Annotated in this window: 44 protein-coding genes (1 of these 44 cut by a window edge); 23 read left to right on the forward strand and 21 right to left on the reverse strand. The window is 75.0% G+C overall.

All coding sequences use genetic code 11. From position 1 onward, the window contains the following. The 3 genes from Ani05nite_RS24815 to Ani05nite_RS24825 all read left to right on the forward strand — a co-directional run. Positions 1-482: the 3' portion of a M56 family metallopeptidase gene (locus Ani05nite_RS24815; RefSeq protein ID WP_203771978.1), read on the forward strand. The gene continues 442 nt to the left of window position 1, outside the view; only the last 482 of its 924 coding nucleotides appear in the window; the start codon falls outside the window, past its left edge; it ends in the stop codon at positions 480-482. Between the two features lie 253 nt (positions 483-735). Next, positions 736-1725: a C40 family peptidase gene (locus Ani05nite_RS24820; RefSeq protein WP_203771980.1), complete on the forward strand. Its 990-nt coding sequence runs from the start codon at positions 736-738 to the stop codon at positions 1723-1725. A gap of 99 nt (positions 1726-1824) precedes the next feature. Next, positions 1825-2727 (forward strand): aminoglycoside phosphotransferase family protein, encoded by a 903-nt coding sequence (locus tag Ani05nite_RS24825; protein ID WP_203771982.1) that lies wholly within the window; start codon positions 1825-1827, stop codon positions 2725-2727. Here the strand turns inward: Ani05nite_RS24825 and Ani05nite_RS24830 are convergent. Beyond that, entirely contained in the window at positions 2702-3118 is a 417-nt protein-coding gene (locus Ani05nite_RS24830) for a MarR family winged helix-turn-helix transcriptional regulator (RefSeq protein WP_203771984.1), read from the reverse strand. The two genes, Ani05nite_RS24825 and Ani05nite_RS24830, sit on opposite strands and share 26 nt — an antisense overlap. Positions 3119-3180: 62 nt before the next feature. Here Ani05nite_RS24830 and Ani05nite_RS24835 point away from each other — a divergent pair, with 62 nt between their 5' ends. The 3 genes from Ani05nite_RS24835 to Ani05nite_RS24845 all read left to right on the forward strand — a co-directional run bounded on the left by Ani05nite_RS24835 (position 3181) and on the right by Ani05nite_RS24845 (position 7486). After that, a complete protein-coding gene (locus Ani05nite_RS24835; protein WP_203772071.1) occupies positions 3181-4263 on the forward strand; it encodes an epoxide hydrolase family protein in 1083 nt (360 codons plus the stop codon). An 863-nt stretch (positions 4264-5126) separates the two neighbouring features. Continuing rightward, on the forward strand, positions 5127-6308 hold the full coding sequence (locus tag Ani05nite_RS24840) for a tetratricopeptide repeat protein (RefSeq protein ID WP_203771986.1): 1182 nt from the start codon (positions 5127-5129) through the stop codon (positions 6306-6308). Then, positions 6305-7486, forward strand: a complete 1182-nt coding sequence (locus Ani05nite_RS24845) for a YibE/F family protein (protein ID WP_203771988.1) — start codon at positions 6305-6307, stop codon at positions 7484-7486. The genes Ani05nite_RS24840 and Ani05nite_RS24845 overlap by 4 nt, the downstream gene beginning before the upstream one ends. 37 nt (positions 7487-7523) lie before the next feature. Here the strand turns inward: Ani05nite_RS24845 and Ani05nite_RS24850 are convergent, their stop codons facing one another. After that, positions 7524-7916, reverse strand: coding sequence for an SCO5389 family protein (locus tag Ani05nite_RS24850; protein WP_203771990.1), 393 nt, complete (start codon positions 7914-7916; stop codon positions 7524-7526). A gap of 191 nt (positions 7917-8107) precedes the next feature. Here Ani05nite_RS24850 and Ani05nite_RS41380 point away from each other — a divergent pair, with 191 nt between their 5' ends. Then, positions 8108-9352 (forward strand): tyrosine-protein phosphatase, encoded by a 1245-nt coding sequence (locus tag Ani05nite_RS41380; protein ID WP_239130588.1) that lies wholly within the window; start codon positions 8108-8110, stop codon positions 9350-9352. 25 nt (positions 9353-9377) lie between these two features. Here Ani05nite_RS41380 and Ani05nite_RS24860 read toward each other — a convergent pair whose 3' ends face one another. Genes Ani05nite_RS24860 through trpB form a run of 3 tightly spaced genes read right to left on the reverse strand, consistent with a single transcriptional unit; the run spans position 9378 to position 12035 of the window. Next, positions 9378-10115, reverse strand: coding sequence for a GntR family transcriptional regulator (locus Ani05nite_RS24860; protein WP_203772075.1), 738 nt, complete (start codon positions 10113-10115; stop codon positions 9378-9380). Further along, positions 10075-10878, reverse strand: a complete 804-nt coding sequence (trpA, locus tag Ani05nite_RS24865; RefSeq protein WP_203771992.1) for a tryptophan synthase subunit alpha — start codon at positions 10876-10878, stop codon at positions 10075-10077. Before trpA ends, Ani05nite_RS24860 begins: the two co-directional genes overlap by 41 nt. Next, the gene (trpB, locus tag Ani05nite_RS24870; RefSeq protein ID WP_203772077.1) at positions 10875-12035 is read right to left on the reverse strand and encodes a tryptophan synthase subunit beta; all 1161 of its coding nucleotides are present in this window, start codon (positions 12033-12035) and stop codon (positions 10875-10877) included. Before trpB ends, trpA begins: the two co-directional genes overlap by 4 nt. A 121-nt stretch (positions 12036-12156) precedes the next feature. On the opposite strand from trpB, the gene Ani05nite_RS42270 reads away from it, so the two are divergent. Continuing rightward, a complete protein-coding gene (locus Ani05nite_RS42270; RefSeq protein WP_203771994.1) occupies positions 12157-12414 on the forward strand; it encodes a Stf0 family sulfotransferase in 258 nt (85 codons plus the stop codon). Here the strand turns inward: Ani05nite_RS42270 and Ani05nite_RS24880 are convergent. Both Ani05nite_RS24880 and Ani05nite_RS24885 read right to left on the reverse strand, forming a co-directional pair. After that, positions 12411-13220: a response regulator gene (locus tag Ani05nite_RS24880; RefSeq protein WP_377881676.1), complete on the reverse strand. Its 810-nt coding sequence runs from the start codon at positions 13218-13220 to the stop codon at positions 12411-12413. The two genes, Ani05nite_RS42270 and Ani05nite_RS24880, sit on opposite strands and share 4 nt — an antisense overlap. Next, complete coding sequence (locus Ani05nite_RS24885) at positions 13156-14340, reverse strand: sensor histidine kinase (RefSeq protein ID WP_239130589.1); 1185 nt, start codon at positions 14338-14340, stop codon at positions 13156-13158. The genes Ani05nite_RS24880 and Ani05nite_RS24885 overlap by 65 nt, the downstream gene beginning before the upstream one ends. Positions 14341-14472: 132 nt before the next feature. Here Ani05nite_RS24885 and Ani05nite_RS24890 point away from each other — a divergent pair, with 132 nt between their 5' ends. Both Ani05nite_RS24890 and Ani05nite_RS24895 read left to right on the forward strand, forming a co-directional pair. Beyond that, on the forward strand, positions 14473-15945 hold the full coding sequence (locus Ani05nite_RS24890) for an alpha/beta fold hydrolase (RefSeq protein WP_203771998.1): 1473 nt from the start codon (positions 14473-14475) through the stop codon (positions 15943-15945). Positions 15946-16060: 115 nt separating this feature from the next. Continuing rightward, positions 16061-16843 (forward strand): PASTA domain-containing protein, encoded by a 783-nt coding sequence (locus tag Ani05nite_RS24895; RefSeq protein WP_203772000.1) that lies wholly within the window; start codon positions 16061-16063, stop codon positions 16841-16843. Here Ani05nite_RS24895 and Ani05nite_RS24900 read toward each other — a convergent pair. The 3 genes from Ani05nite_RS24900 to Ani05nite_RS24910 are packed head-to-tail and all read right to left on the reverse strand — an operon-like array spanning position 16833 to position 19757. After that, on the reverse strand, positions 16833-17702 hold the full coding sequence (locus tag Ani05nite_RS24900) for an ABC transporter permease (protein WP_203772002.1): 870 nt from the start codon (positions 17700-17702) through the stop codon (positions 16833-16835). The genes Ani05nite_RS24895 and Ani05nite_RS24900 overlap by 11 nt on opposite strands. Further along, positions 17689-18621 (reverse strand): ABC transporter ATP-binding protein, encoded by a 933-nt coding sequence (locus Ani05nite_RS24905; protein WP_203772003.1) that lies wholly within the window; start codon positions 18619-18621, stop codon positions 17689-17691. The genes Ani05nite_RS24900 and Ani05nite_RS24905 overlap by 14 nt, the downstream gene beginning before the upstream one ends. Next, on the reverse strand, positions 18618-19757 hold the full coding sequence (locus tag Ani05nite_RS24910) for a LolA family protein (protein ID WP_203772005.1): 1140 nt from the start codon (positions 19755-19757) through the stop codon (positions 18618-18620). Before Ani05nite_RS24910 ends, Ani05nite_RS24905 begins: the two co-directional genes overlap by 4 nt. 103 nt (positions 19758-19860) lie before the next feature. Here Ani05nite_RS24910 and Ani05nite_RS24915 point away from each other — a divergent pair, with 103 nt between their 5' ends. From Ani05nite_RS24915 to Ani05nite_RS24925, 3 genes are all read left to right on the forward strand, one after another. Next, entirely contained in the window at positions 19861-20529 is a 669-nt protein-coding gene (locus Ani05nite_RS24915) for a response regulator transcription factor (RefSeq protein ID WP_203772007.1), read from the forward strand. A 2-nt stretch (positions 20530-20531) separates the two neighbouring features. Next, the gene (locus Ani05nite_RS24920; protein WP_203772009.1) at positions 20532-21887 is read left to right on the forward strand and encodes a sensor histidine kinase; all 1356 of its coding nucleotides are present in this window, start codon (positions 20532-20534) and stop codon (positions 21885-21887) included. 103 nt (positions 21888-21990) lie between these two features. After that, positions 21991-22704, forward strand: coding sequence for a YcnI family protein (locus tag Ani05nite_RS24925; protein ID WP_203772011.1), 714 nt, complete (start codon positions 21991-21993; stop codon positions 22702-22704). Between the two features lie 57 nt (positions 22705-22761). Here Ani05nite_RS24925 and Ani05nite_RS24930 read toward each other — a convergent pair whose 3' ends face one another. Continuing rightward, positions 22762-23394 (reverse strand): SRPBCC family protein, encoded by a 633-nt coding sequence (locus tag Ani05nite_RS24930; protein ID WP_203772013.1) that lies wholly within the window; start codon positions 23392-23394, stop codon positions 22762-22764. Beyond that, a complete protein-coding gene (locus Ani05nite_RS24935) occupies positions 23391-23750 on the reverse strand; it encodes an ArsR/SmtB family transcription factor (RefSeq protein ID WP_203772015.1) in 360 nt (119 codons plus the stop codon). The genes Ani05nite_RS24930 and Ani05nite_RS24935 overlap by 4 nt, the downstream gene beginning before the upstream one ends. An 83-nt stretch (positions 23751-23833) precedes the next feature. On the opposite strand from Ani05nite_RS24935, the gene Ani05nite_RS24940 reads away from it, so the two are divergent. After that, the gene (locus tag Ani05nite_RS24940; RefSeq protein WP_203772017.1) at positions 23834-24589 is read left to right on the forward strand and encodes an RlpA-like double-psi beta-barrel domain-containing protein; all 756 of its coding nucleotides are present in this window, start codon (positions 23834-23836) and stop codon (positions 24587-24589) included. 15 nt (positions 24590-24604) lie between these two features. Here Ani05nite_RS24940 and Ani05nite_RS24945 read toward each other — a convergent pair whose 3' ends face one another. Then, entirely contained in the window at positions 24605-24874 is a 270-nt protein-coding gene (locus Ani05nite_RS24945) for a DUF2277 domain-containing protein (RefSeq protein ID WP_203772019.1), read from the reverse strand. A gap of 67 nt (positions 24875-24941) precedes the next feature. On the opposite strand from Ani05nite_RS24945, the gene Ani05nite_RS24950 reads away from it, so the two are divergent. Then, the gene (locus tag Ani05nite_RS24950; protein WP_239130590.1) at positions 24942-26564 is read left to right on the forward strand and encodes a glycosyltransferase family 39 protein; all 1623 of its coding nucleotides are present in this window, start codon (positions 24942-24944) and stop codon (positions 26562-26564) included. Between the two features lie 16 nt (positions 26565-26580). Here Ani05nite_RS24950 and Ani05nite_RS24955 read toward each other — a convergent pair whose 3' ends face one another. Next, positions 26581-27741 carry a branched-chain amino acid ABC transporter substrate-binding protein gene (locus Ani05nite_RS24955; RefSeq protein WP_203772021.1) on the reverse strand — a complete coding sequence of 387 codons (1161 nt, stop codon included), beginning with the start codon at positions 27739-27741 and terminating at the stop codon, positions 26581-26583. A gap of 105 nt (positions 27742-27846) precedes the next feature. Between Ani05nite_RS24955 and Ani05nite_RS24960 the strand changes: the two genes are divergently transcribed. After that, positions 27847-29826: a putative bifunctional diguanylate cyclase/phosphodiesterase gene (locus Ani05nite_RS24960; RefSeq protein WP_203772023.1), complete on the forward strand. Its 1980-nt coding sequence runs from the start codon at positions 27847-27849 to the stop codon at positions 29824-29826. Here the strand turns inward: Ani05nite_RS24960 and Ani05nite_RS24965 are convergent. Then, on the reverse strand, positions 29816-30316 hold the full coding sequence (locus tag Ani05nite_RS24965) for a hemerythrin domain-containing protein (RefSeq protein ID WP_203772025.1): 501 nt from the start codon (positions 30314-30316) through the stop codon (positions 29816-29818). The two genes, Ani05nite_RS24960 and Ani05nite_RS24965, sit on opposite strands and share 11 nt — an antisense overlap. 123 nt (positions 30317-30439) lie before the next feature. On the opposite strand from Ani05nite_RS24965, the gene Ani05nite_RS24970 reads away from it, so the two are divergent. Next, positions 30440-31246: an MBL fold metallo-hydrolase gene (locus Ani05nite_RS24970; protein ID WP_203772027.1), complete on the forward strand. Its 807-nt coding sequence runs from the start codon at positions 30440-30442 to the stop codon at positions 31244-31246. A gap of 153 nt (positions 31247-31399) precedes the next feature. Here the strand turns inward: Ani05nite_RS24970 and Ani05nite_RS24975 are convergent, their stop codons facing one another. Both Ani05nite_RS24975 and Ani05nite_RS24980 read right to left on the reverse strand, forming a co-directional pair. After that, positions 31400-33526 carry a catalase gene (locus Ani05nite_RS24975; protein WP_203772029.1) on the reverse strand — a complete coding sequence of 709 codons (2127 nt, stop codon included), beginning with the start codon at positions 33524-33526 and terminating at the stop codon, positions 31400-31402. A 614-nt stretch (positions 33527-34140) separates the two neighbouring features. Next, positions 34141-34941 (reverse strand): alpha/beta fold hydrolase, encoded by an 801-nt coding sequence (locus tag Ani05nite_RS24980; RefSeq protein ID WP_239130591.1) that lies wholly within the window; start codon positions 34939-34941, stop codon positions 34141-34143. Positions 34942-36818: 1877 nt separating this feature from the next. On the opposite strand from Ani05nite_RS24980, the gene Ani05nite_RS24985 reads away from it, so the two are divergent. Then, positions 36819-37802 carry a DMT family transporter gene (locus tag Ani05nite_RS24985; RefSeq protein ID WP_203772033.1) on the forward strand — a complete coding sequence of 328 codons (984 nt, stop codon included), beginning with the start codon at positions 36819-36821 and terminating at the stop codon, positions 37800-37802. Between the two features lie 406 nt (positions 37803-38208). Here the strand turns inward: Ani05nite_RS24985 and Ani05nite_RS24990 are convergent, their stop codons facing one another. Both Ani05nite_RS24990 and Ani05nite_RS24995 read right to left on the reverse strand, forming a co-directional pair. Next, positions 38209-38664 (reverse strand): GNAT family N-acetyltransferase, encoded by a 456-nt coding sequence (locus tag Ani05nite_RS24990; protein WP_203772035.1) that lies wholly within the window; start codon positions 38662-38664, stop codon positions 38209-38211. Between the two features lie 191 nt (positions 38665-38855). Next, positions 38856-39623, reverse strand: a complete 768-nt coding sequence (locus tag Ani05nite_RS24995) for an NAD-dependent epimerase/dehydratase family protein (protein WP_203772037.1) — start codon at positions 39621-39623, stop codon at positions 38856-38858. A gap of 285 nt (positions 39624-39908) precedes the next feature. Between Ani05nite_RS24995 and Ani05nite_RS25000 the strand changes: the two genes are divergently transcribed. The 5 genes from Ani05nite_RS25000 to Ani05nite_RS25020 are packed head-to-tail and all read left to right on the forward strand — an operon-like array spanning position 39909 to position 43135. Next, a complete protein-coding gene (locus Ani05nite_RS25000; RefSeq protein ID WP_203772039.1) occupies positions 39909-40535 on the forward strand; it encodes a redoxin domain-containing protein in 627 nt (208 codons plus the stop codon). Between the two features lie 39 nt (positions 40536-40574). After that, the gene (locus tag Ani05nite_RS25005; RefSeq protein WP_377881668.1) at positions 40575-41033 is read left to right on the forward strand and encodes a hypothetical protein; all 459 of its coding nucleotides are present in this window, start codon (positions 40575-40577) and stop codon (positions 41031-41033) included. Continuing rightward, complete coding sequence (locus Ani05nite_RS25010; protein ID WP_203772042.1) at positions 41030-41401, forward strand: VOC family protein; 372 nt, start codon at positions 41030-41032, stop codon at positions 41399-41401. Before Ani05nite_RS25005 ends, Ani05nite_RS25010 begins: the two co-directional genes overlap by 4 nt. 19 nt (positions 41402-41420) lie before the next feature. Next, a complete protein-coding gene (locus Ani05nite_RS25015) occupies positions 41421-41891 on the forward strand; it encodes a MarR family winged helix-turn-helix transcriptional regulator (RefSeq protein ID WP_203772044.1) in 471 nt (156 codons plus the stop codon). After that, the gene (locus tag Ani05nite_RS25020) at positions 41888-43135 is read left to right on the forward strand and encodes an MFS transporter (RefSeq protein WP_203772046.1); all 1248 of its coding nucleotides are present in this window, start codon (positions 41888-41890) and stop codon (positions 43133-43135) included. The genes Ani05nite_RS25015 and Ani05nite_RS25020 overlap by 4 nt, the downstream gene beginning before the upstream one ends. A 32-nt stretch (positions 43136-43167) precedes the next feature. Here Ani05nite_RS25020 and Ani05nite_RS25025 read toward each other — a convergent pair whose 3' ends face one another. Next, positions 43168-43773, reverse strand: coding sequence for a hypothetical protein (locus tag Ani05nite_RS25025; protein WP_203772048.1), 606 nt, complete (start codon positions 43771-43773; stop codon positions 43168-43170). After that, a partial coding sequence (locus tag Ani05nite_RS25030; RefSeq protein WP_239130592.1) for a hypothetical protein occupies positions 43770-45108 on the reverse strand: 1339 nt, incomplete at its 5' end. The genes Ani05nite_RS25025 and Ani05nite_RS25030, both read right to left, overlap by 4 nt.

Below are 45108 nucleotides of genomic sequence, written 5' to 3' on the forward strand. Positions count from 1 at the left end.
CGCCGCGGGTGGTGCTCACCGGCGGGGCCCTCCGGGTGCTCGACGCCGCGCAGGTGGCCGCGGTGATCGCGCACGAGCAGGCCCACCTGCGGTACCGCCACGACGTCGTCATGGAGTCGTTCACCGCGTTCTACCGGGCGGTGCCGGGTCCGCTGCGCAGCCGGGCGCCGCTGGACGCCGTGCACCTGCTGCTGGAGATGGTGGCCGACGACGCAGCCCGGCGGCGCTGCGGCGCGGCCCCGCTGCGGGGCGCGCTCGCGCTGCTCGGCGACGCGGTCAGCCCGGACGCCCCGGCCGATCTCGGCGACGCGGCGGCCGAGCGCCGCCGGCGGCTCGACCGGCTGGCGGTCAGCGACCGGCCGTCCGCTACCGTGCTCCTCACGCTCGTGGCGGTGCTCGGCGCCGCCGCGCTGCTGGTGTTACCCACCGTGATCGTGGTGTTGCCGTGGCTCGACCGGGCCCTCTCGGCGTGGCCCCTTTAAGTCCTCCTTAATTACTCCGCGTCACTCGTCGTTAAGCGAAGTGTGTCCTGATACCTCCGGGTTCAGCGGGACAGTGATCGGGAGTACGGTGGTGCCGGCTCGGCAGTCCCCCCTCGTCCGAACCCGGGCGAACTGACGGGCCACCGCCCCACGGGGATCAGGCCACAGCAGCATCGCGGCCGGGCGCGCTTCCCGCCCGGGCCGGTGAGCTGATCCGGCGGCGGGCCGAGGGAAGAAAGGACACCGCACCTACGTGAAACGGATTGAGGCGCGACGCGCCGCAATTCTGCGCGGCATCGCCTGCGCGGTCGCCGCGGTCGGGATGCTGCTCGCTCCCGGGGCGGCCCATGCGACACCGTCCCCGTCGAGCATCGAGAAGCAGATCGACGAGCAGTGGAACAAGCTGGAACCGGTCATCGAGCAGTACAACAACGTGCACAACCAGCTCCTCAAGAACCAGGCCCAGCTCCGGAAGATCGACAAACGGCTCGCCCCGCTGGAGCTGGAGGTCGACCTGGCCATGTCGCAGGTGGGCACCATGGCGGGACAGGCTTACATGCAGGGTTCGCCCAGCGCCATGAAGGCCATGATCGTCAGCGGCTCGCCGACCGGCCTGACCGAGAAGCTCACGTTCCTCGATCAGCTCAGCCGGCACCAGCGCGAGTCGGTCTCCGGGGCGGCCAAGCTGCGCGACCAGCTCGCGGCCGACAAGCGCGACCTGAAGACCCTGACCGACGCGGTGGCGGCGCGCGACAAGGCGCTGGCCCAGCAGAAGAAGGACATTCAGAAGAAGGTCGACGAGCTGCAGAAACTGCGGATCAAGGCGTACGGCGCGAGCGGCGTCGCCGACGGTCCGTTCAAGACGGGCCCGTGCCCGGTCAACTACACCGACGACAAGGGCGGCCGGGCGGCGCAGAAGGCGTGCGACCTCATCGGCAAGCCGTACGTCTTCGGCGCGGAGGGCCCGGGCGGCTACGACTGCTCCGGGCTGACCAAGGTGGCGTGGGCCGTGGCCGGCGTGCACCTGGAGCACTACACCGGTGACCAGATCGGCGAGGGCCGGGCGGTCAGCCGCAGCGAGCTGCGGCCGGGCGACCTGATCTTCTACGGCAGTCCCGTGCACCACGTCGGCCTCTACGTCGGCGGCAACACCATGGTGCACGCCCCGCACACGGGCGACCACGTGCGGATGGCGTCGATCGACCGCAGCGGCGCCATCACCGGCATCCGGCGGCCGGGCTGATCCCGCACCGCGCATGACGAGGAGGCCGCCACGACCGTGGCGGCCTTCTTCGTTCCGGGGGTCCGCTGACGGCCCCGGCGTCGCTGCGAAAATGGGCCGGTGTTCCCCGCCGCGTTCACCCGCAACGTCACCGGCACCTGGGGCGACGACGGCCGGCGGTGGCTGGCCGCGCTGCCGGGGCTGGTCGATGCCGTCGCCCGGGAGTGGGGGCTGACGGTCGGTACGCCGTACCCGTTGAGCTTCCACTTCGTCGCGCCGGTCCGCCGGGCCGGCGGCGCGCCCGGGGTGCTCAAGCTCGGACCGGCCGCGGCCGGTCACGTCGCGCGGGAGGCCGACACGCTCGGGTTCTTCGGCGGCCGGGGCGCGATCGGGGTGCTGGCCCGCGACGACGACCGGGGGGCGCTGCTGCTGGAGCTGGCCGAGCCCGGCGTGACCCTGCGGTCGCTGGTGCGCGACCGCGACGAGCAGGCCACGGCCGTCCTGATCGGCCTGATGCGCCGGCTGCACCGCCCGGCCCCGGACGGGCTCGCGCTGGAGGAGCTCTCCGCGCGGGTCGCCGCCTTCGACGCCCACCTGGCCCGCTACCCGGGCGACCGGCCGATCCCGCGGCGCCTGGTCGAGCGGGCCCGCGAGTTGTGGGTCGCGCTGTGCGCCTCGGCGCCGGCGCGGGTCGTGCTGCACGGCGACCTGCACCACGAGAACGTCCTGGCGGCGCGGCGGGAACCGTGGCTGGCGATCGACCCGCACGGGGTGCTCGGCGATCCCGGCTACGAGCTGGGCGCCGCGCTCTACAACCCGATCGGCGGCGACGAGCCGGTGCCGCGGCTGCTGCCGGCCCGCGTCGAACAGTTCGCGGCCGGGCTCGACATGCCGGTCGACCGCGTCGTCGCCTGGGGTTTCGTGCAGGCGATGCTGTCGGAGGTGTGGTCCGCCGAGGGCGGTTCCGGCCGGCCCGGCCCGGCGCTGCGGGTCGCGCTCAGCCTGCTGCCGCGCCTGCCCTGAGCAGGGTCAGCAGCCGGACCAGCTCGGCGCGCTCGGCCTTGCTCAGCGGGGCCAGCAGCTCGTCCTGGATGGCCGCCGCGCGGGCGGCCAGCTCCGCGACCCGCGTACGCCCGCGCGCGGTGATCGTGACGACGTTACGGCGCCGGTCGGCCGGGTCCGGGCGGCGCTCGACGTAGCCGGCCTCGGTCAGCTCGTTGAGCGCGGCGACCACGTCGCTGAAGTGGATGCCGGTACGCCGGCCGAGATCGGCCTGGCTGGCCGGGCCGGTCAGCAGCGGCTCCAGCAGCCGGTAGTGGTAGCCGCGCGCGCCGATCTCGGCGAAGCGCTCGGTGACCAGGCGGCCGGCGTGGGCGGCGGTCTGGGTCAGCAGCCAGCTGGGCAAGTGCTCCATCCGCGGAGAATACCATTTGCCGCCCTAACGTTGGTCCAACTAACGTTAGGGTCATGAACGATATGGTGCCGTACCGGATCCACGTCCCGCAAGCCGACCTCGACGACCTGGCCGACCGCCTCGACCGCACCCGCTGGCCCGACGAGCTGCCCGGCGCCGGCTGGGACTACGGCATCCCGCTGGCCCGCGTCCGCGAGCTGGCCCACCGCTGGCGCCACGGCTACGACTGGCGCCGGCACGAGGCCGAGCTGAACGAGCTCCCGCAGTTCATGACCGAGATCGACGGTCAGGCCGTCCACTTCCTGCACGTCCGTTCGGCCGACCCCGACGCCCCGCCGCTGCTGCTCCTGCACGGCTGGCCCGGCTCGGTGCTCGAGTTCCGCGACCTGATCGGCCCGCTCACCGCCGACTTCCACCTGGTCGTGCCGTCCCTGCCCGGCTTCGGCTTCTCCGGCCCGACCGGGGCGCGCGGCTGGGACCAGCAGCGCATCGCCCGCGCGTTCGCCGAGCTGATGACCCGGCTGGGCTATGCCCGCTTCGGCGCCCACGGCGGCGACTGGGGCTCCGGCATCGCCCGGGCGCTCGGCGCGGAGGTGCCCGGGCGGGTCGCCGGGGTGCACGTCACGTACCTGCCCACGCCCGGCCCGCTGGACGGACTGACCGGACAGGACCGGGAACGCGCCGAGCGGACCGCGGCGTTCGCCGCGAACCGGCCCGGCTACCAGGTGCTGCAGGCGACCCGGCCGCAGACGATCGCGTACGCCCTGACCGACTCGCCGGTCGGCCAGCTCGCCTGGATCGCCGAGAAGTTCGCCGAGTGGACCGACCCGGCCTCGGTCATCGCCGACGACGTCCTGCTCACCGACGTGTCGATCTACTGGTTCACCCGCACCGCCGGCTCGTCGGCCCGGCTCGCCAAGGAGAGCGGGTACGGCGCGCCGTGCCCGGTCCCGATGGGCGTCGCCGTCCTGCCGCACGACATCGTGCAGAGCGTGCGCCCGCTCGCGGAACGCGCCTACGACATCCGGCACTGGACGGAGCTGCCGCGCGGCGGCCACTTCGCGGCGCTCGAGGTGCCGGCCGAGCTGGCCGCCGACATCCGCGCGTTCTTCCGGCCGTCGGTGAGCGGCGGGGTGCCGGGGTGAGTGGGGGCCCGACGTCAGCGGGGGGAGCACCCTCGTCGCCGACTCCCGCCAGGAGATCGCGCTCGCGGTCGCCCGTGGCGAGGCCTGGTCGCGGTCAGTGGCGGGGACCGCGACGAGACGCTCGTCGTGCAGCCCGCCGTGCCGCTCGCCATGGGGTGACCACGTCGCCGCCGTGACCGCCACCGACGACGGCGTGGAGGTGGTCGGCCACCGTCTCGCGGCCGGGCCCGGCGTGACCTGAACCCGTCGCAGGGCTGATCAGGCGGGATCGCCATCGTGGTCGTCCCTTCGCGCCCGCCGTGGGAGTGCCGACGACCGGCCGCACGGCCGCAGGTCTCGGGTTGCCGCGCCGACCGGCAATTCCGCCGGGCCGGGTGCGGCTGGAGGACGGTGCGGCTGGAGCGCGTCGGCTGGAGGGCGGTCCGGGTGTAGGGCGGTCCGGCTGGAGGGCGGTCCGGGTGCAGGGCGGTCCGGGTGGAGAGCGGTCCGGCTGGACGACGGTCCCGCTGCAGGACGGTTCAGTCGGAGGGCGGTCCGGCCGGAAGCGGTCCGGCTGGACGACGGACCCGCCGCAGGGCGGTTCAGTCGGAGGGTGCTCCTGGCTCGCGGACGGGTGACGCCTCGAACAACCCCCGCTCGCGCCGGGCATAATCGCGTCTCATGAGCGCCGCCCGCCCCGACTTACCGCCGGCTGCGGTCGCCGCCCGCCTCGACGCCCCACCGGCTGCGGTCGGCGCCCGCCCCGACGCCGTGACCCGCCGGCCCCGCACCGCCGTCAACCCGGGTAGCCGCGCCGCACGGTCGCGCCACCGCGACCTCCGGCTGCGCCACCGCGAGCCACAGCCGCGCCACCGCGAGCCCCGGTGACCGGCGACGACCCGTACCGCCGCGCCCGGCTGCTGGCCGAGGCCGGCCGGTCCGCGGACGCCGAGGCCCAGCTGCGGTCCGCGCTGGCCGGCGCGCCCGCCGACGCCGACATGCTCACCCTGCTCGGCTTCGTGCTGCGCCGGCAGCAGGACTACCCGGCCGCGCTGGCGGCCTGCGACGCGGCCGTGGCGGCCGACCCGGGGCTCGCCGACGCGCACGCGGAGCGCGCGGAGTCGCTGATCGCGCTGATCCGCGACGGGGACGCGGTCGCCGCCGCCGGGGAGGCGGTCCGGCTGGCCCCGCAGCAGCCCGCCGGGCATCGGGTGCTGGCCCGCGCGCTCGCCGCCGGGCGCCGCTTCCCCGAGGCCCGCGCCGCGGCCCGGCACGGCCTGACGCTGGCCCCGGACGCCGTTGAGGGACTGCTCACGCTGGCCGAGGTGGAGCGGGCCGCGGGCGGCCGGGACGCGGCCGAGGAGGCGGCCCGGGCCGCGCTGGCGGTCGAGCCGGACCACCCGTACGGGCGTTGGCTGCTCGCCATGCTCGACGCGGAGCGGCTGCGCGTCGGCCGGTCCCTGCGCGGGCTGCACGAGGTGGCCCGGGCGAACCCGGCCCGCCCCGACGTGATCTCGATGACCTGGCCGGTGCGGGGCCTGCTGGGGGCGCTGCGCCGGTGGTTCTCCGCCGCGGTGCTGCTCGTCGTGGCGGCCGTGGCGGTGGCCCCGGTGTGGCCGCCGGCCGCGACCGGCGGCCGGATCCTCGCCGGTCTCTTCGCGGTGGTCGTGACCGGCTTCGCGGCCCGGGTGCTGATCCCGGCGGGCCGGCTGCCGTGGCGCTGCCTGCGGCTGGCGCCCGCGCTGCTGCGCCGCGCGACGCGGGCCGCGCTGGGCACGGTGGCGGTCATGGTCGCGCTCCTGCTGGGGTACGCCGGAACGGGCCGGTGGTGGCTGCCGGTGCTCGCCCTGGCCGCGGTACCGGTGCTGTGGGCCCTGGGCCTGGCCGAGTTGCTCGGCGCCCGGCTGGACGACCCGGGTTTCGCCAGCGCCGCGCGGGCCCTGGGCGGGGACGTCCGGGACTGGGCCGGCGAGCTGGGCCGCTGGTGGCGCGAGACGAAGCGCGAGCTGCGGGAGACCTGGAACGACGACCAGCCGCTGCCGCCGCGCCCCGGGCCGACGGGATGAGCCACGACCACGGGCCGCCGCCGGCCGCCTCCCGGCGTACCCGGCGCCTGGTCACCGCGGTGCTGGTGCCGGCCGCCGTGGCCACGCTGGTCGCGTTGATCGTGCTGTGGCCGGGCGACGTGCGCTCCGAGCCGGCCTCCGGCGGCGGGCAGCGGGCCCTGGGCACCGTCACCGCCGTCACCGAGCAGGCCTGCCCGGCCGGCGCCGCGCAACAGCGTTGCGGCGCGGCCACGGTACGGGTCACCGAGGGCCCCGGCGCCGGCGCCGACCAGACCGTCGACCTGCCCCAGGGGCCCGGGACCAGCGCGCTGCACGTGGGCGACGACGTGGTGCTGCTCTACTTCCCGGACGCGGTGCCGGGCGGGCGCGCGTACACGGTGGTGGACCGGCAGCGCTCGACCCCGATGATCTGGCTGGTGCTGGTGGCGGTCGTGGTGATCGTGGCCTTCGGGCGTCTGCGCGGGGTCACGTCGCTGGCCGGCCTGGCCGTGAGCTTCGCCCTGCTGCTGCTGTTCGTGGTGCCGGCCATCCTCGACGGTTCGCCGCCGCTGCTGATCGCGGTGGTGGGCGCGTCGGCCATCATGTTCGCGGCGCTGTACCTGACCCACGGCGTGAACGTGCACACGTCGGTGGCGGTGGCCGGCACGCTGGCCGCGCTGGTGCTCACCGGCGTGCTGGGCGCGGTGTTCACCTCGTTGCTGGGCCTGAGCGGGCTGGGCAGCGACGACAGCGCGACCCTGGCGGTCACCCGGGCCGGGCTGGACCTGCGCGGGCTGCTGCTGGCGGGCATCGTGATCGGCGCCCTGGGGGTGCTGGACGACGTGACGGTCACCCAGGCGGTGACGGTCGCGGAGATGACGCCGGGGGCGACGAGCCGCTGGGCGCTGTACCGGGCGGCGATCCGGGTGGGCCGGGCGCACGTGGGTTCGGCGGTCAACACCATCGTGCTGGCCTACGCGGGCGCGTCGCTGCCGCTGCTGTTGCTGATCGCCGCCTCCCGTGAACCGGTGACCGACCTGCTGACCAGCGAGTACCTGGCCCAGGAGATCCTGCGCAGCGCGGTGGGCACGATCGGGCTGGTCGCCTCGGTGCCGATCACCACGGCGCTGGCCGCGCTGGTGGCGGACCTGCGCCCCGGGACGCCGGAGCGACCGGGCCGGCACGCCCGCCGGGCCTGAGGGCGGCGGGCGCTACCCGCCGCCCGGGCCGCCGGTGTCAGCAGTTGCGCAGCTCCGGGGTCTGGTTGAGCAGCTGGCCGCGCGGGGAGACGAAGGCCCGGTAGCGGTCGCCTCCCACGGCGCCGGGGCGGAAGGCCGCGACCCGGTGGCAGTTCTGGAAGACCAGCTTCGCGCCGAAGTGGCGCTCCAGGCCGCCGCGGATGGCGTCGCTGGCCAGCGCGCGCAGCAGCTCGCCGCGGGCGCGCTCGGACGGCGGCGGGACCTCGTGGTCGGCGAACTCGCCGCCGCCGGCGTCCAGGTCGGCCATGACCTTGCTGACCACCTCCCACGCGTACGGCAGCGACGTGCGGACACACTCGACGAACTGGGCGTCCAGGACCTCGCCGCGCTCGGCGGCGGCCAGCAGGTCCGGGGAGACGGTGAGCGACATGCGGATTCCTTCCACAGGGGCGCCGCCGGCGGGCGCCGGCGGCGAGCTCCATCTTGTTGGAAATGATTTCCATTGTAAAGAAGGCCACGCCGAGGTCACCCGGGCGGAGACCCGGCCGGCTTGACCCCGGGCGGGGCGACCCGGTTGGGTGAGCCAGCGACCCGCCCCACCGCCGAAACGGAGCCCGCCCGGTGATCCTCGACTGGCCCGCCTGCCGCAACGCCCGCGACCTGGGCGGACTGCCCACTCAGGACGGAGGCCGGATCCGCGCCGGCGCGCTGCTGCGCTCCGACCACCACGCCGGGATGTCACCGGCGGAGGTCGCGGCGGTCCGGGCGGCCGGGGTGTCGCGGATCGTGGACCTGCGCCGGCCGCGCGAGCTGGCCGAGCGGCCCAGCCCGTTCGCCGGCGACCCGATCTACGCCCACGTGCCGCTGCTGATGGACGAGATCACCTACGCGGTCCCGGAGGATTCGTACGCGCCCCTGCTCGAGCACAACAAGGAGCACGTGGCGGCGGCGTTCCGGGCGGTCGCCGAGGCCCCGCCGGGTGGCGTGCTCGTGCACTGCCACGGCGGCCGCGACCGCACCGGCACCCTGGTGGCCCTGGCGCTGACCGTCGCCGGCGTGGGCCCGGAGGTGGTCGCCGAGGACTACGCGCTCACCGAGCAGTCGCCGGCCGCGATCATGCTCAACACGCTGGAGCAGGTCGAGCGGGCGTACGGGGGCGTGGAGGCGTACCTGCGCGGCATCGGCGTCGAGCAGCGCCACCTCGACGCGGTCCGCGAGCGCCTGCGCGAACCGGAGTTCCTGACCGCCGCCCGCAACGGCTGGGGCGCCCTGGCCGAGGAGTACGCGGACCGCTTCCGGGGCGACCTGACCGGCCGGATCTGGGACCGGGCGCTGCTGAGCGGCTTCGCCGAGCTGGTGCGCGCCGCCCCGGGCCCGGTCGTCGAGGTCGGGTCCGGCCCCGGCGACACGGCCGCGTACCTGCACGGCCTGGGCCTCGACATCACCGGCATCGACCTGTCGCCGGAGATGGTGGCGGTGGCCCGGCGGGACCATCCGCAGGTGCGCTTCGAGGTCGGCTCGATGACGGCGCTGGCCGTGCCCGACGCGTCGCTGGCCGGGCTGGTCGCCTGGTACTCCGTCATCAACGTGCCGGACGAGCACCTGCCCGCGGTGTTCGCCGAGTTCCACCGGGTGCTGGCCCCGGGCGCGCCGGTGATCCTGGCGTTCCAGAGCGGCGACGAGGTCCGCGTGATCCGGGACATCACCTTCCACCGCCGCCGGCCCGAGGCCGTCACCGCGCTGCTGGCCGAGGCCGGCCTGGAACCGGTGCTGCGGACGGTGCGCGAACCGGCCGAGTACCCGACCCAGGTCGAGGAGGTCCCGCAGGCCTACCTGGTGGCCCGCCGGGCGCCGGCGGACCGGTAGCGGCCGGGGCCGCCCGCGGCTCGCGTCACGACGACGAGGTCCACTGCACCGACAGGCCGGTGGCCGCGCGTTCCGTGCGGACCTCCATCACCGTGCCCAGGATGGTCGCGCGGTCCACCACGATCGGCTGGTCGTCCAGCCCGTAGGTGACCCGGTCGGAGACGAAGACCGGGGTGCCCGCCGCCTGGCGCAGCAGCTCGGCCACGGGCGACGCCAGCACCTCCGGGCGCAGCACCTCCGAGGCGCGGTGCACCACGACGCCGTGCTCGGCGATGGCCGCGTACAGGGAGGTGTCGCTGAGGTCGGTGTCGCGCAGCTCGGCGCCGACGGGGGAGCGCACCCAGGACAGCTGGTGCACGGCGGGCCGGCCGGCCAGCAGCCGCAACCGTTCCAGGCGCAGCGCCCGGCCGCCGCCCAGGTGCGCCGCGACCCAGGCGGGCGGCCGGTGCAGGGCCTGGCCGAGGATCTCCGTGCTGACCGTGCGGCCCTGCGCGCGCAGATCCTCGGCCAGCCCGCGCAGCGAGTCCAGCCGGTAGGTGGCCTTCGGCGACGCGACGAACGTGCCGCGCCCCGGCTGCTGGGACAGCAGGCCGTCGTCCTCGAGCCGGCGCAGCGCCTGCCGCAGCGTCACGAGCGTCACCCCGTACGCGGCGCTCAGCTCCTTCTGCGGCGGCAGCGCCGAGCCCGGCGGCAGCTCGCCGCCGCGGATCTTGGCGGTCAGGTCAGCCGCGATGACCTGATACTTCGGCGTGCGGCGTTCCAGGAGACACCCCCAGGTCGAGTGCGGTGCGCAGGGCCGCGACGTCGGCGCCGAGCGCGCCGGCCGTGGCTCCGTCGAGAACCCTACGCATCAGCGCCGACGCGATCACCACGCCGTCCCCGGCGCGTCCCGCCTCGGCCGCCTGCGCCGGGGTGGAGACCCCGAAGCCGATCAGCACGGGCAGGTCGGTGGCCCGCTTGACCCGGGCGGCGAGGACGGCGGCCGAGCCGGCCAGCGCAGCGCGCTCGCCGGTGGTGCCCATGACGCTGATCGCGTACACGAAACCGCGGCTGCGCGCGCCGATCTCCCGCAGCCGGTCGTCCGGGGTGGAGGGCGCGGCCAGCAGGACCAGGTCGACGCCCGCGGCCGCCGCGGCGGCCTCCAGCCCGGCCGATTCCTCCAGCGGCAGGTCGGGCACGATCAGCCCGCGGACCCCGGCGGCGGCCAGCGCCGGGACGCCGATCCGCAGGACGATGTTCGCGTACGTCATGACGATCACCGGCACCCGCAGCGGCGTGGCGGCGATGTCGGCCAGGATCGACTCCACCGTGGCCCCGCGGGCCAGCGCCCGGTCGGAGGCCTCCTGGATGGTCGGCCCGTCGAGCATCGGGTCGGAGAACGGCAGCCCGACCTCGATCGCGTCCGCCCCGGCCTCCTGGTACGCGCGCAGGAAGCCGGTCCAGTCGGCGGTGATGCCCCCGGTCACGTAGGGCACCAGCAGCGGCCGCCCGTCCGCTCGCAGCGCGGTGCTCAGTGCGGTGCTCATCGCAGACCCTCCATCAGCTGGGACATGTCCTTGTCGCCGCGGCCCGAGAGGGTCAGCAGCACGGTCGAGCCGGCCGGCAGCTCCGCCGTCCCGGCCGCGCGCAGCACCCAGGCCACCGCGTGCGCCGATTCGAGCGCGCAGATGATCCCCTCGCGCTCGGCGAGGCGGCGCACCGCGGCCAGTACCTCGTCGTCGGTGACGGTGACGTAGCGGGCCCGGCCGAGCCCGCTGAGCTGCGCGTGTTCCGGGCCGACGCCCGGGTAGTCGAGGCCGGCGGCGATCGAGTGGGCCTCGGCGACCTGACCGTGGCGGTCCTGCAGCACCAGGGACCGGGAGCCGTGCAGCACCCCGGGCTCGCCGGCGGAGACCGCGGCACCGCCGGCCGCCTCGACGCCGATCAGCCGCGCCCCGGTGTCGGCGAACCCCGCGAACGTCCCGGCGGCGTTGGAGCCGCCGCCCACGCAGGCGACGACCACGTCCGGGACGCCGGTGCTCAGCTCGGCCGCGACCTGCCCCCGCGCCTCGTCGCCGATCACCCGCTGGAACTCCCGGACCATCCACGGGTACGGGTGCGGCCCGGCGACCGACCCGAGGCAGAAGTGGGTGTCCTCGACGGCCGACACCCAGGCGCGCATGGCCTCGTTGGTGGCGTCCTTGAGCGTCCGGCTGCCGCTGGTCACGGGGATCACCTCGGCGCCCAGCAGGTTCATCCGGAAGACGTTGAGGGCCTGCCGCTCGATGTCGCGTGCGCCCATGTAGACGGTGGCGCGCAGCCCGAACAGCGCGGCCGCGGTGGCCGTGGCGACGCCGTGCTGCCCGGCCCCGGTCTCGGCGATGAGCCGGGTCTTGCCCATGCGCCGGGCCAGCAGCGCCTGCCCCAGCACATTGTTGATCTTGTGAGAGCCGGTGTGGGCCAGGTCCTCGCGCTTGAGCAGCAGCGTGATCCCCAGCTCGGCGGAGAGGTTGCGGGCGGCGGTGAGGGCGGTGGGGCGCCCGGCGTAGGTGCGCCGGTGGCCGTCGAGCTCCTGGCGGAACGCCGGGTCGGCCCAGGCGTCCCGGAAGGCCTGTTCGAGGGCGAGGCAGGCGGGGACGAGGGACTCGGGGACGTATCGGCCGCCGAACTCCCCGAAGCGGCCGCCGGCGGCGGGTTCGCGCATGACCACGGTCACGGTGTGCCTCCAAAGTTCTATAACTCTTAGGCGAGTGTGCCACAACGATGCCCAGAGTTCTAGAACTTTAAAACGTTGCCCCGGCGGCCCGGGCGGCTTGGCTGCGGCAATGGCCGTCTCCTGCCTCCTCTGCGCGACGCCGCGCACCGGCAGCTCCCTGCTCCTGGGCCTGCTGGCCTCGACCGGGATCGCCGGCCACCCCGAGGCCTACTTCCGGGCCCAAGGACGAGCAGCAGTGGGCGGACCGGTGGGGCGTCACCGAGCTGCCCGGACACGGCGTACCCGATCCGCCCCCCTGCACCGCCGCCAGGCCGACCGGCTGAACGTCGCCTGGGCCGCCCGCTACCGGACCGGAACCGCCCGCTAGAGCAGCTCGGCATCGTGCACCAGCAGGGCCACCTGGACCCGGTTGTTGAGGCCGAGCTTGGTCAGCAACCGCGACACGTGACCCTTGACCGTGGGCAGGCTCATCGCCAGCGCGGCGCCGATCTCCGCGTTCGACCAGCCGCGGCCCAGCGCCAGCGCCACCTCCCGCTCCCGCTCGGTCAGCGGGTCCAGCCGGGCCCGGGCGCTGTCCCGGCGCGGTCCGGCGGCCGGATCCGCCACGTGGTCGATGAGCTGCCGGATGACCGCCGGGGACAGGGTGGCCGAGCCGCCCGCCACGGTCCGGACCGCCTCGATGATGTCGCGCGGCGGCGTGTCCTTGAGCAGGAAGCCGCTGGCCCCGGCCCGCAGCGCGTCCAGCACGTGCTCGTCGGCGTGGAACGTGGTCAGCACGATCACCTGCGGGGGCGCGGGCCGGGCGCGCAGCCGGCGGGTGGCGGTCAGCCCGTCCACCTCGGGCATCCGGATGTCCATCAGCACCACGTCGGGCCAGTGCGCGTCGGCGAGCGCGGCGGCCTGCGCGCCGTCGCCGGCCTCCGCGACGACCTCGATGTCCGGCGAGCCGCCCAGCAGGATGCGCAGACCGGCGCGGACCAGCGGATCGTCGTCCACGATGGCCAGCCGGATGGGCCGCGCCCGCCCCTCGGCCGCCGTCACGGCCGGCGCCCCGGTGCGCCCGGCGGTCGGCCCGCCACGGCGTCGGCGGGCCGGGTGGCCGGGCGGTTCATGCCGGCCACGGCAGGCTCGCCTCGAGGCGGAAGTCGTCGCCGTGCGGTCCGTACGCGACAGTGCCGCCGGCCAGCGCGGCCCGTTCGCGCACGCCGAGCAGGCCCATCCCGGCGCCCGGCACGCCCGCCCGGCCGGCCGCCCCGGTGCGCGGATTGGTCACCCGGATCCGCAGCCCGGCGCCCGGCGCGCCGTCCACCAGCACGCCCACCGGCGCGCCCGGCGCGTGCTTGCGGGCGTTGGTCAGCCCCTCCTGCACGATCCGGTACGCCGTCCGGCCCAGCACGACCGACGGGCCGCCGGCCGGCACCGCGCAGGTGAAGTCCACCGTCGTGCCCATCGCCCGGGCGCTGTCGACCAGGGCCGGCAGGTCGGCCAGGCCGGGCTGCGGCGGCTCCGGGCGGCCCACCGCGCCGTCGCGCAGCACGCCGATCACGCCGCGCAGCTCCTCCAGGGCCTGGTGGGCGCTGGCCCGGATCGCCCCGGCGGCGATCGCCACCTCCTCCGGCCGCGCGTCCGTGCGCACCTCCAGCGCCCCGGCGTGCAGGCTGACCAGCGACATCCGGTGCGCCAGCACGTCGTGCATCTCCCGCGCGATGCGCGCCCGTTCGGTCAGCCGCGCCTGGTCGACCCGCAGGTGCTGCTCGGCCTCCAGCCGGGCGGCGTGCTCGCGCAGCGTCTCGGTGAGCCGCCGGTACGCCCGCACGAACATCCCCCACCCCAGGGCCCCGCTGGTGGTGACCGCGCGCACCGCCAGGTCCACCCACAGCGGGAACGCCGGGTTGTCGTGCCACCAGAAGTACACCGGCACGACGGCGACGTACCCGGCGCCCAGCCAGAGCGCGACCGGGCCCGGCCGATGGATCGCCACCGTGAACAGCGCGACCAGCGCCGCCCCGGTCGCCGTCACCGACACGGTGGTCACCGGCAGCAGGGCCACGGTCAGCCCGGCCGGCCACCGGCGGCGTACCGGCAGCGCCGCGCAGCCCAGCACCCCCAGCGCGAGGTCGGCTGCCCAGGGCAGCGGCGCGCCGGCCTGCGTGGCGTCCCCGATCGGCAGCACCAGCAGGCCGTAGCCCAGGGCGACGGTCACCGCGACGGCGTCGGCCAGCCGGTCCCGGGCGGCCGACCGGCGGCTGCCCTCCGGGTCGGGCACCAGCAACGTGAACACCAGGCCGGACATGGCCCGAGCCTACGGTCCGGGGCCGCGCCGGGGCACTGTCCGAAGTCGTCCGCGCCCCCTACCGAAGCAGGGGTGCGCCCCGCATCCGAGGGCCGATGCGCGGGGGCGGGCGGCCGGTCCACGCTGGCGGCCATGGTGGGATTTCGCCGATGGGCGGGCGCGGCGGCCGGCTGGGGGATCGTGGCGGGGTGGTGGATGCCGCGCGGCCCGCTGACGAGCACGCAGGCTTTGTGCTCGGTAGCCCTGAGCGCGGCGGTGGGCGCCCTGGCCGGGTGGCTGAGCCGGTCACGATGGTCGATGGCGGCCGCGCCCGCGGTGTTCGTGGCCGCGGTCGAGGTGCTGCGGCTGCGGGTCGACGGGCCGTCGGTGGATGCCCCGCACGCGAGCGCCTTCGGGCTCATCGCGCTGGTGACCGGCCGTGGCCTGCACGGGCTGCTCTCGGTGCTGCCGATGGCGCTGGCCGCGGCGTACGGCGCCGGCTTCGCGCGGCGCCGCCGGGACGGCCTGAACGGCGTCCGGGGGAGCGGGCGGGGCCGCGACGGTGGGCGGCGCGGCTGGCGGTATGCGCGTCGCGCGGCGACGGGGGTGCTCACCGCGGCCCTGCTCGCGCTCACGGTGGCGGTGGCGGTGCCGGCGCGGACGCCGCCGGCGGGGCCGCGGGGCATCGCGGAGCTGACCCGGATCGCGGCGAACGGGCACCGGCTCGGCGTGCTGATCCGCGGCGCCGACCGGACCGCGCCGGTGCTGCTCTTCGTGCCCGGTACGCCCGGCGGCTCGGAGCTGGGGGCCGCCCGCCGGTACCTCGGCCAGCTGGAACGGCGGTTCGTGGTGGTGACCCTCGACCGGCGCGGCGGCGGCTCGTCGTACCCGGCGCTCGATCCGGCCGCGACGATGACGCTGGACAACGCGGTCGCCGACGTCGTGGCGGTCACCGAGGCGCTGCGCCGCCGCTTCCACCAGGAGAAGATCTACCTGCTCGGCCACTCCGGCGGCTCCCTGCTGGGCGTGCTGGCCGTGCAGCGCCGGCCCGAGCTGTACCGGGCCTACATCGGCGCCGGGCAGGCGGTGGACCTGCGGGCCGGCGACCGGCTCTGCTACGCCGACGTCCTGGCCTGGGCCCGGGCCACCGGCCGGTCCGGCCTGGTCCGCCGGCTCACCGCGCTCGGTCCGCCGCCGTACCGGGACGTGTACGCCTACGAGCCGATCATGCTCCACGAGAACGAGGTCTACGACTACGACCACACCGCCGACCCCGGGGGCGCGCACGACCCGTTCGGCAGCTTCGGCGCCCCCGAGTCCACCCTGCTGCAGAAGGCGCACACCCTCACCGCTGTGCTGGACACGTGGGACGCGCTGTATCCCCGGATGCAGGACGTGGATCTACGCCGCGACGTCCCGCGGCTGGACGTGCCCGTCTACTTCGTCCAGGGCGCCCACGAGATGCGCTGCCTGGCCGCGCTGTTCACCCCCTGGTACGACCAGCTGCGCGCACCGGTCAAGGAGCTGACCGTGGCCCCCGCGGGCGGACACCGGGCGATCTTCGAGCAGCCGCGGATCCTGGCCGAGGTGCTGGACCGGGCGCTCACCCGGGCGGCGAGGGGGTGACGAGCCACGCCGCGGGTCCGGCGGTGGATGTGCCACACCGCCGCCGGCGCGGAACGCGGCCCGCACGGGCCGGCGTCCAAGCGCAGACTGCCCCGTGCGATCCCGGAGGTCCGCCATGTCCGTGCGCCGCGCCCGCCCGTCGTTCGTCCCGTTCGGCGTCACCCTGCTGCTGACTCCCGTGCTCCTGCTCGTGGCCTGCGCCCGCCGCGTCCCGCGGCCGCGGTCCGGCCCGGTGGACGCCGGGGACGGCCCGGCCGGGACCGCGGTCCCGGACCTGATCGGCCGGAACGTCGCGCTGGTCGATCAGCTGGCCGGCGCGGCCGGTCTGGTGGCCGTCCTGAGCTACCGGCCGCGGGCCCGGCAGGCGCCCGGGACCGTGGTGGCGGTCCACCCCCGGCCCGGCGCGGTCGTCGGGCGCGGCAGCACGGTCCAGGTGTCGGTGGCCGGGCGGCCGGGCGCCGACCTCGGGGCCAGGATCGCCGCCGACCGGCGCCGCTTCGTCGGGCTCGGCGCCGACCCGGACGGCACCCTGGTCGTCGCCGTGGCCGCCGGGGTCGACCCGGCCGTGGCCGTCTCCGCGATCCGCCCGGCGCTGGCCGGGCGCAGGCACCGGGTCGTCACCGGCCGGACGACCTTCGCCGAGCTGGAACGGGTCCGGGCCGGGGTGAGCGCCGAGCTGCTGGGCGCCTGCGGCTTCACCGTGCGGGTCGATCCGGTGGCCGGCGAGGTGCGGGTCGACGGCGAGGTCCCGGCCGCGGTCGCCGCCGCGCTGAGCGACCGGTACGGCCGCGCGGTCGTGGTGGCCCGCGAGGAGGCGGACGCGACCGGCGGCGAGCCCCGGCCGGCCCCGAGCGGGCGGATACCGGCCCGCACCCGGCGCGCCCGCGTCAGCTCGTGACGTCGCGCCCGGCGAACCTGGCCCACGCCGCCGTCGCGAACACCAGGACGTAGGCGCCGGCGGACAGCAGCCCGGGCGTCAGCGCGCCGAAGGACACCGGGTCGCGCAGCAGCTCGCCGAAGTCCTGCCAGTGCCGGGTCAGCAGGTACGGGTGCAGCCAGTCGAGCTGTGGGATCTGCTGGAGCACGAAGCTCGCCACCGTCAGCATGGTCAGCGCGATCGTGGCGCCCATCGGCTGTTCGGTCAGCGTGGACAGGAACAGCCCGACCGCGCCCAGCGCCGACAGGCAGACGCCGAGGTACAGGCACACGCCGAGCAGCCGCAGCAGCGCCTCGCCGAAGCCCACCTGACTGCCCGAGAGCAGCGTGACGTCCCCGCCGCCGAACAGGATCAGCCCGATCACCAGCCCGGAGACCGCGACCACCAGCGGGGCCAGGAACGCGCCGGCGACGATGCCGGCGTACTTGACGGCCAGCAGGCGGGTACGGCCCACCGGCACCGTCAGCAGGTAGCGCAGCGTGCCCTGGTTCGCCTCGCCGGCCACCGCGTCGCCGGCCAGCATCGCGATCGCGATCGGCAGGAACAGGCCCAGCTCGACGCCGAGCGCGGCCAGCGCCACGAAGAAGCCGTTGCCGGTGATCTGGGCGAAGAAGTCCGGGCCGCCGCCGGGGCGGTCCGAGGTGTCCGGCGCGGCCACCTTCATCGCCACGGCCAGCACGACCGGCACGGCGGCCAGCGCGGCCAGACCCACCTGGTTGCGCCGGCGGACGGCGATCAGGCGCAGCTCCGAGCGCAGGAACCGGGTGGAGACCCGGCGTACCGGGGCCGCGGGTACACCGGCCACCTCAACCGCTGACATCGAAGCCTCTTCCGGTCAGGGAGACGAACACGTCCTCGAGGCTGGGGGCCACGACCGCGAAGCCGCGTACCGCGACACCGTCGTGCACCAGCGCGGCCACCACCTTCTCCGGCGCGACCGCACCGAGCTGCCCGGTGGTCTCCGCCGCCGTCTCGGCGACCTCGGTCAGGCCCAGGGTGCGCAGCACCCGGGCGGCCTGCGCCGGCTGGTCGGTCAGCACCCGGACCCGCGGCGCCGCGTCCGAGCGCAGGCCGGCCAGCGGCTGCTGGGCGACCAGCTTGCCGCGGTGCATGACGCCGACGTGGGTGCAGACCTGCTCCACCTCGGCCAGCAGGTGGGTGCTGAGCAGCACCGTCGCGCCCTCCGCGGCGAGCGTGCCGACCAGCGTGCGCACCTCGCGGGTGCCCTGCGGGTCCAGCCCGTTGGTCGGCTCGTCCAGGATGAGCAGCTCGCGGGGCATGAGCAGGGCCGCCGCGATGGCCAGCCGCTGCTTCATGCCGAGCGAGTAGGTGCGGTACCGCTTGCCGGCCGCCGCGCCCAGCCCCACCCGGTCCAGGGCGGCGGCGATCCGGGCGTCGGAGGTCCGGGCGCCGGCGGTACGGTCGGCCGCGTCGATCCGCCGCAGGTTGTCGCGCCCCGACAGGTACGGGTGGAAGCCCGGGCCCTCGACCAGCGCGCCGACGCGGGGGAGCACGTCGGCGGCGTGCTCGGGCAGCGCCGCCCCGAGCAGCTCGTGCTGCCCGGCGGTGGCGCCGATCAGCCCGAGCAGCATCCGGATCGTGGTGGTCTTGCCCGAGCCGTTCGGCCCGAGGAAGCCGTAGACCGACCCGCGCGGGACAGCCAGGTCGACGGTGTCCACCGCGACCTGGCTGCCGAACCGCTTGGTCAGCCCGTGAGTGGCGACCGCGAGGTCACTCACTTGCCGGCTGCCTCATAGAGCTTCTCCGGGGCCACCGCGCCGACCAGGACCCGGCCGTCGTCGGTGATCAGCGCGCTGAACAGGGCGCTGGTCAGCAGGTGGCCGCTGCCCCAGGCGCCGCTGGTCTTGGGCAGGCTCCCGACGATCGCGTCGAGCTGCCCGGCGGCCTCGCCGGCCGGGCCGGTCTTGGCGTCGTCACCGGCGGGCAGCTTGGCCACCAGCACCGACGTCCAGCCCTGGCCGACGACCTTGGTGCCCTCGGTGGCCTGCTGCTGGGCCTTGCGCGCCTCCGGGGTGATCGCCTTCTCGCGCTCCTTGGCGATGTCGCCGGCGCTGGGCTCGGTCACCTTGGTGCCCGGCGGCGGGTTGAAGGTGAACTGCTCGGCGTCCGGCACCGTGAAGCTGATCTGCTGGAACGCCACCCGGACGGCCGGGTCGTTGGCGCCCTTGGCGTACACGTCCACGCCCAGCGGGACGTGCTGCTCGGCGTCGATGGCCAGGCGCACCTGGCCGACCAGCGAGGCGGTGTCGCGCGGCGAGAGCACCAGCTCGTACGCGTCGCGCCCGGCGACCTTGGCCGCGCCGGTCGTGGTGACCGCCGTGGTCGGGTCGATCGCGGCGAGCGCGGCGTCGGCGGCCTCCTGCGGCGTCGACGGCAGACCCGACGGCAACGCCGACGGCGTGCGGTCGGCGCCGTTCTTGTCGGCCGGCAGCTTGACGTGCGTGGCCGAGCTGTCGGTGCTGCGCCACAGCCACACGTCGGAGCCGTTGCGGATCACGTCGGTCTCGCCCAGCGTGCCCATCAGCGCCACGCGGGCCTTGTCCTCACCGGCGTACCAGACCCGCGCGGTGTTGCTGCCCGCGACGAGCTTCATGAGCTCGGCGCCGCCGGCGCCGCTCGTGACGCCGGGCAGGGCCGGCAGCCCCAGGTCGGCCGTCTGCACGACCGTGCCGGAGAACCCGTCCACCTTGGCGTTCTGCACGTCGACCAGCAGCTGGGCCGCGCTGCGCTCGGGCAGCGACGGGTCCGCGCTGGCGACGATCGTGCCCGCTGCCGCGCCGCCGCCGATGACGACGACCGCCGCCGCCGCCGGAACCAACCAGCGCAGCGCGGGCCTTGACCTGAACACACTCACGATGAGCACCTCCCGTTGTCTGCGACCATCCTGCGCCGCACCGGCTGTGACGCCGCTGAGAACATCCCCTAGGGGTTCGCCCACCCATGCCTAAGGTAGTGGAGTGCGGTTGCTGGTGGTGGAGGATGAGGCGCGGCTGGCGGCCGCCCTGCAACGGGGCCTGCAGGCCGAGGGGTTCGCCGTGGACGTGACCGGCGACGGTCAGGACGGGCTGGAGCTGGCCCGCCACGGCGACTACGACGCGATGATCCTCGACGTCATGCTGCCGCGGCTGTCCGGCTACCGGGTGGTGCGCCAGCTGCGGGCCGAGCAGAAGTGGCTGCCGGTGCTGATGCTCTCGGCCAAGGACGGCGAGTACGACCAGGCCGACGGGCTGGACTGCGGCGCCGACGACTATCTGACCAAGCCCTTCTCGTACGTGGTGCTGCTGGCCCGGTTGCGCGCGCTGCTGCGCCGGGGCAGCCCGGAGCGCCCGGCGGTGCTGCGCCACGGCGACCTGGAGCTGGACCCGGCGCAGCGCAAGGTCAGCGTGGCCGGCGCCGAGGTGATGCTGACCGCCCGCGAGTTCGCGCTGCTTGAGTACCTGCTGCGCCGCCCGGGCGAGGTGGTCTCCAAGACCGAGCTGCTCGACCACGTCTGGGACGCGGCCCTGGACACCGCGGCCAACGCCGTCGAGGTCTACGTCGGCTACCTGCGTCGCAAGATCGGCCGGGAGCGGCTGGAGACGGTCCGCGGCGCCGGCTACCGGCTGGCCGCCACCGGCGGGTCCTGAGCATGAGCTGGTTGCGCCGGCTGAGCCTGCGCGCGCGGTTGCTGCTGGTGTCGGTCGTGGTGCTCTTCGTCGGGCTGGCCGGCGGTGGTGTGGTGCTGGTGGCGACGATGAACTTCGCGCTGCTGCGGACCGCGAACAACGAGGCGCTGCTGATCGCCGACGAGATCGCCAAGCTGGTCGACGCGGGCACGCTGAGCGATCCGCTGCCGGCCGCGCCGACCGTACGGGTCCAGGTGGTCGATGCCCGCGACCGGGTCCGCGCGGTCTCCGCCGGCGCCGACCGGCTCGTGCCGATCCTCTACCCCGACGAGCTGGCCGCCCTCGGCGACCGGCAGGGCCAGTTCATCCCCGGCGACCGGATCGGCTTCGAGGGGCGGGTCCGGGTGGTCGGCGTGGCCGCCGGGCCGGCCGCCGACCCGGTCCGGGTGCTGGTCGCCCGCCCCACCGCCGACCTCACCCAGGGCCTGCACCTGCTGCGCACCACGCTGCTGATCACGTTCCCGCCGCTGGTGGCGCTGCTCGCCCTGGTGGCCTGGCGGGTGGTGGGCGCGACCCTGCGCCCGGTCGAGGCGTTGCGGGCCGGGGCCGAGGAGATCACCGGCGGCGCCCGGTCCGACCGGCTGCCGGTGCCGGACTCGCACGACGAGATCCACCGGCTCGCGGTGACGCTGAACGGCATGCTGCACCGCCTGGACACGGCCCGGGGCCGCCAGCGGGCCTTCGTCGCGGACGCCGCGCACGAGCTGCGCAGCCCGCTGACCAACATGCGCACCGAGCTGGAGGTGGCCCAGCGGCTGCCGGACACCACGGACTGGCCGGCCCTGGCCGACGACCTGCTCACCGACGTGGAACGGCTCAGCCGGCTGGTCGACGACCTGCTGCTGCTGGCCCGGGCCGACGACGGCAGCACCCGCGCGGTGAGCCGGGTCGAGCCGATCGAGCTGGGCCAGCTGCTCGACGAGGTGGCGGCCCGCTACCCGGCGGTGGAGTACGAGCGGCCGGCGGTGGCGCTGCGGACCGAGGGCGACCGCGACGCGATCGGCCGGGTGGTCGCGAACCTGCTGGACAACGCGGTGCGGCATGCCACGTCGTCGGTGCGGCTCTCGGTGGTGGCCGACGGCGCGTACCGGATGATCTCGGTCTGCGACGACGGGCCGGGCATCCCGGCGGCGGACCGGGAGCGGGTGTTCGACCGCTTCACCCGGCTCGACGACGCCCGGGCCCGCGACGCGGGCGGCTCGGGGCTGGGCCTGGCCATCGTGCGGGAGCTGGTCCGCCGGCACCGCGGCACGGTGGCCCTGCGCGGCACCTCGCCGCCCCCGGGCCTGCGGGTGGACGTGCGGCTGCCGGGGGTGTGAGGACACCGCCCGGCCCGGCGATCTTGGCGGGAACTTTCCCGGGACGGCCGCCGACCAATGACCGTGCCCGGCGCCCCGGCCGGGTTTCGACGGAAGGTCTGCGATGTCCCTGTTGAAGCGTTCGGCCGCGGTGGCCGGGCTGGCCGCCGCGTGCACCCTCGCCCTCGCGGCGCCGGCGGCCGCGCACGTCACGGTGAACCCGAACACCGCGGTGCAGGGCGGGTACGCCAAGGTCACGTTCCGCGTGCCGAACGAGAGCGACACCGCGAGCACCACCAAGGTGGAGGTCAACCTGCCGGCCGACGCGCCGTTCGCCTCGGTGTCGCTCAAGCCGGTGGCCGGCTGGACCATGGCGCCGGTGAAGTCCAAGCTGGCCAAGCCGATCGAGGCGCACGGCGCCCAGCTCACCGAGGCGGTCTCGAAGATCACCTGGACCGCCAGCGGCGACGCGGCGATCAAGCCGGGCCAGTTCCAGGAGTTCGACGTCTCGCTGGGCCCGCTGCCGCAGGTGCCGCAGGTGGTGTTCAAGGCGCTGCAGACGTACTCCGACGGCACGGTGGTGCGGTGGATCGACGAGCCCGCCGCCGACGGCACCGAGCCGGAGAAGCCCGCGCCCGTCCTCAAGCTCACCCCGGCCGGCGCGACCGACGCCCCGGTCGCCGCCGCCGGGCCGGGTGTCACGGCGACCGCCGAGGACGACGAGGGGGACGGCGCGGGCGCCTGGCTCGGCGGCGTGGGCATCGCCCTGGGGCTGGCCGCGCTGGTCGTCGGGCTGCTCGCGTACCGCCGGCCGGGCCGGGGGACCGCGGAGAGCTGACCGGCGTGCCGGTCCCCGCCGCGACCGGTGCTCCGGGCGCGGCGGGGTGAACGGCCGTCAGCCCCCGGTGTAGAAGGCGTACGTGCGGTCGGCCCGGGCCCGGGCGACGGCCGGGTCGGCGCCGTCGGCGATCGCCGCCTCCGCCCAGCTGTCGCTGCTCAGCCGGTAGAACAGCTTGCCGTCCTCGGAGGCCGCCCAGGCCGCCACGGCCTCGGGGTCGGCCCGGAAGGCCGGGTCGGTCAGGTGCATGGCCAGGCCGAGCAGGCCGCCGTCCCAGCCGACCCCGGTCGCCCCGGGGCCGTACTGGTCCCAGAACTCGTCGGCGACGTGGGCGACGTGCTCGAGCTCGAACCGGGCCCGGCCGTCGCCCTCGGCGCTGAGCCGCACCTCGATCCAGCTCACCTGGCCGCCGAACTCCCACGTGGCGGCGAAGCCGTGCGGCTTGTCGCAGCGGGAGACGGTGCCGCCGGCGTTGCCCTCGAACTGGTACGTGCCGCCCTCGCGCAGGTCGCCGGAGACCGGCAGGAACCAGCGGGGGATCCGCTCGGGGCTGGTCACCGCGTCCCACAGGTCGTCGAGGTCGGTGTCGTAGACCTGGCTGATGGTCAGGACCCGTGCCTCGCCGGCCGCCAGCGTGCGGCCGCCGATCTGCCGCCGTACGGCGCTGATCTGCTCTTTGGCGTCCCTCATCCGGTGCTCCCATCGTCGTCGCGGGCGGCCAGCCGCCGCTGTCTCCTGCCCCGGGCCACCTCGGTGCCCAGCGCGTCCAGGTGCGGCGTCCAGAACCGGCGGAACCGGCTCAGCCAGGCGTCGGCCTCGCGCAGCGCGGTGTCGTCCACCGCGTAGAGCCGGCGGGCGCCGTCCGGGCGCACGGTGGCGAACCCGTTGTCGCGCAGCACCTTGAGATGCTGCGACACGGCCGGCTGGGAGATGCCGAACTCGGCCCTGATGACCTCGGTGACCGCGCCGGAGGCCTGCTCGCCGTCGGCCAGCAGCTCCAGGATGCGGCGCCGGACCGGGTCGCCGAGGACGTCGAACGCGTGCACGGCGCCATTGTTGCAGTCACCACTTATATAAGGCAACTCTTAATTAACGGTCCCGGCCGGCGGGACGCTGCCATGCTGAGCGGGTGCGGGTCTGCGCGGTGCTGCTGGCGGTGGGCCTGCTGACCGGATCCGGGCTGGCCGGCTGCGGGGGCGGGACCAGGCCGGCGCCGCCCGCCGTGCTGCCCCGCCCGTCGTTCGGAACGTGGGCCCCGCCCGGCGCCGCGTCCTCGCGCCCGGCCCCGAGCGCCACGTTCCCGAGCGCCGCGGCCCCGAGCGGCCCGGCCCGGGCCACGACCGCCGCCGTCAGCGGCGGCTGGGAGATCACCGTCTACTACACGGCGGTGGAGACCCTGCACGACGGCGAGCCCGAGACCGTCACCGGCTGCCGCGGGCTCGACTGCGCGCACGGCGACGCGGACCTGGGGGAGTACCCGGCCGACTTCGTCGCGGCGGTCCGGGACGAGGGGACCGGGCGCACGGCCGCCGGCACGTACCTCAACTGGTCGTACGACGTCGGCTACTGGCTGGACACCGCGGCCCGGGACACGGCCGGCGGCCCGCTGCGCGCGTTCGTCTCGGCCGCCGCCGACCCCGGCGTGCTGCCGCGCGGCACGGCCTTCCGGATCGCCGGCTGCGGACGCCTCGACGACGGCGCCACGCCGCCCGCCGAGGTCTGCGCCGCCCTGCGCCGCGGGCGCTGGACCGTGACCGACGAGTTCACCCCCGGCCTCGGCGGCAGCCGGCACGTCGACGTGTACATCGGCGAGGAGACCGAGGCGGACTTCACCGCCTCGCCCTGGTACCTCACCCTCACCGGGGCGTCGCTGCGGCGCTCGTGAGCCGGGCCGGCCGGCTCAGGAGGCGTACCGCTTGGCCGCCCGTTCGCGCGCCTTGGCCGCCTCGACCTCGCGGTCCTTCGGCGGCGCGGCGGTGACCAGCTCGGCCAGCAGCTCGCGGGTCGCCGCCGCGACGGCCGCGACGGCCCGGTCGAAGGCGGCCTGGTTACGCTGCGACGGGTTGGTCGTCCCGGCGACCTTGCGCACGTACTGCAGGGCGGCCGCCTCGACCTCGTCGGGCGTGGCCGGTGGCTCGAAGTTGTGCAGCTGGCGAATGTTTCGGCACATGCCGTACCAGCGTAGTCGCCGGCGGCGGCGATGGGCGGCGCCCGCCGGGCCCGGATAGGTTCTCGGGGTGAGCGTGGACCTCGACGAGCCGACGACCGCCGCCCCGGCCCGACCCCGGTCCCGCCGGCGCTGGCTGGTCGCGCTGCTGGTCGCGGTGCTGCTCGGCCAGATGGCGGCGGCGATGGTGGTCACCGCGGTGCAGCAGACCCCGACCATCGACGAGCCGGTGTACGTCGGCGCCGCCGTCACCTACGTGCAGCAGCACAGCCTGCGCTACAACCCGGAGCACCCCCCGCTCGGCAAGCTGATCATGGCGGCCGGGCTGGTTTTCGCCCACCCGCGGCTGGACCCGGCGTTCCGGGGCAACCAGACGGCGCTGGGCCGGCACGTGCTCTACGAGGCCGGCAACGACCCGGACGACCTGCTGCTGGCCGCCCGGCTGCCGATGATCGTCCTGACGGTGCTGTTCGGGCTGGTCGTGTTCCTGTTCGCCCGCGACCTGGCCGGCCCGCGCGGCGGCCTGCTGGCGCTGGCCCTGTACGCGTTCTCGCCGGACCTGATCGCGCACGGCTCGCTGGCCACCCTGGACGTGCCGGCGGCCGGCTTCCTGCTGACCGCCACCTGGCTGCTCTGGCGGGCCCGGGGCCGGCTGCTGCCGTACCTGCCGCTGGCCGGGGTGGCGCTGGGCGCGGCGCTGGCCACCCGGATGAGCGTGCTGCCGGCGGTGCCGGTGCTGATGCTGTTCGCTTTTCTGGCCGGCCGGCGGCTGCGCGGGGTGCTGGCCGCGGCCGGGCTGGGCGTGATCGCGGTCGCCGTGGTGTGGGTGGTCTACCTCGCCGTCGACCCCACGCTGCGGTTCCTGGAGCCGACCGGGATGCCGGTGATCGAGGGGCTGCGCGGGCTGGCCGTGGACCTGATGCCGTTCCCGGAGCCGTACCGCGACGGGATGCGCATCCAGTTCGCCTTCGAGGACCGCACCTACACCGGGTACCTCTTCGGCCGGACCTACCGCGGCGAGCTCTGGTACTACCTGCCCGCGGCCATGCTGGTGAAGACGCCGCTGGGCATGCTGGCCCTGTGGCTGGGCGGCGCGCTGGCCCTGTTGGCCGTGCCCCGGCTGCGGATCGCGGCGCTGTACGTCCTCGTCCCGCCGGCCGTGCTGTTCGTCGTGGCGATGACCGGCGCCCGCGACTTCGGCAGCCGGTACGCGGTGTTCATGCCGATGTTCCTGGCCGTGGCGGCGGCGGCCGTGCTCGCGCTGCGGTGGCGCTGGGCGCACGTCACGGCCGCGGTGCTGGCGCTGTTCGTGGCGGTCAGCTCGCTGCGCACGTTCCCGTACTACCTGCCGTACTCCAACGAGGCGTTCGGCGGTCCGGACCGGACCCACCTGCGGCTGCACGACTCGAACGTCGACTGGGGCCAGGACCTCGGCCGGCTCGCCGACCGGCTGCGCGAGCGCTACCCCGGCGAGCGGGTCTGGCTGGTCTACAAGGGCGCCGGCGTGCCGGCCGCGTACGGCATCACCGCCGCGAACCCGCTCCAGGTGCCCGCCGCGGACGTGCACGGCCTGCTGGTGGTCTCCGACAGCGCGGCGGCCAAGGCCGGCGCCCGGCTGAAGGCGCTGCTCCGCAGCAGCGGCGAGCCGGTGGACGAGGTGGGCCACTCGATCACCATCTACCGCCGGCCCTGACGGCGCCGCGGTCGGGTCAGCCGGCCCCCGGCTGCAACCGGAACCGACCGTTCTCCGCGCGCAGCAGCAGGAACTTCGGGGTGGTGCGGGTGCCGTCGGCCCGGAAGCTCAGCGGCCCGGACATCGCCGGCAGGTCGGTGGTGGCGATGGCGGCGCGGACGGCCGCGTGGTCCACGCTGCCGGCCCGCGCGACGGCGTCGAGCGCGACGTTCACCGCGTCGTACGCCTCGACGGTCGACGGCCCGGGGGCCGCGCCGAACGCCGCCCGGTAGCGCCGCGACCAGTCGGCCAGGCCGGGCAGGAACTCGGGGAAGATCAGCGCGGTGCCGTACACCTCGCGCGACTGCGCCGCGGTGAGGTTCTCCAGCAGCGGGCCGTCGGTGGCGCCGTCACCCACGACGATCCGGCCGGTGAAGCCCTGGTCGCGCAGGTCCTTGATGAGCTGGTTGGCCTCGGCGTAGTAGCCGGTGTAGTAGACGGTGTCGGCCCGGCCGGCCAGCACCGAGGCGGCGATCCGCGCGTAGTCCGGCGCGCCCTGGCTCAGCGCGAACTCGCCGGTCAGCGCCGGGGCGCCGGCACGCCGGGCCGCGGCGACGGTCGACTGGGCCAGGGTGATCGGGAAGCTGGTGCCGTCGTGCACCACGGCCAGCCGGCGCCCGCCGAGCCGTCTCATCCAGCCGACCGCGAAGTCGGCCTCGGCGGTGACCGTGCCGCAGATCAGGAAGACGCTGTCGTACCGGGGCGCGAGCAGGTCGGTGGAGTTGGACTGCGCCACGATCATCGGCACGCCGGCCGACCGGAAGATCTTGAGCGTGGGCACGGTGGCGCTGCTGCAGTAGCCGCCGACCGAGGCCACGATGTCCTGGCCGACCAGCGTGCGGGCGGCCGTCACCGCGGTGCCCGGGTCGCAGGCGTCGTCCTCGACGATCAGCTCGACCTGCCGGCCCAGCACGCCACCGGCCGCGTTGGCCTCGCTGACCGCCAGCCGGGCGCCGTTCACCATGGCCTCGCCGGAGGGGGAGCTGCGCCCGGTCAGCGGCACCAGGGTGCCCAGGCGGATCGTCGCCGGCGACGCCGAGGGCGCGGCCGCGGAGGTGTCCGCGGCCGGGCCGCAGCCGGCCACGGCGACGGACACGACGACCACGGCCACAGCAGAGAGCAGCGGTCCGCTGCGCATGCGATCACACCCCGTCCTTCGGCTCATGGGTCTCATCGGTCCCGGCCGGGGACACCTGAGCCTGTTCGCCTTCACCGCGGCGGCCCGGTGCCGAATAGAGCCGGCGTGATCAGGCGCATCCGGAGCCGCAGTGTCGTGCTGACGGCTGCCCTGACGGGGGTGCTGCTGGCACTGGCCGGGTACGTCATCCAGGGCACCGTGCACACCACCCGGGCCACCGAGCAGCAGAGCCACGCGCTGATCGTCGACTCGCTGTTCGCCGAGGCCCGGATCGCGATCGCGATGCAGGAGGTGAACCTGCGGCACTACCAGGTGGAGCCGTCCGTCGCGGTGGAACAGCGCTTCGCCCAGGTGGCGCTCACGGCGAACGACACCCTGGCGCGGATCGTCGCCGTGGACGCCGGTCAGGCCCGGGCCGACGCCCTGCGGCTGCGGGCCGAGCAGCTCGCGTACCAGGCGCTCGCCGAACGGCTGCTCGCGCTGATCTCCGACAGCGACCCCGCGCACGTCCAGCTCGACCGCCTGGAGGTCACGCCGGCCTTCTACACGCTGCAGGACGACGTGGACGAGGTCGCGCGGGCCTACCACGACGCCGCGCAGCTGCAGGTGGCGGCGCTGCGCCGGACCCAGGTACGGATGCTCGCGGGCACCTCGGTCGGCTTCGGGGTGGGCCTGACCCTGGTCGGCATGATCCTGCGGCTGGTGCTGAGCTACCAGCGCCGGCTGGTCGAGCAGGCCACGGAGAGCCGGCACCTGGCCCTGCACGACCCGCTCACCGGGCTGCCCAACCGCACCCTGTTCGGCCAGCGGCTGCGGGCCGCGCTCGACGGTGTCGCCGCCGGCGGCCACCAGGTGGCCCTGATGGTCATCGACCTCAACGGCTTCAAGGCCGTCAACGACACCATGGGTCACCACGCCGGCGACCTGGTGCTGCTGGAGTCGGGGCGGCGGCTGGCCGCCGGCGTCGGCCCCGACGGCGTGGTGGCCCGCCTCGGCGGCGACGAGTTCGCCGTGCTGCTGCCGCGGGTCTCCGGCGTCGCGGCGGCCACCGAGCTGGCCGAGCGGCTGGTCGGCTCGCTGCGGCGCGACTTCCTGCTGGACGAGGGCCCGGCGGCGATCAGCGGCAGCCTCGGCATCGCGCTGGGCCCGCTGCACGGCGCCGGCGACGAGCTGTTCCGGCACGCCGACGCGGCGATGTACCGGGCCAAGGGCGCCGGCGGCGGCGTCGCCGTCTACGACGCCGCGCGCGACGCCGAGACCCCCGACCGGATGCAGCTCTTCGCCGACCTGCGGGCCCTGCTCGACAGCGGCGACCCGGACGGCGAGCTGCAGCTGTACTACCAGCCCCAGGTCCGCCTGGGCGACGGCTCGGTGGCCTCGGTGGAGGCCCTGGTCCGCTGGGCCCACCCCGGGCGCGGACTGCTCATGCCAGCCACGTTCCTGCCGGTCGCCGAGAGCCGCGGCCTCGAGGTGCGGCTGACCGACCACCTGCTGGGGCTGGCGGTACGGCAGGCGGCGCGCTGGCGGGCGGCGGGGCGCGCGTACCGGGTGGCGGTGAACGTGTCGCCGGGCTGCCTGATCGACGCCGGGTTCGTGGGCCGCGTGCTGCGTACCCTCGCCGGGGCCGGGCTGCCGCCGCAGCTGCTGTGCCTGGAACTGACCGAGACCAGCATCATGGCCGACCCGGACCGGGCGGTCCGCGCGCTGCACGAGATCCGCCAGCGGGGCGTCACCGTCTCCGTCGACGACTTCGGCACCGGCTTCAGCTCGCTGGCCCAGCTGCGCCGGGTGCCGGCCGACGAGCTCAAGATCGACCGTACGTTCGTCCGCGACCTCACCCCCGGCACCCCGGACGAGGTGATGGTGCGCAGCGCGGTCGACCTCGGCCACAACCTGGGCCTGGCGCTGGTGGCCGAGGGCGTGGAGGACGTGGCGGCGCTGCCCCGGCTGCGCGCGATGGCCTGCGAGTACGCCCAGGGCTACGCGCTGAGCCGTCCCGTGCCGGCCGACCGGCTCCCGCAGGCGTGCCGGGACGCCGAGCTCGTGGTGGCCGCGGCCCTGGGCCTGCCCGCGCTCAGTCCGTGATCGCGTCGACCGCCTTCTTCAGCGCCGAGGGCTGAGCCGGCGAGCGCGGCGCCTTCTCCCGCAGCTCGATCATCCGGGCGCCGATCTCCTGCAACTGCTTGCGGGACAGCCCCTCGCGCACCTTGGGGAACCAGTCCTGCTCCTCCTCCTCGACGTGGTGCGTCACGTTCTCGATCAGCACGGTCGTCTTGGCGTCGAAGCGCTCGTCCTCCGGCTTCATCGCGTACAGCTCGGCGCAGAGCACGTCGGCCACGTGGTGCTCCTCGTACGACTCGAGCACGTCGTCCTCCAGGTCCGGCAGCAGCTGGCGGACCTCCGGGTACATGCACTCGTTCTCGAGGTAGGTGTGCACGGTGAGCGCCTCGATGATGTCCTTGACGATGGCGCCCTTGCGCTCGGTGGCGTCCTCGGCGGCGTTCTGGAACTGTTTGAAGAGCCGCCGCATCTCTTTGTGGTCGTTCTTGAGCAGGACGATGGCGTCGGTGGACATGGTGGCACCCCTTCTCGGCGAAGATCCCGGCTGCACGGCGTTCCCGCCGCCGACGTGACCCAAACCTGCCGCCGCGACGGTATGGAGCCGCTCCGTGGGGGTATGCGCCGCCCGGAGGTGCCCATGGATGCCCGCAACGACCCACGCGCCAGCGTGATGTTCATCGGCAACGCGACCACCGTGTTGCAGCTCGGCGAGTTCACCCTGCTGACCGACCCGAACTTCGTGCCCGCCGGCAGCCGGGTGCACCTCGGCTACGGCATGTGGACGCGGCGCCTGGTCGATCCGGCCCGCTCGATCGGGCAGCTGCCGCCGTTCGACGCGGTGCTGCTGTCGCACTTCCACGGCGACCACTGGGACCGGGTCGCGACCGCGGAGGTGCCTTCGACGACGCCGATCATCACCACCCCGCAGGCCCGGCGCAGTCTGCGCCGGCGCAAGTTTCTCGACGTGCACGGCCTGCCGACCTGGGAGACGCACGACTGGTCGCGCGGGCGCCAGCGGCTGCGGGTGACCGCGGTGCCCGGCCGGCACGGCCCCGGCGTCATGGACCGGCTGCTACCGGACGTGATGGGCTCGGTCGTGGAACTGGAGGAGGACGGCCGGTGCCGGCTGCGGCTCTACATCACCGGCGACACGCTGTGCCGGCCGTTCCTCGAGCAGGTGCCGCGCCGGTGCGGGGACATCGACGCCATGATCATCCACCTGGGCGGCACGAAGATCCTCGGCATGCTGCTCACCATGGACGATCGGCAGGGGGTGGCCGCCACCGAGCTGATCCGGCCCGGGCTCACCATTCCCGTGCACCATGAGGACTACACGGTGATGAAGTCGCCGCTGGGGGCGTATGTGAGCCGGGCCCGCGAGCACGGGCTCGCCGGCATCCGGCCGATCACCCGGGGCGAGACCCTCGAGCTGCCGCTGCGCTGAGCCGTACCGGGCCGGGCTGGGCGCTGTTTCCGGGCTGGCCGCTGGTCGGGCTGGCCGCTGGGTCGGGCTGGGCACTGGGCTGGGCCGGCCGGTGGGCTGGGCCGGCCGCTGGGTCGGGGGTCCGGCCCCCGGCCCAGCGGCAGCAACGGCGGGTTATGCGGTCGGTGCCGAGGCGGCCATGACCTGCGGGGTGCGGGCCCAGACCCGGTGCAGGCCCAGCGCCGCGACCAGCTGCTTGCGGTAGCCGGCGGTCATGCCGTCGGCGAGCAGGATGCCCGGCGCCTCGACGTCGACCCCGGCAGTGCGCAGCGCCCCGACGCCGTCGCCCCACGCGCCGATCGGCTTGGCGTGGCGGAACGCCTCCTGCAGCAGCACGGTCAGCTTGACGTCGGCCAGGCCGCCCGCGCCGTCGGCGATCAGCAGCGCGTCGTACTCGATGGACCGGGTGGTCAGCAGGGTCCGCTCGATGATCTCCTTGCGCAGCCCCTTGACCAGCTCGCCGCCGTGCGAGGCGATGACCCGCAGGACGGCGCCCTGGGCGGCCAGCGCGTCGCGCAGCTTGCCGATCCCGGCCAGGTCCGCCTTCGGACCGGCCACCACGCCCACGACGCGGCCGGCGATCGGGCCGGGCACCCCGGTGATCTGCGACAGCGCGGGGGACGGCTGCACGCCGGTGACCGGCTCCCCGGCCGGCGCCGGCAGACCGAGACCCGCGGCGACCTGCGCGCACAGTCCGCTGTCCACCTTGGCCAGCACGCCGAGCATGCGCTCGCGGATCGTCTGTTCGTAACACTTGCCCAGCTCGAAGGTGAACGCCTCGATGAGGTGGACCTTCTCGACCTCGCTCAGGCTGGCGTAGAACATCGCCGGCTGGCTGAAGTGGTCGTCGAACGTGACCGGGTTCGCGCGTACCTTCTCGCCCTCGACCAGCCGCGGCACGTGCACGAAGCCGCCCTCGGGCGCGCCCGCGGGCGCGGGGCCCTCGGCCCCGGCCAGGCTGTTCGGCAGGTAGGGGGCGATGCCGCGGTGCACGGCGGTCTGGTGCATGCCGTCGCGCAGGTTGTCGTTGACTGGCGCGTGCGGCCGGTTGATCGGCAGCTGCGGGAAGTTCGGGCCGCCGAGCCGGGTCAGCTGGGTGTCCAGGTACGAGAACATCCGCGCCTGCATCAGCGGGTCGTTGGTGACCTCGATGCCGGGCACCAGGTGGCCGGTGTGGAAGGCCACCTGCTCGACCTCGGCGTGGTAGTTGTCCGGGTTGCGGTTGAGCGTGAGCAGCCCGATCGGCTGCACCGGGGCCAGCTCCTCCGGGACGAGCTTGGTGGGGTCGAGCAGGTCGATCCCCTCGAAGGTCTCCTCGGCGCTGTCCGGCATCACCTGGATGCCCAGCTCGTACTCCAGGAACGCGCCCGCGTCGATGGCGTCGGCCAGGTCCCGGCGGTGGAAGTCCGGGTCCACCCCGGCGGCGATCTGCGCCTCCTCCCACACCAGCGAGTGCACGCCCGCGACCGGCTTCCAGTGGAACTTCACCAGGTGCGTGCCGCCGTCGGCGTCGACCAGGCGGAAGGTGTGCACCCCGAAGCCCTCCATGGTCCGGTACGAGCGCGGGATGCCGCGGTCGGACATGTTCCAGAAGACGTGGTGGGTGGCCTCGGTGTGCAGCGAGACGAAGTCCCAGAACGTGTCGTGGGCCGACTGCGCCTGCGGGATCTCCCGGTCCGGGTGCGGCTTGCCGGCGTGGATGATGTCCGGGAACTTGATGCCGTCCTGGATGAAGAACACCGGGATGTTGTTGCCGACCAGGTCGACGTTGCCCTGCTCGGTGTAGAACTTCACCGCGAAACCGCGGGTGTCGCGCACGGTGTCGGCGGAGCCACGCGAGCCCAGCACGGTGGAGAAGCGGACGAACACCGGCGTCTCCTTGCCGGCCTCGGCCAGGAAACCGGCCTTGGTGACCGACGCGGCACTGCCGTACGCCCGGAACACCCCGTGGGCGGCGGCGCCGCGCGCGTGCACGACCCGCTCCGGGATCCGCTCGTGGTCGAAGTGGGTGATCTTCTCCCGCAGGTGGAAGTCCTCCAGCAGCGACGGCCCGCGCGGGCCCGCCTTCAGGGAGTGGTCGGTGTCGCTGAGCCGCAGACCCTGGGCCGTGGTGAGAAACTCCCCGGTCTGCAGGCCCTGCTCCGGAGCCAGCGCCGGGGCCAGCGGGGTGGTCTCCGCCGGTTCCATGGCGGCCGGGCTCGGCACGGTGGGCTCGGACTTACGGGGGCGCTTCACAGCCATTGCTGTCCTCGTCTCGGAGCGGGGGCACGGTCGATGTGCCTTGGTCCGGTTCCCCTGGGGGATCGTCCGAAACGCTCCTTTGATCGGATTCCGGGGCGGGAGGGTCCGGGGTCGGGCCTGGGGCGGTGGCGCGGTCAGGGAATCGTCGACCGGCTCGCGGGCCGGTCGGCTCGCGGCCGTGCCCGCAGTGGTGATCGCGTTGTGGGTGGTGGCGGGTGCGGGGGTCTTCGTCGGGGTCGCGCTGCTGCGACGGCACGCGGAGATCGACGCCGTTCTCGCCGAGTCCGTGGTGGGGCACGGCCGCGGTTGGGGTGGTGATGGCGGGTGCGACTGGGGACGTGGTTGCGGGGTCTTAAGTCCGGACCGCCTGTCTTACTAGCTCGCGGTGGTAATGGCGTTGCGCGTGATGGCTGGTGCGACGACCGCATCATGGCCGCCACCCCGACCCCAACGCCCGAGCGTTGGCACTGGGGGATGTGGTTGTGGGGTCTATGTCCGCGTCGCGTCGCGTGCCGGCCGGCGAAGGTTACGGCCAGTCGGGCCCACTGCTACGCCCGCGCTGGTGATGGCGTTGTGCGTGATGGCGGGTGCGACTGGGGTCGTGGTCGCGGGGTCTATGTCCGCGCTGCGTACCGGTCCGCGAAGGCTACGGCCAGCCGGGCCACTACTACGCCCGCGGTGGTGATCGCGTTGTGCGCCGCGGCGGGCACCACTCCGGTGACGGCTTCCGGTGTCAGGCGGGCTGCCTGGGCGAGCCAGCGGGTCGGCGCGATCGGGTCGTGCTCCCCGCGCAGGAACAGCACTGGCGCCTGCACCAGCGGCAGCCGGTGATCGATGCGGTGCCGGACCGACAGGCGCAGGGTGCTCAGGATCCGGCGCGGACGAGCGTCGCGGACGTCGGCCGCGATGATGCTGGCCTGCCGCGGATCCTCCCGCGCCAGGTCGACCAGCCAGCGGCCGGCCTGGGCGGCGGCGGTGGGCGCGGCCGGGTCGACGGTCGGCCCGACCAGCACCAGGGCGGAGACGAGATCCGGCCGCTGGGCGGCCAACTCGACGGCGACCTGACACCCTAACGAGTTGGCCAGCACCCGGGCGCCGGTCAGACCCTCGGCGTCCATCCACGCGGCGACGACCGCGCAGTGCTGCTCGACGTTGTAGACCTGCCGCGGCTTGCCGGACAACCCGAAACCCGGCAGATCCGGCACGTGCACCGGCCCACCCGTCAGCGCGGCGGCGGTAGGCATGAGATACCGGTGCGACACGGCCAGACCGTGCAGCAGCACCCAGGGCGGTCCGACGCCGGCGGCCCGCGACCGGACGTGCAACCGCAGGCCCCCGACCGGCGTCCACCGGCTGACGAACCCGTCGGCGGTCCGCGGTGCGGCGTGCGCCAGGCGGCGCTGGGCCGGGCTCATCCGTGCAATATGTCGCATCACCGGCCCGATATACCCCTGGGCGGCCCCGCGAACCGTTCCCACCCCCGATCGTCTGATATTCGTCAGTTCCGGCGGGCGACGCACGCGCCGACCTGGAATAGATGGCCGCCGACGCGCTATCCGCGGACGGTTTCCTCGTCTTCACAAAGGCGCGCAATTCAAGGGCGCGAATAACTCTGCTCTTACGAATGTGTCGGGCGCGATCTCCTTAGGGCGATCTCAGGAAGTTATGGCTGCCGGTATGTCGATGTTGGCTTGCCGGGGCGGTCAGGTCGCTGGACATCCGGGCCAGCTCGTGTCGGGTGCGGACAGGAGTGCCTGTCCGGTGAGGGGCGAGGCTTGGCCCGCCGCGGGTCAACGCCAGCCCTCGGGCGGGGTGTCGTGGTGGCCCGCGGAGGTCTTGGCATGCGCTCACGCCCCTGGTGCGATGGGGGCCGTGCCACTTGGCGGGTGCCGCCAAGTGGGGCCACGTCGGTAGCCGATGGCGACGCCTTCCGGTGGCTTTGTGTCGTGGGCGTAGCGGCGCGCGTTGGTGGAGCGGTGTCGTGGGTCGGTCCCACCTGGTGGGGTTTGTGCCGTGGGAGCGCAGTGCCTTGTCGGGAGCGGTGGGCATCGCCTGGTGGTGGGTTGTCGCGTGGGTCCGCAGCGCCGGCTGGTCGCGCGGTGGGGCTGGCCTGCGTTGCCTGGTTCGGGGTTTTCTTCTGAGTGCGCAAGGGCTGATGGTGGAGCGGTGTCGATGGCGTGCAGCGCCCGGTGGTGGGTCGCGTCGCACGTTCGCGGCGCAAGCTGGCGGAGCGGCGTGGCTGGCGTGCTTCGCCTGGTGGCGGGCTGTGTCGCGCGTCCTCAGCGCGTGAGGGAATCGCGTCCTGGAAGGAAACCGCGTCCTGGACCGGGATCGCGTGGTGAGGACCGGCGTCACTGGCTCGCGGCGCGTGCTGGTGAGGCTGCGCCGTAGGGCGGCCCGTCCGGTGATGGGGCAGTGCCGTAGGGCGGTCCGGCGGGTGATGGGGCTGTGTCGCAGGCCGGCCCGGCGGGTGGTGGGGCTGTGCCGTAGGGCGGTCCGGCGGGTGGTGGGGCTGTGGTGTCGCAGGCCGGCCCGGCGGGTGGTGGGGCCGTGTCGCAGGGCGGCGCGCCAGGTGGTCGAGCTGTGCGGCAGGCGTGATCGGCGGCGCAGAGTCCTGGGCGTGCCGTGGTGGTCTGCGCTGAGAGCTCGCAGTGCTCTGCGCGGTGACCCGCTCGGCGCGCTGAGCAGGCAACGGCGCAGGACCACTCGATGCCGGTCCCCGTTGTGGCGCGCCGACGGTCTCCGTCCGTCCCGGCTGCCGCCGGCATGCCGCCGGACCCATGACGGCCATCCGCTCGCCCTCCGGTCGCGGGCGAGCCGACCGCTCTGCGGAAGGCGATGCGCAAGCCTGCGCGGACGGCAAGCCACCGGCATCGCCGGTCGCCCGGAGGTCCTGCGATCCCTGGCGCACCCGGCGCAGGCGTTCGGCGTGGCGCCGCGCCAGACCCCAGGCGCGACGGCGCTCATGAACACGCCGGAACTCCGCCCGCTCGGGCGAGTAATTGCGGGACCTGGTGCGGTCGCGCAGGGCGGCCACCTCGGCCGCGGTGAGCAATTCGAGCTGCCGCATGGGAAACATTGTCGCGCGCCGGTCCGACAATTTTCGACCCTGATCGGCAGTCGATCACGCCGATTATTCGGCTCCCGCGATAAGGACTGAAGTGTGCTACATCACGTATGCGGTCCGGCCGACCCGAACTGCCTGCTCGTCGCCCTCGACGGGGAGGAAGACGTGCCGGGGGATTCCGGCGGCGGCCAAAAAGTGTCGTACCCATGAGGCAGAGTGTCAGGAGTGCGTAGCCTGACCGCTCCTGACACGTCCCAGCCGCGCGCCTGGCTGCCCAGCTTCCTGCTGCTGGCCGCCGTCTGGGGCACGAGTTTCCTGTTCATCAAGGTCGGCGTCCGCGAGCTGCACCCCCTGTGGCTCACGTTCGCCCGGGTCGCCGCCGGTGTCACCGTGCTGCTGGTGGTGCTCGCCATCACTCGGGACAGGCTGCCGCGCGATGCGCGGCTCTGGGGCCATCTCGCGGTGGTGGCCGCGCTGGGCGTCGCGGTGCCCTTCACCCTCTTCGGGTACGGCGAACAGCGCGTCTCCTCGGCGCTCGCCGGCATCTGGAACGCCGCCACGCCACTGGTCGCGTTGCCGCTGGCGGCGCTGGTGTTCCGCACCGAGACGCTGACCCGGCGCCGGGTGGCCGGGATCGCGACCGGCTTCCTGGGCGTCCTGGTGGTGCTGGGCGTGTGGCGCGACATCGGCGGCTCCCAGCTCACCGGCCAGCTCATGTGCTTCGGCGCGGCGATGTGTTACGCCGTGGCGATCCCGTACCAGAAGAAGTTCATCGCCGGCCGCGCCGGTTCCGGGGTGTCGATGGCCGCCGGGCAGTTGCTGATGGCGCTGCTCCAGCTGGCCGTGCTGGCGCCCCTGCTCGCCGGCGCACCGCCATCGCCGGCGGCTTTGTCCCTGCCGGTGGTCGTCTGCGTGCTGGCGCTGGGCGCGCTCGGCACCGGGCTGGCGTTCGTGCTGAATCTGCGCGTGATCCGGGTCGCCGGGGCCAGCACGTCCGCGTCGGTGACCTACCTGATGCCGGTGGTGGCCACCGTGGTCGGCGTGCTGATCCTCGGCGAGCACCTGGTCTGGAACCAGCCGCTGGGCGCGCTGATCGTGCTGACCGGCGTGGCGGTCTCGCAGGGCGTGCTGACGCGCCGCCGCCGCGACCCGCGACCGCCGGACGACCCGACGGTCCTGCAGCCGGGCACGGCGGCGGTCACATCATGACTGTCGGACGACCCTGGCCCGGGTTACGACCTTCGAGGCCGACAGGCGAACTCTCGTCGAGTGGGTGGTGGCGACGAAGACGTTCGTCCTGGCTTTGGCCGGCCGGTCACACCAGTCCGGCTGGCGCATGGGGGAGGGGCGGCCGGTAGCGGACTTAGGGTCGCAGACCGCAGGGCGGCTCGTAGGGCGGTGGCCCGGTGTCGCCGGGCCGACCCGCGGCCCAGAAGCCCGGCATAGCGGCCGCCGCATCATGGCCACGCCCGGGCTGGTGGCGGCGGCGACGTCGTGGCTGCTCGGCGTCGCGGTCGCATCGTGGCCACGCCCGGCTCGGTGGCGGCCGCACCATGGCAATGTCCTGCCCCGGCGGCGGTCGCATCATGATCCGTCGCAGGGCTCGGGGATCAGCTCAGCCGTGCCCCAGGATCGCGGCCCGGGTGGGGCGGCGGTCGATCTCCATGAAGCGGTCCGCGCCCTCCAGCGCCGTGAAGCCGGAGCGCCGGTACACCTCGTGCGCGTCCCGGGTCGCCAGCAGGAAGCGCGCGACCCCCGCCGCGGACAGGTCCTCGACGATGCTGTCGACCAGCCACTGGCCCAGTCCTCGCCCGCGGTGGCCGGCGGCGACGAACACGTCGCAGATCCATGCGAAGGTCGCGCCGTCGGTGACGACCCGGGCGAACGCCACCTGCTCGCCGTCGGCGAGGACCGCGTACGGCTGGGAGCCCTCGAGCGCCCGCACCGTCACCTCGTAGGGCCGCCCGGCCGCCCAGTACGACTCCTCGGACAGCCACTGGTGGACGCGACCGAGGTCGACGCGTGCGGCGTCGTCCGTGAGCAGGTAACCGTCCCGCCGGCGTTCCCCCATGATGTCTCCCTCGTCAGACCCGACACAGGATGCCAGAGCGCGGTCGGGGTGCCGGGCCGTCCGGGGCCGGACAATGTGCAATTCCGGTCACATCGCGGTGGGCTGCGGCCCGCAGAGCCGGATGAGCCAAGCGAACGCGGCGTGCGGTCGGACAATCCGGGCGTGGGGATGCCGATCGGGGCCGGCGGCGATCAGGTCGGCCCGCCGAGCGGCGACTCCGGCATCGTGCCGCCGACCAGCCGGTGCTCCGGCGCGCTCAGGTCCGGCTCGCCGACCTTCGCCGCCCACCGTTCGGCGTCGTCGCGCGGCCGGTAGCCGATCGCGCGGCCGCCCTCCTCCGACCACCAGCGGCGGGTGTTGGCCGACACGCCCCAGACCAGCCGCCAGCCGGTCGCGGTGAGCGCGGCTTCCACCAGCCGTGCCGCGTCGCCGGGGGAGAGCCACGCCGACAGGTCGCGGGGGTTCTCCGGCTCCTCCGCGCACGAGCCGATCCGCAGGCAGCTCACGTGGATGCCGTACCGGTCGTGGTAGAGCCGGCCCAGCGCCTCCATGGCCGCCTTGCTCCACCCGTAGTAGGAGTCGGGCCGCGGCGGCACGTCGTCGGCCAGGCCCGCCGGGCCGGCGTCGCCGCGCTCGTAGAGGCCGGCCGCGTGGTTGCTCGAGGCCAGCACCACGCGCGGGACCCCGGCGTCGTGGGCGGCCTGCAGCACGCGCTCGGTGCCGCGCACGTTGACGTCCAGCACGTCCTCGAACGGCCCCTCCCCGGCGATCCCGCCCAGGTGCACGATCGCGTCGGCGCCCCGGCACGCCCGCTCGACCGCCGCCGCGTGGGTGACGTCCAGCGCCTCGACCCCGTTGCCCGCCCGCACGTCGGTCAGGCGCAGCTCGTGGTGGCCGAGCCGCTGCCGCAGCATCTGCCCGATGGACCCGGACGCGCCGGTCAGGAGAATCACCGCCATGGGCGCACAGTGCCCGCGCGGCGCGCGCTCATGCCGGCGATCTCGGCCCGCTTGCAGGGACGAGCCGGCCAGGTCCAGTCGGCGCCCGCGGGCTGCGCGCCGCCGCAGGACGAGAGGGTCCCACGCTGTCGTGGCGGTGTCACAGCGACGCGGCGGTGCGTCCGGGGCAGCCGCGGGCGGGGGCTGCCGGCCGCCGGTGGCCTGCGCGGAGGTGGTTGCGGCGGCCCCCACAAGCGTTCATCCGGGCTTCACAATGCCTACCTATTGGATGGATATGGTGGCGCCATGACGAGATCCGTGTACCTGGGCGCCGGCGAGTCGGAAGCCGTCCGCCGGAGCGACGAGGAGGCGGCGGTCCGGCGCCAGTTCGAGATGGACGCGGTCTGGAGCCGGATGATCGCCCCCGGCGGGCGGATCCCGGACCTGCCGCTGATCGAGGTGGACCTGGGCCCGATCCACCTGCGCCGGCTGCTGGACACCGGGCCGCTGGTGCTGGTCTTCATCCGGTACGCGGGCTCGGCCGCCTGCGAGGAGACCCTGGTGGCGTACGAGCGGACCCTGGCCCCGGCCTGCGCCGACCTCGACGCCCACCTGGTCGCGGTGAGCCCGCAGCGCGCCGAGCTGCTCGCGCCGGCCAAGCACCGCAACGACCTGAGCTACCTGGTGGCCGCCGACCCCCGGCACTCCCTGATCGACGCGTTCGGGATCGGCTACCCGGCGCCGGAGGCGATCGACAAGCTGGGCACGCGCCGCGCGGTGCTGCCCTACCCGAGCGTGGTGGTCGCCGACCGTGCCGGAACGGTCCGCTACGCCGACGTGCACCCCTTCACGGCCGCCCGCACCCCGGCGGCCCGGATCATCGCGACCCTGCGCCAGCAGATCTGCTCGATCCCGATGGCGCCGCGCCGCTGAACGACACGCCGACGTGGCGGGCGGGGGCGGGTGTACCCGGTGGTGGAGGGCCAGCGGAGTGCGCCACGGATCCGCCACGGCGGGCCGGCGAAGCGGCTGAAGGTTGCACTCGGGCGGCTAAAGGACGGGTCCGGTGAGACGGCCGTCGGATTTCCGGCCGCCAGCAGCAGCGGGTCGCCATCGCCCGGGCGCTCGCCGCGCCGACGGTTCCAGCAGGACCTGCGCCGGGTCAGCGCCGACACCGGCCGTACCTGTGTCTTCGTCACCCACAGCGTCGACGAGGCCGTCTTCCTCGGCGGCCGGGTCGTCGTGCTCAGCGCGCGGCCCGGCCGGGTCGCGCCGGACCGGCCGATCGGCCTGCCGCGGGCCGGCGTCGCGCCGGACGAGCTGCGCGGGCTGCCCGCCTACGCCGCGCTGCGCCCGGAGATCGGCCATGCCGTGCGCGCCTCGGCCACCGTGCCGGCGGGCCGCGGGAAAGCTGGCACGATGGCCGCATGACCCTCGATCTGTTCGCGGGCGTGCCGGTCCACGACTATCCCGCGGCGGTGGCCTGGTACGAGCAACTCCTCGGTGCGCCGCCGTCGTTCCTGCCCAACGACATCGAGGCGGTGTGGGAGCTCGCCGAGCACCGGTTCCTCTATGTCGTGGTGCGCCCGGAGCGGGCCGGGGGCGCCGAGCACACGGTGTTCGTCAGCGACTTCGACGCCCGCCTGGCCGCGATCGCCGCGCGGGGCCTGGCGCCGGCCGAGAGCGAGACCTACGGGAACGGCGTGCGCAAGGCGGTCTTCCGGGACCCGGACGGCAACGAGATCGGTTTCGGCGGCGCGCCGGTCCAGGGCACGGCGGCGGCACCCGGATTTGTATAAGTGCTGTTACAGTTTCTCGATGCCGCCGCCCGACCTGCTCGACAGCAGCTACTACGGTCCCCTGTTCCGCCTGCTCTCCGACATGGACGCCGACATCGCCGGGCTCTACGCCGAGGCCGGCATCGAGGGGGTGCGCACCCGCTTCGTCGGCCCGATGATCGAACTGTCCCGGTCCGGCCCGCTGACCATCAAGGAGATCGCCGAACGGCGCGCGGTCAGCCATTCCGCGATGAGCCAGACCGTGGCCGCGATGCGCAAGGCCGGCTGGGTGGAACCCGCCGAGGACACCGACGGCCGCAAACGCCCGGTCCGGCTCACCGCCCGGGCCCGGGAGATCGTGCCGTTCCTGCAGGCCGAGTGGCGGGCCACCGAGGCGACCGTACGGGCCCTGGACGCCGAGCTGCCGTACCCGATCATGAGCGTGGTGGCCGACATCCGGGCCGCGCTGAGCGCCCGACCGTTCGCCCAGCGGCTGCGCGAGCACCTGTGAACGCCCTCGACTCGCTCGTGGACCTGCGCCCGCTGCGCCGGCACCCGACGTTCCGCCGGCTGTGGCTGGGCACCACCGCCTCCGGGTTCGGCAGCCAGTTCGGCGCGTTCGCCGTCGTCTACTACGTCTGGGAACGCACCCGTAGCCCGGCCATGGTCGGCCTGGTCGGCCTGGTCACCGCCGGGCCGCTGATCGTGCTGGCGCTGGCCGGCAGCGCCTTCGCCGACCACGTCGATCGGCGCCGGCTCGCGGCGGGGTGCGCGTACGGCCAGCTCGCGGTGAGCGCCGGGATGGCCGTCGTGGCCGCCTCCGGCATGGGCGGCGTCGCGCCGATGCTGGTCCTGGCCGGCGCCGGCTCCGGCCTGGCCGCGCTGGGCGGTCCCGCCAAACGCGCTTTCATCCCGGCCCTGCTCAGCGGCGAGCGGCTGGCCGCCGGGCTGGCCCTCAACCACCTGTCGTTCCAGCTGGCCATGCTGCTCGGCCCCGCCGCGGCCGGCCTGGTCACCGCCGCCTGGGGCCTCACCTGGTGCTTCGTCATCGACGCGGCCACCTTCGGCCTCGCCCTGGTGGGCATCGCCGGGCTGCCCCGCGGCGTGCGGGGCGGCGAGGGCCGCCCCGGGGCGGCGGCGATCCGCGCCGGGCTGGCCTTCGCCGCCCGGACCCCCGAGGTCCGCGGCGCGTTCCTGGCCGACCTGGCCGCCACGCTGCTGGCCATGCCGTTCGCGCTGTTCCCGATGATCAACCAGGAGCGGTTCGGCGGCCGGCCGGAGATCCTCGGGCTGTTCACCACGGCCGTGGCCGTCGGCGGGGTGCTCGCGTCCGTGCTGTCCGGGCTGGCCACCCACCGCCGGCGGCCCGGCACGGTGCTGCTGGTCTGCGGCGCGGTCTGGGCCGTGGCGCTGGGACTGGTCGGGCTCTCCGGGCACCTGCTGGTGGTCCTCGCCCTGCTCGCCGTGGCCGGCGGCGCCGACACCTGGGCGGTGGTCTCGCGGGGCACGGTGGTGCAGTTGTCGACGCCGGCGGCGTACCGGGGGCGGGTGGCCTCGCTGGAGCACATCGTCGGCGCGGCCGGCCCCCAGCTGGGCAACCTGCGCGCGGGCCTGGTCGCGACGGTGACCTCCGGCGCCGCGGCGCTGGCCCTCGGCGGCGTCCTCGGCGTGCTGGCGGCCGGGGCGATCGCCCTGACCACGCCGGCGCTGCGCCGCTTCACCGTCGACGACCGGGTCGCCGGGGACGGGCCGTGACCGCGGGCCGCCCGGGGGCGGCCCGCGGAGGTTCACTGCTGGGCGGCCTCGGCGGGCGGGCGCTGGGCCGGACCCGCCATCGCGTACGCGACGAGCCCGCCGGCCGCGAGCAATCCGGCCGTCACCGCCGCCGCGGTGCTCGCCGGGGGCTGGGCCGGCCACGTCAGGACCCGCCCGAGCAGCGGCTCCGCACGGGGGAACAGAACCGCGGCCAGCGTCCAGCCCAGCGGCATGAACCAGGCCCGGGCGGTGCCCATCGTCGCGGCGCCCAGGGCGGTCAGCCCCAGCAGCCCGGCGGCGTCGCGCACCACCAGCCCGGCCGGGCCGAAGCGCGCGCCGGTCGCCGCCGTCACCAGCAGCAGCACCACGACGACCAGGAACGCCGCCAGCAGGTGCGTGACCCGCCGCCGCGGCCAGCGCAGCCCGGCCGTGGCGTCCAGGGCGTCGTCCGGCCCGCCGAGCGTGGCGGTCACGGCGGCGACCAGCAGCAGGACCGTCAGGATGACCATCACCGGACCCACGGTGGGGCTGTCCGAGAACACCGACCACAGCGACCACATCAGCGCCGCGCAGCCGCCGGCCAGGGCCAGCGCCATCGGGGTGCCCCGCGAGCGCAGGTAGAGCGTGAGCCCCCTCATGGCGTCGCCCGCGAGAGCATGCCGTCGGTGGCCGAGCAGGCCAGGGCGGCCCGGCGCAGGGCCACGACCCGGGCCTGCGCCTCGGCGGCGGGCAGCTGCCGCAGGGCCTGCCACACCTGCACGGCCTCGCCGGTGACCTCGGGGTCGTCGGTCTCGCCGGCCACCGGCTCCCGTCCGGCCAGCCAGGCGGCGGCCGCCACCCGGTCGGTCCATCCGGCGGACCGGGAGCACCCGGGCGGGCTGGCGAACGCCCCGAACGCGACCTGCGCGGGCACACCCTCGTCGTCCCGGAGGTGGCCGTGCGGGCCGACCTCGATGCGGAGCAGGGCCACGTCCGCGTGCCACGGCGGGTGGATCTCGGGCACGTACGAAGTGGTGTCCTCGTGCACCGCGACCGGACCGCCCGGCAGTTTCCTCAGCAGCGCCAGGCCCTCCCGCGCCCGCGGGGTCACCTCGGCGAGCAGTCCGGAGTGGGCCCGGCTCACGCACACGCGCGGCTCGTCCCGGGTGCACACCAGCTCCCGGGCCACCGGATCGATCGCGTCGGTGACCAGCCTGTTCTCGTGAGGCATGAGGCCGACCGCCAGCGCAGCGCCCAGCGCCACCGGCAGCAGCGCGGCCACCCGGAGCCGCCACCCGCCGGAGGTGACCAGCAGCACGGCGGCGACGGCGAGAGCGGCCAGCCAGACCGCCTGGGCGGCGCTGGCCCGGCCGGGCACGGCCGCCCAGGCGCCCGGCATGTTCATCTCGTAGATCGGCGAGAACACCAGGGCCAGCCAGCCCCGGGGCCGGGTCGCCATGGGGATGAGCAGCAGCAGGGCCAGGCCGGCCACCCCCAGCGCCGGGGCGGTCACCAGCGACGGCAGCAGGCGGCCGACCGCCAGGCCGACCCAGACCGCCGCGATCAGCGCCAGGACGCCGACGGCGGTGACGACCAGAACCGACACGGGGAGGTACCGGGCGGTGCCGATGATCCACAGCGCCCCGGCCACCCCCGCCGCCAGGTAGCCGCACGCCACCGCGAGCGCCATCGCCCCGAGCGTCGGCACCACCCGCTGCGCCGTCGGGCGGGGAGTGCTGGCGAACAGTTCCGCCACGTTCGACCGGTGCTCGCGGCGGGCCTGCCAGGCGCCGGCGGCCAGCGCCAGGGGCCACAACAGGGCCAGGTAGAGCCGCTGCGCCATGGCCAGCTGCAGCCACCCGTCGGCGAACCCGATCCCCTCGGCGAAGAACAGCAGCAGCACGCCGACCACCAGCAGGACCAGGGCGGACCCGGCCGCCGCCGAGCGGCGCAGCTCGATACCGAGAACGCGGATCATCGGCCGGCCGCCGTCC

The sequence above is a fragment of the Actinoplanes nipponensis genome, from assembly GCF_016862275.1.
GTDB classification, from domain to species: domain Bacteria; phylum Actinomycetota; class Actinomycetes; order Mycobacteriales; family Micromonosporaceae; genus Actinoplanes; species Actinoplanes nipponensis.

Coding starts and splice junctions, on each gene's coding strand:
- Ani05nite_RS24830 (WP_203771984.1), bottom strand. CDS start 3,118: ATGGAGCACTTGCCCAGCTGGCTGCTGACCCAGACCGCCGCCCACGCC.
- Ani05nite_RS24835 (WP_203772071.1), top strand. CDS start 3,181: ATGGTGCCGTACCGGATCCACGTCCCGCAAGCCGACCTCGACGACCTG.
- Ani05nite_RS24845 (WP_203771988.1), top strand. CDS start 6,305: ATGAGCCACGACCACGGGCCGCCGCCGGCCGCCTCCCGGCGTACCCGG.
- Ani05nite_RS24850 (WP_203771990.1), bottom strand. CDS start 7,916: ATGTCGCTCACCGTCTCCCCGGACCTGCTGGCCGCCGCCGAGCGCGGC.
- trpA (WP_203771992.1), bottom strand. CDS start 10,878: ATGAGCACCGCACTGAGCACCGCGCTGCGAGCGGACGGGCGGCCGCTG.
- trpB (WP_203772077.1), bottom strand. CDS start 12,035: ATGCGCGAACCCGCCGCCGGCGGCCGCTTCGGGGAGTTCGGCGGCCGA.
- Ani05nite_RS42270 (WP_203771994.1), top strand. CDS start 12,157: ATGGCCGTCTCCTGCCTCCTCTGCGCGACGCCGCGCACCGGCAGCTCC.
- Ani05nite_RS24885 (WP_239130589.1), bottom strand. CDS start 14,340: ATGTCCGGCCTGGTGTTCACGTTGCTGGTGCCCGACCCGGAGGGCAGC.
- Ani05nite_RS24890 (WP_203771998.1), top strand. CDS start 14,473: ATGGTGGGATTTCGCCGATGGGCGGGCGCGGCGGCCGGCTGGGGGATC.
- Ani05nite_RS24895 (WP_203772000.1), top strand. CDS start 16,061: ATGTCCGTGCGCCGCGCCCGCCCGTCGTTCGTCCCGTTCGGCGTCACC.
- Ani05nite_RS24900 (WP_203772002.1), bottom strand. CDS start 17,702: ATGTCAGCGGTTGAGGTGGCCGGTGTACCCGCGGCCCCGGTACGCCGG.
- Ani05nite_RS24920 (WP_203772009.1), top strand. CDS start 20,532: ATGAGCTGGTTGCGCCGGCTGAGCCTGCGCGCGCGGTTGCTGCTGGTG.
- Ani05nite_RS24925 (WP_203772011.1), top strand. CDS start 21,991: ATGTCCCTGTTGAAGCGTTCGGCCGCGGTGGCCGGGCTGGCCGCCGCG.
- Ani05nite_RS24930 (WP_203772013.1), bottom strand. CDS start 23,394: ATGAGGGACGCCAAAGAGCAGATCAGCGCCGTACGGCGGCAGATCGGC.
- Ani05nite_RS24945 (WP_203772019.1), bottom strand. CDS start 24,874: ATGTGCCGAAACATTCGCCAGCTGCACAACTTCGAGCCACCGGCCACG.
- Ani05nite_RS24955 (WP_203772021.1), bottom strand. CDS start 27,741: ATGCGCAGCGGACCGCTGCTCTCTGCTGTGGCCGTGGTCGTCGTGTCC.
- Ani05nite_RS24965 (WP_203772025.1), bottom strand. CDS start 30,316: ATGTCCACCGACGCCATCGTCCTGCTCAAGAACGACCACAAAGAGATG.
- Ani05nite_RS24970 (WP_203772027.1), top strand. CDS start 30,440: ATGGATGCCCGCAACGACCCACGCGCCAGCGTGATGTTCATCGGCAAC.
- Ani05nite_RS24975 (WP_203772029.1), bottom strand. CDS start 33,526: ATGGCTGTGAAGCGCCCCCGTAAGTCCGAGCCCACCGTGCCGAGCCCG.
- Ani05nite_RS24980 (WP_239130591.1), bottom strand. CDS start 34,941: ATGAGCCCGGCCCAGCGCCGCCTGGCGCACGCCGCACCGCGGACCGCC.
- Ani05nite_RS24990 (WP_203772035.1), bottom strand. CDS start 38,664: ATGGGGGAACGCCGGCGGGACGGTTACCTGCTCACGGACGACGCCGCA.
- Ani05nite_RS24995 (WP_203772037.1), bottom strand. CDS start 39,623: ATGGCGGTGATTCTCCTGACCGGCGCGTCCGGGTCCATCGGGCAGATG.
- Ani05nite_RS25000 (WP_203772039.1), top strand. CDS start 39,909: ATGACGAGATCCGTGTACCTGGGCGCCGGCGAGTCGGAAGCCGTCCGC.
- Ani05nite_RS25010 (WP_203772042.1), top strand. CDS start 41,030: ATGACCCTCGATCTGTTCGCGGGCGTGCCGGTCCACGACTATCCCGCG.
- Ani05nite_RS25015 (WP_203772044.1), top strand. CDS start 41,421: ATGCCGCCGCCCGACCTGCTCGACAGCAGCTACTACGGTCCCCTGTTC.
- Ani05nite_RS25025 (WP_203772048.1), bottom strand. CDS start 43,773: ATGAGGGGGCTCACGCTCTACCTGCGCTCGCGGGGCACCCCGATGGCG.